This window comes from Azospirillum doebereinerae (genome assembly GCF_003989665.1).
GTDB classification, from domain to species: Bacteria; Pseudomonadota; Alphaproteobacteria; order Azospirillales; family Azospirillaceae; genus Azospirillum; species Azospirillum doebereinerae.
Map to the genome: position 1 here is coordinate 1 of NZ_RZIJ01000013.1, position 57,671 is coordinate 57,671.

Annotated in this window: 45 protein-coding genes (1 of these 45 running past the window's edge); 32 read left to right on the top strand and 13 right to left on the bottom strand. The window is 68.5% G+C overall.

Annotated features, from left to right (window positions below):
* From EJ913_RS31675 to EJ913_RS16625, 6 genes are all read left to right on the top strand, one after another.
* Positions 1 to 2,908, top strand: a 2,908-nt coding sequence (locus EJ913_RS31675) for a beta strand repeat-containing protein (protein WP_185909804.1), incomplete at its 5' end; no start/stop codon positions are given.
* 207 nt (positions 2,909 to 3,115) lie between these two features.
* Positions 3,116 to 5,623, top strand: coding sequence for a glycosyltransferase (locus EJ913_RS16605; RefSeq protein WP_126999855.1), 2,508 nt, complete (start codon positions 3,116 to 3,118; stop codon positions 5,621 to 5,623).
* On the top strand, positions 5,620 to 6,579 hold the full coding sequence (locus tag EJ913_RS16610; protein ID WP_238519336.1) for a lysylphosphatidylglycerol synthase transmembrane domain-containing protein: 960 nt from the start codon (positions 5,620 to 5,622) through the stop codon (positions 6,577 to 6,579). Before EJ913_RS16605 ends, EJ913_RS16610 begins: the two co-directional genes overlap by 4 nt.
* A 1-nt stretch (position 6,580) precedes the next feature.
* A complete protein-coding gene (locus tag EJ913_RS16615; protein WP_126999857.1) occupies positions 6,581 to 7,690 on the top strand; it encodes an acyltransferase family protein in 1,110 nt (369 codons plus the stop codon).
* A 67-nt stretch (positions 7,691 to 7,757) separates the two neighbouring features.
* On the top strand, positions 7,758 to 8,669 hold the full coding sequence (locus EJ913_RS16620) for a methyltransferase domain-containing protein (protein ID WP_185909805.1): 912 nt from the start codon (positions 7,758 to 7,760) through the stop codon (positions 8,667 to 8,669).
* A gap of 9 nt (positions 8,670 to 8,678) precedes the next feature.
* Positions 8,679 to 9,437 (top strand): class I SAM-dependent methyltransferase, encoded by a 759-nt coding sequence (locus EJ913_RS16625; protein ID WP_126999861.1) that lies wholly within the window; start codon positions 8,679 to 8,681, stop codon positions 9,435 to 9,437.
* 22 nt (positions 9,438 to 9,459) lie between these two features.
* On the opposite strand, the gene EJ913_RS16630 is transcribed toward EJ913_RS16625, so the two are convergent.
* The 4 genes from EJ913_RS16630 to EJ913_RS31680 form a co-directional block, all read right to left on the bottom strand.
* Complete coding sequence (locus EJ913_RS16630; protein ID WP_126999863.1) at positions 9,460 to 10,659, bottom strand: glycosyltransferase; 1,200 nt, start codon at positions 10,657 to 10,659, stop codon at positions 9,460 to 9,462.
* A gap of 36 nt (positions 10,660 to 10,695) precedes the next feature.
* Entirely contained in the window at positions 10,696 to 11,721 is a 1,026-nt protein-coding gene (locus EJ913_RS16635) for a glycosyltransferase family 2 protein (protein ID WP_185909806.1), read from the bottom strand.
* Positions 11,722 to 11,885: 164 nt separating this feature from the next.
* Entirely contained in the window at positions 11,886 to 12,911 is a 1,026-nt protein-coding gene (locus tag EJ913_RS16640; protein ID WP_126999865.1) for a glycosyltransferase 61 family protein, read from the bottom strand.
* A gap of 114 nt (positions 12,912 to 13,025) precedes the next feature.
* Positions 13,026 to 13,181 carry a hypothetical protein gene (locus tag EJ913_RS31680; protein ID WP_185909807.1) on the bottom strand — a complete coding sequence of 52 codons (156 nt, stop codon included), beginning with the start codon at positions 13,179 to 13,181 and terminating at the stop codon, positions 13,026 to 13,028.
* A 109-nt stretch (positions 13,182 to 13,290) separates the two neighbouring features.
* On the opposite strand from EJ913_RS31680, the gene EJ913_RS16645 reads away from it, so the two are divergent.
* The 4 genes from EJ913_RS16645 to EJ913_RS16660 all read left to right on the top strand — a co-directional run bounded on the left by EJ913_RS16645 (position 13,291) and on the right by EJ913_RS16660 (position 18,761).
* Positions 13,291 to 14,796 carry a tetratricopeptide repeat-containing glycosyltransferase family protein gene (locus tag EJ913_RS16645; protein WP_185909808.1) on the top strand — a complete coding sequence of 502 codons (1,506 nt, stop codon included), beginning with the start codon at positions 13,291 to 13,293 and terminating at the stop codon, positions 14,794 to 14,796.
* Positions 14,797 to 14,980: 184 nt separating this feature from the next.
* The gene (locus EJ913_RS16650; protein WP_185909809.1) at positions 14,981 to 15,892 is read left to right on the top strand and encodes a lysylphosphatidylglycerol synthase transmembrane domain-containing protein; all 912 of its coding nucleotides are present in this window, start codon (positions 14,981 to 14,983) and stop codon (positions 15,890 to 15,892) included.
* An 86-nt stretch (positions 15,893 to 15,978) separates the two neighbouring features.
* Positions 15,979 to 17,163: a glycosyltransferase family 9 protein gene (locus EJ913_RS16655; RefSeq protein ID WP_126999869.1), complete on the top strand. Its 1,185-nt coding sequence runs from the start codon at positions 15,979 to 15,981 to the stop codon at positions 17,161 to 17,163.
* Positions 17,160 to 18,761, top strand: a complete 1,602-nt coding sequence (locus tag EJ913_RS16660) for a GMC oxidoreductase (protein WP_126999871.1) — start codon at positions 17,160 to 17,162, stop codon at positions 18,759 to 18,761. Before EJ913_RS16655 ends, EJ913_RS16660 begins: the two co-directional genes overlap by 4 nt.
* A gap of 10 nt (positions 18,762 to 18,771) precedes the next feature.
* Here the strand turns inward: EJ913_RS16660 and EJ913_RS16665 are convergent, their stop codons facing one another.
* The gene (locus EJ913_RS16665; RefSeq protein WP_126999872.1) at positions 18,772 to 19,752 is read right to left on the bottom strand and encodes an NAD-dependent epimerase/dehydratase family protein; all 981 of its coding nucleotides are present in this window, start codon (positions 19,750 to 19,752) and stop codon (positions 18,772 to 18,774) included.
* Positions 19,753 to 19,795: 43 nt separating this feature from the next.
* Positions 19,796 to 21,418 (bottom strand): hypothetical protein, encoded by a 1,623-nt coding sequence (locus tag EJ913_RS16670; RefSeq protein ID WP_185909810.1) that lies wholly within the window; start codon positions 21,416 to 21,418, stop codon positions 19,796 to 19,798.
* A gap of 372 nt (positions 21,419 to 21,790) precedes the next feature.
* Between EJ913_RS16670 and EJ913_RS16675 the strand changes: the two genes are divergently transcribed.
* The 8 genes from EJ913_RS16675 to EJ913_RS16710 all read left to right on the top strand — a co-directional run bounded on the left by EJ913_RS16675 (position 21,791) and on the right by EJ913_RS16710 (position 29,177).
* A complete protein-coding gene (locus EJ913_RS16675) occupies positions 21,791 to 22,480 on the top strand; it encodes a class I SAM-dependent methyltransferase (protein WP_126999874.1) in 690 nt (229 codons plus the stop codon).
* 88 nt (positions 22,481 to 22,568) lie between these two features.
* The gene (locus tag EJ913_RS16680) at positions 22,569 to 23,294 is read left to right on the top strand and encodes a class I SAM-dependent methyltransferase (protein WP_126999876.1); all 726 of its coding nucleotides are present in this window, start codon (positions 22,569 to 22,571) and stop codon (positions 23,292 to 23,294) included.
* Positions 23,295 to 23,413: 119 nt separating this feature from the next.
* Complete coding sequence (locus EJ913_RS16685; protein ID WP_126999879.1) at positions 23,414 to 24,292, top strand: DUF4422 domain-containing protein; 879 nt, start codon at positions 23,414 to 23,416, stop codon at positions 24,290 to 24,292.
* A gap of 91 nt (positions 24,293 to 24,383) precedes the next feature.
* The gene (rfbH, locus tag EJ913_RS16690) at positions 24,384 to 25,766 is read left to right on the top strand and encodes a lipopolysaccharide biosynthesis protein RfbH (protein ID WP_244939386.1); all 1,383 of its coding nucleotides are present in this window, start codon (positions 24,384 to 24,386) and stop codon (positions 25,764 to 25,766) included.
* Positions 25,763 to 26,533: a glucose-1-phosphate cytidylyltransferase gene (gene rfbF, locus EJ913_RS16695; RefSeq protein WP_126999881.1), complete on the top strand. Its 771-nt coding sequence runs from the start codon at positions 25,763 to 25,765 to the stop codon at positions 26,531 to 26,533. The genes rfbH and rfbF overlap by 4 nt, the downstream gene beginning before the upstream one ends.
* A gap of 32 nt (positions 26,534 to 26,565) precedes the next feature.
* Positions 26,566 to 27,693, top strand: a complete 1,128-nt coding sequence (gene rfbG, locus EJ913_RS16700) for a CDP-glucose 4,6-dehydratase (RefSeq protein WP_238519344.1) — start codon at positions 26,566 to 26,568, stop codon at positions 27,691 to 27,693.
* On the top strand, positions 27,680 to 28,615 hold the full coding sequence (locus EJ913_RS16705; protein ID WP_126999883.1) for an NAD-dependent epimerase/dehydratase family protein: 936 nt from the start codon (positions 27,680 to 27,682) through the stop codon (positions 28,613 to 28,615). The genes rfbG and EJ913_RS16705 overlap by 14 nt, the downstream gene beginning before the upstream one ends.
* The gene (locus EJ913_RS16710; protein ID WP_126999885.1) at positions 28,608 to 29,177 is read left to right on the top strand and encodes a dTDP-4-dehydrorhamnose 3,5-epimerase family protein; all 570 of its coding nucleotides are present in this window, start codon (positions 28,608 to 28,610) and stop codon (positions 29,175 to 29,177) included. Before EJ913_RS16705 ends, EJ913_RS16710 begins: the two co-directional genes overlap by 8 nt.
* Before the next feature lie 24 nt (positions 29,178 to 29,201).
* Here the strand turns inward: EJ913_RS16710 and EJ913_RS16715 are convergent, their stop codons facing one another.
* Complete coding sequence (locus EJ913_RS16715) at positions 29,202 to 29,471, bottom strand: hypothetical protein (protein WP_126999887.1); 270 nt, start codon at positions 29,469 to 29,471, stop codon at positions 29,202 to 29,204.
* On the opposite strand from EJ913_RS16715, the gene gmd reads away from it, so the two are divergent.
* Positions 29,464 to 30,507, top strand: a complete 1,044-nt coding sequence (gmd, locus tag EJ913_RS16720; RefSeq protein ID WP_244939387.1) for a GDP-mannose 4,6-dehydratase — start codon at positions 29,464 to 29,466, stop codon at positions 30,505 to 30,507. The genes EJ913_RS16715 and gmd overlap by 8 nt on opposite strands.
* Before the next feature lie 2 nt (positions 30,508 to 30,509).
* Positions 30,510 to 31,511: a GDP-mannose 4,6-dehydratase gene (locus tag EJ913_RS16725; RefSeq protein WP_126999891.1), complete on the top strand. Its 1,002-nt coding sequence runs from the start codon at positions 30,510 to 30,512 to the stop codon at positions 31,509 to 31,511.
* 39 nt (positions 31,512 to 31,550) lie between these two features.
* Here the strand turns inward: EJ913_RS16725 and EJ913_RS16730 are convergent, their stop codons facing one another.
* From EJ913_RS16730 to EJ913_RS16740, 3 genes are all read right to left on the bottom strand, one after another.
* Positions 31,551 to 33,338, bottom strand: a complete 1,788-nt coding sequence (locus EJ913_RS16730; RefSeq protein WP_244939388.1) for a tetratricopeptide repeat protein — start codon at positions 33,336 to 33,338, stop codon at positions 31,551 to 31,553.
* 28 nt (positions 33,339 to 33,366) lie between these two features.
* Positions 33,367 to 35,307 (bottom strand): tetratricopeptide repeat protein, encoded by a 1,941-nt coding sequence (locus tag EJ913_RS16735; protein WP_126999895.1) that lies wholly within the window; start codon positions 35,305 to 35,307, stop codon positions 33,367 to 33,369.
* A gap of 88 nt (positions 35,308 to 35,395) precedes the next feature.
* Positions 35,396 to 36,970 (bottom strand): tetratricopeptide repeat protein, encoded by a 1,575-nt coding sequence (locus EJ913_RS16740; RefSeq protein ID WP_126999897.1) that lies wholly within the window; start codon positions 36,968 to 36,970, stop codon positions 35,396 to 35,398.
* 372 nt (positions 36,971 to 37,342) lie between these two features.
* On the opposite strand from EJ913_RS16740, the gene EJ913_RS16745 reads away from it, so the two are divergent.
* The 8 genes from EJ913_RS16745 to EJ913_RS16780 all read left to right on the top strand — a co-directional run bounded on the left by EJ913_RS16745 (position 37,343) and on the right by EJ913_RS16780 (position 51,085).
* Positions 37,343 to 39,070, top strand: coding sequence for a hypothetical protein (locus EJ913_RS16745; RefSeq protein ID WP_126999899.1), 1,728 nt, complete (start codon positions 37,343 to 37,345; stop codon positions 39,068 to 39,070).
* Positions 39,067 to 40,029, top strand: a complete 963-nt coding sequence (locus EJ913_RS32135) for a glycosyltransferase family 2 protein (protein WP_126999901.1) — start codon at positions 39,067 to 39,069, stop codon at positions 40,027 to 40,029. Before EJ913_RS16745 ends, EJ913_RS32135 begins: the two co-directional genes overlap by 4 nt.
* The gene (locus tag EJ913_RS16755; protein WP_211098974.1) at positions 40,026 to 41,096 is read left to right on the top strand and encodes a glycosyltransferase family 4 protein; all 1,071 of its coding nucleotides are present in this window, start codon (positions 40,026 to 40,028) and stop codon (positions 41,094 to 41,096) included. The genes EJ913_RS32135 and EJ913_RS16755 overlap by 4 nt, the downstream gene beginning before the upstream one ends.
* Before the next feature lie 79 nt (positions 41,097 to 41,175).
* Positions 41,176 to 44,025: a M10 family metallopeptidase C-terminal domain-containing protein gene (locus EJ913_RS16760; protein WP_126999905.1), complete on the top strand. Its 2,850-nt coding sequence runs from the start codon at positions 41,176 to 41,178 to the stop codon at positions 44,023 to 44,025.
* Positions 44,026 to 44,132: 107 nt separating this feature from the next.
* On the top strand, positions 44,133 to 44,981 hold the full coding sequence (locus EJ913_RS16765) for an ABC transporter permease (protein ID WP_238519350.1): 849 nt from the start codon (positions 44,133 to 44,135) through the stop codon (positions 44,979 to 44,981).
* Positions 44,971 to 46,350 (top strand): ABC transporter ATP-binding protein, encoded by a 1,380-nt coding sequence (locus EJ913_RS16770; protein ID WP_126999907.1) that lies wholly within the window; start codon positions 44,971 to 44,973, stop codon positions 46,348 to 46,350. Before EJ913_RS16765 ends, EJ913_RS16770 begins: the two co-directional genes overlap by 11 nt.
* A 275-nt stretch (positions 46,351 to 46,625) precedes the next feature.
* On the top strand, positions 46,626 to 50,132 hold the full coding sequence (locus EJ913_RS16775; RefSeq protein WP_126999909.1) for a rhamnan synthesis F family protein: 3,507 nt from the start codon (positions 46,626 to 46,628) through the stop codon (positions 50,130 to 50,132).
* Between the two features lie 8 nt (positions 50,133 to 50,140).
* Positions 50,141 to 51,085: a glycosyltransferase family 2 protein gene (locus EJ913_RS16780; RefSeq protein WP_126999911.1), complete on the top strand. Its 945-nt coding sequence runs from the start codon at positions 50,141 to 50,143 to the stop codon at positions 51,083 to 51,085.
* Positions 51,086 to 51,133: 48 nt separating this feature from the next.
* Here EJ913_RS16780 and galE read toward each other — a convergent pair whose 3' ends face one another.
* Positions 51,134 to 52,156 (bottom strand): UDP-glucose 4-epimerase GalE, encoded by a 1,023-nt coding sequence (gene galE / locus EJ913_RS16785; RefSeq protein ID WP_126999913.1) that lies wholly within the window; start codon positions 52,154 to 52,156, stop codon positions 51,134 to 51,136.
* A 229-nt stretch (positions 52,157 to 52,385) separates the two neighbouring features.
* Between galE and rfbC the strand changes: the two genes are divergently transcribed.
* From rfbC to rfbA, 4 genes are all read left to right on the top strand, one after another.
* A complete protein-coding gene (rfbC, locus tag EJ913_RS16790) occupies positions 52,386 to 52,937 on the top strand; it encodes a dTDP-4-dehydrorhamnose 3,5-epimerase (protein WP_126999915.1) in 552 nt (183 codons plus the stop codon).
* A gap of 83 nt (positions 52,938 to 53,020) precedes the next feature.
* Positions 53,021 to 54,097, top strand: a complete 1,077-nt coding sequence (gene rfbB / locus EJ913_RS16795; protein WP_185909811.1) for a dTDP-glucose 4,6-dehydratase — start codon at positions 53,021 to 53,023, stop codon at positions 54,095 to 54,097.
* Entirely contained in the window at positions 54,094 to 54,993 is a 900-nt protein-coding gene (gene rfbD / locus EJ913_RS16800; RefSeq protein ID WP_126999919.1) for a dTDP-4-dehydrorhamnose reductase, read from the top strand. The genes rfbB and rfbD overlap by 4 nt, the downstream gene beginning before the upstream one ends.
* Positions 54,994 to 55,085: 92 nt before the next feature.
* Positions 55,086 to 55,949, top strand: coding sequence for a glucose-1-phosphate thymidylyltransferase RfbA (gene rfbA / locus EJ913_RS16805; protein WP_126999921.1), 864 nt, complete (start codon positions 55,086 to 55,088; stop codon positions 55,947 to 55,949).
* Positions 55,950 to 56,002: 53 nt separating this feature from the next.
* On the opposite strand, the gene EJ913_RS16810 is transcribed toward rfbA, so the two are convergent.
* Together EJ913_RS16810 and EJ913_RS16815 are read right to left on the bottom strand one after the other, a co-directional pair.
* Positions 56,003 to 56,956, bottom strand: a complete 954-nt coding sequence (locus EJ913_RS16810; RefSeq protein WP_126999923.1) for a UDP-glucuronic acid decarboxylase family protein — start codon at positions 56,954 to 56,956, stop codon at positions 56,003 to 56,005.
* 27 nt (positions 56,957 to 56,983) lie between these two features.
* Positions 56,984 to 57,671, bottom strand: partial view of a UDP-glucose dehydrogenase family protein gene (locus EJ913_RS16815; protein ID WP_126999925.1) — the 3' portion only. It continues 632 nt past the right edge of the window; the window shows 688 of its 1,320 coding nt (coding positions 633-1,320); its start codon lies beyond the right edge, outside the window; it ends in the stop codon at positions 56,984 to 56,986.

The window sequence follows — 57,671 nt, forward strand, 5'->3', positions numbered from 1 at the left end:
CGGTTCCGGCGGCATCGACACCGTCACCCTGGGCAACACCGGCAACACGCTGGTCGTGTCGGCCCTGGAGACCCTGGCCGGCGGCACGGGCACCGACGTCGTCACCATCGGCGTCACCACCGGCAGCGCGATGCTGGTCTCGTCGGTCGAGACCCTGATCGGCAACACCGGCGTCGACACCGTCACCCTCGGCTCGGCCGGCAACACCCTGCTGACCTCGGCGCTCGAGACCATCACGGGCGGTGCGGGCACCGACTTGGTCTTCCTCGGCTCCGTCGGCAACAACCTGCTGGTCAGCGCGGTCGAACTGCTGATCGGCGGTGCGGGCACCGACGTCGTCACGCTGGCCGGCAACGGCAACTCGATCGTCGTCCGTGACCTCGAGACCCTGACCGGCTCCGCCGGCAACGATCTGGTCACGCTGGGCAACACCGGCAACACCCTGCTGGTCGCCGCCCTGGAGACCCTGGCTGGCGGTGCTGGCACCGACGTCATCACCATCGGCATCACCTCCGGCAGCACGCTGGTGGTTTCGGCGATCGAGACCCTGACCGGCAACACCGGCACCGACATCATCACGCTCGGCGCCGGCGGCAACACCCTAGCGGTCACCCTGGTCGAACAGGTCTGGGGCGGCACGGGCACCGACGTCGTCACGCTCGGCTCCGCCGGCAACGCGGTGGTCGTCCAGTCCCTGGAAACCCTCACGGGTGGCGTGGGCGTCGACAGCGTCTCCCTCGGCTCCAGCGGCAACACCCTGCTGGTCTCGGCGATCGAGACCCTGGGCGGCGGTTTCGGCAACGACGTCGTCTACCTCGGCGGCACCGGTGGCACGCTGGTCGTTGGTCAGGTGGAAGTCCTGGTCGGCAGCGCGAACGTCGATGTCGTCACCCTCCTCGGTGTGGCCGGCAACACGCTGGTCATGCGTGACATCGAGACCCTGACCGGCGGCAGCACCTCCGATCTGGTCATTCTCGGCAACACCCGGAACGTCGTTCAGGTTTCCAGCATCGGAACGCTGACCGGCGGCACGGGCGTGGACGTCATCACCCTCGCCGGCACCGCGGGCAACACCCTGCTGACCTCCGGCCTGGAGAGCATCACGGGCGGCGCCTTCACCGATCTCGTCGTGCTCGGCTCCGCCGGCAACACCCTGACGGTCTCCTCGCTGGAAACCCTGACGGGTGGCGCGGGTACGGACGTGGTGTTCCTCGGCTCCGCTGGTAACACCCTGGTCGCCAACGCGCTCGAAGTGCTGGTCGGCGGCGCGGGCACCGACATCGTCACGCTGGGCGTCGCTGGTGCGACGATCGCCGTGCGCGACGTCGATACCCTGATCGGCAACACCGGCACCGAGATCGTCTTCCTGGGCGACACCGCCAACACCCTGGTGGCCACCCAGATCGACATCCTGATCGGCGGCGCGGCCATCGACATCGTCACCCTGGGCGGTACGGCGGGCAACACGCTGATCACCCGTGGTGTCGAGACCCTGATCGGCAGCGCGGCGGTGGACATCGTCCGGTTGGGCGACACGGCCAACACCCTCACGGTGTCGGGCGTCGAGATCCTCACCGGCGGCACCAACACCGACGTCGTCTTCCTGGGTTCGGCCGGCAACAACCTGATCGTCAACGCGGTCGAGGTTCTGGTCGGCGGCGCGGGCACCGACGTCGTCACGCTGGGTTCCTCCGGCACGACGATCGCCGTGCGCGACGTCGAGACCCTGATCGGCAACACCGGCACCGAGATCGTCTTCCTGGGCAACGGCGCCAACACGGTGGCCATCTCCCAGGTCGACATCCTGATCGGCGGCACGGCCAACGACATCGTCAGCCTGACGGGCACGTCGGGCAACACGCTGATCACCCGTAGCGTCGAGACCCTGATCGGCAGCGCGGCGGTGGACATCGTCCGGTTGGGCGACACGGCCAACACCCTTACGGTGTCGGGCGTCGAGACCCTCACCGGCGGCACCAGCACCGACATCGTCTTCCTGGGTTCGGCCGGCAACGACCTGACCGTCAGCGGCGTCGAGGTTCTGGTCGGCGGTACGGGCACCGACATCGTCCGGTTGGGCGCATCGGGCAACACGATCGCCCTGCGCGACGTCGAGACGCTGGTCGGCTCTTCCAACAGCGACATCGTGTTCCTGGGTGACACCAGCAACACGCTGACGGTGTCGGGCGTGTCGATCCTGATCGGCGGCACGGCCAACGACGTCGTCACCCTGGGTACGGCGGGCTCGCTGATCACCCGCGGTGTCGAAACGCTGGTGGGCAGCGCCGGTACGGACATCGTCCGTCTGGGCGACACGGCCAACACCCTCACGGTGTCGGGCGTCGAGACCCTGTTCGGCGGCACCAGTTCGGATGTCGTGACGGTGACGAGCGGTTCCATCCGCTTCGTCGGCGGCGCGGGTGCCGACACGGTGACGCTGCAGGCCGGTGTGAACGCCGACCAGATCGTCTTCACGACGGGTGGTGACGGTGGTGCGGCCGGTGCCAACACCGGCTTCGACGTGATCAACAACTTCCAGACCACGGATCGCGTCGTGATCTCGGGTGCGTTGGGGACCCTCGTCGACCGCAACGGCACCGGTGCCCTCGAAGGGGCGACCCGTGCGCAGGGTGCGGTGAACATGACCACGGACGAGGTCGTCGCCTTGTCCACGGCCGTGTCGGACTTGGCCGACGCTGGGCTGGCCAGCTTCCGCACCGCTCTGGGTTCGCTGACCGGTTCCTCGGCGAACGCGAGCAACCTGGTGCTGGCGAACGACGGGACGAACACCGGGCTCTACCTGGTGATCGACGCGAACGGAGACGGTCAGGTTGCCGCCACCGAAGCCCGCCTGCTGGCGCGCTTCAACGGTGTCCTGCTCGGCACCGGGAACGTCAACCTCGGTTGATCCCTGGCGAAAGCCTGAAGACAAGGGGAGGGGCGCTTTCGGGCGCCCCTTTCTTTTTTGCTCACCCTTTCCGTGCCAAGGCTCCGGCCAACCCGACACGGCTTGACAAGCGCCGACCCGGCGCGGAATGGTCCCCCCGCGGGTTGCCGGACAGTCGAGCCTTGGCGGTCGCAGCATCGCTATCGCAGGAAAACCGGGACCATCGTCATGCTTCCTCAACTGGCGTTCACTTGGCAGCTTTCGGAGATCCATGGCTGGGGCTTGGTCGGGGTCCACACCGCCCTGTATCTGGTCGAGCAGGACCGCCCGCCGCTGCTTCTGGAAAAGCCGTTGATGAGCAGCCTGCGGCCGGAAAACCGGGCGCGGCTCCAGCCCCTGGTGGCGTCGTATGAACAAACCCTCGCCCTGACCGAACAGAATCCCGGCAAGACGCTGAAGCTTCGGGAATGCGACGTGATGCACGCGCTGGGCAACGGCTTTGTGCCCGGCCCGCCGAGCCAACATTTCCAAGGCCGCCGCAACATCGGCGTCATCGCCTACGAGGACACCCGCTTCGACGGCGCCATCCTGGAACGGGCGCGCCGCTACGACCGGATCGTCGTCCACTCCACCTACAATCGGAAGCTTCTGGAGGACCAGGGCTTCACCAACATCGGCTGCGCCCTCCAGGGCATCGACGCGAGCGAACTGGTCGTGCCGCCGCCCTCGGGGCGTTTCGGCGACCGCTTCGTCATCTTCTCGGGCGGCAAGCTGGAGTTCCGCAAGGGGCAGGACATCGTGCTGGCCGCCTTCCTGCGCTTCCACGCCCGTCACCCCGACGCCCTGCTCGTCACCGCGTGGCAGAACGCCTGGACCGAGGTCGGCATGGGCATGGCGGAATCCACCCTGGTCCCCCATCCTCCGCGCGTGCGCGACAACCGGATCGACGTCCGCAGCTGGGCGTTCGAGAACGGCGCCGACGAGAGCAATTTCCTCGACCTCGGTTTCCTCGGCCGTCACCAGATCGCCGGCGTGCTGGCCGAATGCCACGCCGCCGTCTTCCCGAACCGCTGCGAAGGCGCCACCAACCTCGTCGCCATGGAAGCGATGGCCTGCGGCGTTCCCGTCATCCTGTCGGCCAACACCGGCCACATGGACCTGGTCGTCGGCGACGTCTGCCTGACGCTCGACGACCAGCGCCCGGTGCCCGACCGCAACGGCAGCCGTGTCGGCTGGGGCGAATCCTCGGTCGAGGAACTGGTCGAGCGGCTGGAAACCCTCTACGCCGACCGCAGCGCCGCCAAGGCACGCGGCGCGCGCGCCGAACGCTTCATCCGCGGCGAGCGGACGTGGCGCGCCTTCGCCGAGGCCTTCGTCGCCGTCTCCGGCGATCCGGCCGCCGCGGCCGTTTCCGATTCTGCCCCCGCCGATCGCCGGGAGGGCCCGGCGGCACCGTCGCCGGCCATGGGCGGCGGAGCACCCCAGACCATGACCATCCAGGACGCCCTGGCGCTCGCCCACGGGCACCGCGACGCCGGCCGGCTGGCGGAGGCGGAGACCGTCTATCGCCAGATTTTGGCGGTGCGCGCGGATCTGGTCCCTGTCCGGCTCGGCATTGCCCAGACGCTGCTCCTTCAGAATCGGGCGACGGCGGCACTTGCCGCCTACCGTTCGGCCATCGCCCTGCAACCGGACGCCGCCGAACTTCACGCCGGTGCCGGGAACGCGCACCAGCGCACCGCCGGCTACCGCGACGCCGCCACGGCCTTCCGGCGGGCGGTGACCCTGCGCCCGGACTGGCTGGAAGGCTGGAAGGCGCTGGGCAACCTCAGCGCGCTGGGCGGCGACGCGGAAACCGCCATCGAGGGGCTGCGGCGCAGCACCGGCCAGGGTCCGCACCAGCCGGTCCGGCTCTCCGACCTCCATTGCGCCCTGTCCAGCCACGACGCGATGGCCGGGCGGCGCGGACCCTGCGCCGGGCCGCTCAACGTCATCTACCGGATCAGCGACGGCGGCTATCCCAAGCCCAAGATCGCCGACAAGCGCACCTGCCTGCGCAATTTCCTGCAAACGGTGGGGCCTCTGCCCGGCCGGATGACGGTGGTGGCGGACAACTGCCACGACGAAACGGTGGTCATGATCGAGCGGGAAGCCGCCGAACATTTTGGACGCAAGGACGCCATCCGCATCCAGCGCACCAGCCTGGGCAACGGCCCGTCCTGGATCCACGCCCGCGACTTGGCGCTGGAACACGACGACGCCGAGCCCTTCTATTTCATCGAGGACGACTACCTGCACCTGCCAGGTGCCGGCGCCACCCTGCTGGAGGGGCTGGAACGGGCCGATTACGTCAGCCTCTACGACCATGCCGACAAGTACAAGGCGCCGGCCCTCGCCGGAAACCCGGTGGTCAGCCATGGCGGCGAGGTGACCCGCCTGATCCTGACCGCCTCGTCCCATTGGAAGTTCACCACCAGCACCACGATGACCTTCGCGGTGCGGGTCGGCACGCTGCGGCAGGACAAGCCGCTGTTCGATCGCTTCACCAGCAGCCGGCACCCCGACGACTTCGCCGTCTTCATCAACCTGATCACGCGCGGCCGCACCGTGCTGACCACCGTCCCCGGCCGCTCCACCCACGGGGAACCGGCGCTGCTGTCGCCGCTGGTCGATTGGGCCGCCGTCGCCGCAGCCGCAGCCGCAGCCGTCGCCGATGTCGGAGAGACGGTGCGTTGACGCTCCCCCCGTTGCGATCGCTGGGCTATCCCCTCAAGCTTCTGGTCAGCGCCGGCATCCTGCTGTTTCTGCTGAGCCGGATCGACCTTGTGGAGGTGCTGCACGAATTCGGCGGCATGCAGCCATCCCTCGCGGCGGCCGCCATGGCGCTGCTTGCCGCGACGCACGCCGTCAACGCGCTGAAGCTCGGGGTGCTGCTGCCGGAGCGGCGGGTCGGCTCCCTGTTCGCCTACACCCTGATCGCCCAGGCCTACGCCCTGCTGCTGCCCGGCCAGATCGCCGGCGAGGCCGTCAAGGCTTACCGCCTCAGCCGGGGGAACGGGGCCGAGGCGGGCGGGGTGGTGTCGGCCGTGGTCTTCGACAAGCTGGTCGGCGGCTTCGCCATCCTGCTGCTGTCCCTGACCGGCCTGTTGACCGAACCGACGCGCTTCGGCGGCGGGGGCGCCGTCTGGGCGACCGCCGCCGCCCTCGGCATCCTGCTGCTGTCCGTCGCCGCCTTGGCCGTCCATCCGGTCCAGACGGTCCTCCTGCGCCTGTTCCGAAGCGATGCCGATGGCTGGCGCGGCTGGATCGGCCGGCATCTGTCCCGTTTCCTGGAGTCCTGGCGCGCCCAGGCGATGCAGCCGCGCACCGTGGCGCTCTGCCTCGCCTACGGGGTGCTGTCCCAGACGCTGACGGTCGCCGGCTGCGTTCTGTTCGGCATGGGGCTGGGGATCGATCTCGGCTACGCGATCTGGTGCGTGATCATCGGCATGCTGACCGTCGTCCTGCTGGCTCCTCTGACGATCGGCGGCCTCGGTCTGCGCGAAATCTCGCTGGTCGGCATGCTGGGGCATTTCGGTGTCGCGCCCGACCGCGCCCTCGCCCTGTCCCTGGCCATTTTCGCGTTCCAGATCATGGTGGCGGTGCTCGGGATCGCTGTCGACCTGCTGGTTCTGCGCGAACGGCGGGCGTGACATGACCGGCCCGGCATCGCACCGCCGGCCCGAGCTGGACATCGCCCGCGCCATCGGGATCCTGTGCGTCCTCTACGGCCACGCCCTGGAGATGGCCTTTCTCGGGCGGGCGCAGGAACTGGGTTTCGCCTTCGCCCAGTGGCGTTTTCTCTACAGCTTCCACATGCCGCTGTTCTTCCTCGTCTCCGGCATGCTGTTCCGGGAGCGGCGCACGCGCGACGCCATCGCGAGCGCGCTCTTCCTCCTGCTCCTCGCGGCTGCCGTCCACGCGCTGGGCTGGCTCGGCACGTGGGGCCTCGGGGATCCCGGCGCAACGCTCGACAGCCTCCTCTTCCCCCTGCTGAACGGCTACGGCTTCTACACCTCGGTCGTCTGGTTCCTGGTCGCGCTGTCTTTCGTCCAGTTCGCCCATCACGCGATGGCGCGGAGCGGGCCGGCCGGCCGGGCCGCCGTCGCGGCGCTCCTCGCCGCCTCCTTCGTCGCCGCCCAAACGACGGGAACCTATCGTTTCCAGATGGGGGCGCTGCTGCCCGGGGCGGTGTTCTACGCCATCGGGCATTGGCTGACGCGCTCCGACCACGCCGGCCCGTCGGCCCGGCTGCGCCCGTTTGTAATCCCCGCCGCCATCGCGGCGACGCTGCTGCTCGCCCCGCTCAACAACGGCTGCCTGCTCGATCCGGCCGCGCGTTGCGGGATCCCGGCGCTGAACGGGGGCTTTGCCGTCTGGATGGCCTTCGGGGCGATCGGCTTCGCTCCGGCCTTCCTGGTCACGGCCCTGCTCGGCAGCCTGGGCGTGCTGTGGAGCGCGCAGGCCCTCGCGCAACGGGGTGGGGGCGTAGCGACGGCGCTCTCCGCCCTCGGGGCGCGGACGCTTGACCTGCTGATCGTCAACGGCTTCGTCCTCCAGTTCGTCCAGCCCCATCTGAAGCGCGTCATCGCCGACGGCGCTCCCGCCTGGGTCGGGGTTGCCTGGGCGCTCGGCCTGACCGTGGCGCAGATCCTGCTGCTGCCCCTGCTGGGACGGGCGACCGCGCCACTCATCGCCCTGGCGCGGGGAATCGCGGAGACGACGGCGGGCGGGCGCCGCGCCCCGTCCGCGTCCCACAGTTGATTTCGACCGTTCGCGCGGTATGATCGCCACCCCGGCGGTTCCGCCGGAAACCGGAGAGCCTTTGTCCGTGTCTGCCCCCGCCCCCCAGCGCCCCTGGACGGTCTGCCCCGCCTGCGGCGGCACGGACCACCGGGACGACTACGACTTCTCCGTCACTTCCACCCCCGGCGCCGTGCCTGGACGGGTCGTCACCTGCCGGGGCTGCGGCCTGCAGTTCAAGATCGCCGCGCGTCCCGACGTGCCGCTCGCCGATTATTACGCCGACACGGGGCTCTACCAGCACCGCGACGACGAGGCCGAGGCCGACAAGGAGTTCGCGCGCATCCTGGAGATCCTGCGCGGCCGCGTCCAACCCGGCGCCCGTCTGCTCGACATCGGCTCGGGCCCCGGGAATTTCCTGCGCGCCGCGGTGCGCGCCGGCTACGACGTCACCGGGGTCGAACTGAACGCCGGCCTGGCCGAGCTGGCCCGCACCGCCAGCGGGGCCGAGGTGATCGCCGGCGACGCCCTCGCCCTACCCAGGCTCCTGGCCGGGCGCGAAGGCGGCTACGACGTCGTCACCATGCTCGACCTGATCGAGCATGTGCTCGATCCCGTCCGCCTGCTGCGCGAGGCCGCCAGCTTCCTGAAGCCGGACGGCGTCCTGCTGGTCTACACCCCGAACCACGCCGGGCTGATCACCCGCGTCGCGGCGCTCGCCCACGGGCTGACCCTCGGGCGGGTCCAGGGGCCGCTGCGCGGCATCTACGACTGCGACCACATCGTCTTCTTCACGCCGGAGACGCTGCACGACGCCGTCCGCCGGGCCGGGCTGGAGCCGGGCGCCCTCACCATGGTCAAGTTCAACCCCGACCGCCGCAACATCGCGCGGGGCGTCACCGCCTCGGCGCTGCGCCTCATCGAGAGCGTCAGCCCCGTCCTGTTCGGCGAATTCCGCATGGTGCTGCTGGCCCGCCCGGCCGGCCCGCCATCCCCTTAGGAGAGGCCGATGGCCCTGCCGCAAGACCGTCCGCCCACCCCCGCCACGGCCCCCACATTGGCCGCCCTGGAGCTCGCCGGCTACGACGAGGGCTGGGACAGCAAATGGACCGACATGCGCCGTCACGGGCCGACCGGCCGGCATCTGCGCCGGATCATCGCCCGCATCATCGCCGACCTGCCGGCGCAGACCGTGCTGGACGTCGGCTGCGGCGAGGGCTCGCTGATCCAGGCGCTGCGCGCCGGGAAGCCGGCGGTCTACAGCGGCGCCGACTTCTCGGAGAGCGCGCTGCGCATCGCCCGCCAGCGGACGCCCGACGCCGAGTTCTTCCGCCTCGACCTGACGGAGGGGGCGCTCGACCGCCGCTTCGACCTCGTGCTGTGCACCGACGTGGTCGAACACATCGAGGACGACGTAACCGCCATCGCCAACCTCGCCCGGATGACCGGGAAACACCTGCTGGTCGCCACCATGCAGGGCCGCATGCGTGCCTACGAGAAGGGCGTCGGCCATGTCCGCAACTACCGCTACGGCGAGCTGAAGGCGAAGGTCGAGGCCACCGGGCTGGTGGTCGACCGGGTGGTGCAGTGGGGGTTCCCCTTCTTCTCGCCGCTCTACCGCGACCTTCTGACGCTGACCGGCGCGCGCGGCACCGAGGGGGAATACGGACCGGTCCGCCGCCTCGTCGCCGAGGCGCTCTACACCCTGTTCCTGTCCAACCGCTGGGACCGGGGCGACTACGTCTTCGTTCTGGCCCGGCGCCCCTGAGCCGGAGCCTCCGCAACCGCTCTCAAACGGTATCCCGGACCATGGTTCCGCCGCCCGCCCGCCGCTCCTCGACCAGCGTGAGGAAGGACAAGGCGGCGGACCGCCAGGAGAAGCTCTCCTCGACCCGCGCCCGGCCCCGCCCGCCGAACCCGGCGCGCAGCGCCGCGTCCCCGGCCAGACGGCGGAGCGCGGCGGCCAAGGCGTCGGGCTCCTCCGGCGGGACGAGGAAGCCGGTCTCGCCCTCCACCACCAGATCGCACGCGCCGGCCACGGCCGAGGCGACGACCGGCAGGCCGCTCGCCATCGCCTCCAGCACCACGTTGGGCATCCCCTCGTCGCGCGAGGGCAGGACGAAGACGTCGGCCTTGCGGTAGACATCGGCGAGCGCCGTGCGGCTGAGCCAGCCATGGATGCGCACCCGACCGGCCAGCCCGAGGCCGGCGGCCTGGCTTTCCAGCGCGTCGCGCCATTCGCCGTCGCCGACCACGTCCAACGCGACGTTGTCCAGGCCCGGCCGGGCGAGGGCGTCGATCAACACGTCGATCCCCTTCTGCGCCACCAGCCGGCCGACCGCCAGCAGGCGCACCGGCCCATCGGAAGAGCGTGTGGGGGCGGCCCCTTCGGCAACGGCCCGGGCCGGGGCGGCGGGGTGGAAGAGGGTGGAGTCCACGCCGTTGGGAATGACCGGGATGTCCAGGCCGGGCATGAAGCCCTTGGCCAGATCGGCCAGGCCGGCGCTGTTGGCGGTGACCGCCGCCGCTTGGCGCCACACCGTCCGCGTCATGGGGGCGAGCAGCCGGTGGAAGCGGTCCACCCCCTCGCAACGGAAGCCCGGCACGTCGCCGCCGCGCAGGCAGACCACGTAGGGAACCCCGGTCAGCTGGCGCAGCAGCCAGGTGACCGGGCCGCTGGGAATGCCGATGAAGGCAAGCGCCGCGTCGGGCCGCCAGCGAGCGGCCAGCACCGGCGCCACCAGCGAGGCCCCCGCCATGTAGAGCGCCATCTCGCCGATGCGGCCACGGTCGGGCCGGCGGCGGAAGGCCGGAAGGCGGTGGATGACCGCGCCGTCCGTCTCCTCGCGCCAGGGCAGGCCGGGGTAATGGGTGGTCAGCACCCGCACCTCGCAGCCCATGGCCGTCCATTCGCGGATCAGGTGCCGGCTCGCCGTGGCGGCACCCCCGCCGATCGGCGGGTATTCGTAATTCAGGAAAAGCAGCTTCATGGCGCGGACCCCGTCGTAGCGCCCCTCAGCGCCCCCTTACCGGCCATGGTCGACCACGGCCATCGAATGCACCTCCCCGACCGCGCGGCCGGCACCCCGGCGCGCGTGCGGCCGGTTGGCGGCCTCGCTGCCCTTGCCCAGCCTTTCGCCGATCAGGTAGAGCGGCCGGCTCTTCACCTCGCCGTAGATGCGGCCGATGTACTCGCCCATGATGCCGAAGCAGAAGATTTGCAAGCCGGTGAACAGCAGGCCGATCAGGAAGACCGACAGCGGCTCGGGCACCCAGGTTCCGGTCCACGCCCACCACGACAGGGCCGAGACCGCCCCGACGATCGAGGACACGAAGGTGATCAACCCGACGATCGACATGATGCGCAGGGGCATCGCCGAGGACGACACCAAGCCGTCCAGCGCCAGCCGGATCATCTTGCGCAGCGGGTATTTGGTGACCCCGGCGTAACGGCGCTCCCGGTGGTAGGGGACGCCCTCCTGCCGGTACCCCAGCCAGCTGATCATGGCGCGCAGCAGGCGGTGCTGCTCCGGCATGGAGCGCAGCGCGTCGATGACGGTGCGGTCCATCAGTCGGAAATCTCCGACGTTGGAAGGGATGTGGACGTCGGAGATGGCGTTGATCAGCCAGTAGAAGACCTTGGCCGTGACCAGCTTGAAGCGGCTCTCGCCGTCGCGCGACAGGCGCTGCCCGTAGACGACCTGGGCGCCGCTGCGCCATCTCTCCAGCATGGGAAGGATGGTTTCGGGGGGATCCTGGAGGTCGGAATCGATGATGACGACGGCGTCGCCCTCGACATGGTCGAGCCCGGCGGTCAGCGCCATCTGGTGGCCGAAGCAGCGCGACAGGCGCAGCACGGCGACGCGGGGGTCGCGCTTGCAGATCTCGTTGAGGATGAAGGGGGTCCGGTCGGTGCTGCCGTCGTCGATGTAGACGACCTCCAGCTCCTCCTCGATGCCATCCAGCGCCGCGCAGAGACGCCGATGGAACTCGGCGATGACCCCTTCCTCGTTGTGGCAGGGGGCGATGACGGAAACCATCCGCGTGTTCATGAACTCACCAGCTTCCCGCCGGAGCAGCGCAGGTCCCATCCGGCCGTTGCGCGGCAATGAGAGTCCCGCCGCCGCCCTTTCCTAGCGGCTCCCCCCCTTAAGTCAACCGCAATCTCTGGGACCGGACAAGGCCCGGCCGGCCGGAGGAATGGCCGCCCGTAGCCTCACTGCCCATGGGCGGCGTCGATGAACCGGGCGACGGCGGACCAGGAGATCTCGGCGATCTCCTTGTTGTTGTCCGCCCCATGCCCGAAGGCGTCGCCATGCCGGCTGTGCTCACGGAACACGAAGCCGTCGGCACGGCCCTCGACGCCGAAATAGGCGTGACGCTTCAGTTCCGCCAGGATCTGGTAGTCGTAATGATGCGCGCCTGCCGGGAAGATCTCCAGCACGGCGCCGTGCGGCGGCAGCCACAGCAGGTTCGTCATCCCGTTGCCGTGCACGCCGACGAGAAGATCGTAGCCCGCGGTTCTCCGCACCTGCTCGTGCCAGGGCAGCTCGGCGTAATCCACCGCATCCACCTGGATGCCGCCCTCCTCCAGCGTACGTAGAAGCTGCGCCTCGAGCGGGCCGGACAGGCAGCGCGGCGGCTTCCGCTTCACATAGAGGGCTCGCCGAACCTCGCCCGGCGCGGGGGGCGGCTTCGGCGAGGCCGCCACGTGGCGGAAAAGCACGTCCGCAAGCCCGCCCGTCCAGGCGCCCGCGATCGGCAGCACCGGCTCCAGGAACTTGTTGATCCGGGTCACGGCCAGGGTACGGTCGATCAGGACCACGTTGGTCAGGTCGACATCGGTCATGTCGGCCGGGGTCATCACCTCGACGTTCGGGTAGATGGCGGACAGAAGCTCCTTCTGGATGTTGTTCTGGGCCGGGTTTGTCCAGTTCCGGCTGGTGAAGACGATCCGGGCCACCGCCGCGTCCGGCAGATAGCTCCGGTGAAAGGCATGGAGGGCCAGGAATATCTCGATGAAGTGGAAATAATGGCCGATGTAGTTCGGGTCATGCACCAGGAAGGTGACGTTGCGCCACGCCTCGGCATCCGGGATGGAGGGGAAGAACGGGACGGGCGCGTCGAAACCGATGTTGTGCCCCTGCTCCGCCCGGCGCCGAATGGAGGCGCGCTGAAACAGCCGAAAGGGCATGTGCTCCGCCAGGGAGGCGTGCGTCAATGCTGATGTACGGTTGATCACGTCTTTATCCTGCACAGGGGCGACAGTTCGAATTCTCTAAGTTTATTCAAATCCTACCCAGCGCCGCCGATCCTAGACCACGACGGATCGGCCTGTCACCTGCTGTCCATGCCGTCAGGCGTCGGCATCGACGCGGCGAACGCTTTCTCTTCGCCCTTGACGTTCGGCGATGATATGAGCGTCCTCCTGCGGAAACACGCCCTTGCCTTTCCGAACGCGGCCGCCTCCACGGTGCATGATGTCGAACGAAACACCTTCCTTTCCGATCACGGTGGAGGCCCTCCCGTCCAGAGAGGGAATGGAGGCCGCCCTCCGCACGGACGCCCCGCCCCGGGGCCTGGAGGCATTGGGCCACGGCGCTTTGGATACGGCGACCGCGATGCTGGACGCACGGCACCATCACAGCGAGGGGCGTCTGTTCGTCGCGCGCCTCCTGTACGACGCGATACTTGCCGTTGAGCCGACGCATCACGACGCCCTGCATGGCCTTGCCGTTCTCCTGGTCCAGTGGGGCGACGTGAAGGGCGGCCTCGACCTGATCGGCCGGGCGGTGGACCGCCACGGCATGACCAACGATCTCGACCGCACGCTGGCCCGCCTGACCAGGTTTTACCTGGAGCGTTTCGTCCAGCCGACGGACGGCCTCTCCCGGCGGATCGACGTGATCGCCCCCCTGATGCCGAAGCTCCGGCAATCGCCCGCCGCCTACGAACAGCTGTTCTTCCATTTCGGCGGCGCCACCCCGAAGCTGCGCAGGGAAGGCCATTACCGGACCGCTGCCCGCTTCGCCAAGGTCGCTACGCTCATCGAGCCGGGCCGCTTCGACATCCTCTTCAACCTCGGCTTCTTCCTGGAGGCGGACGGGGACTTCGAAGGCGCGGCGGCGGCGTACCGGCATGCGGCGGCGGCCGGTGACCGCAGCCAGCACGCGCACGCCTGCATGATGTCGATGCACCTCGCCTTCCGGCTCGGACGCTGGTCGGAGTTCAAGGGGTTGCTGGCCCACAAATACGACTACGACGTGGTGGGCTGGTGGAAGACCCATCTGCCCGTTCCGATCTGGGACGGCACCATCCGGGAAGGCGCACGCATCCTCATCAACGGGGAATCGGGCTTCGGCGACGTCATCCAATGCCTGCGCTACGCCGATTACTTCAGCCAGCGTGGCATGATCGTGCACATCGTCTGCGTTCCCGGCCTGAAAGCTCTGTGCGCGCTGGGCAAGGGGGTGACGAGCGCCCTCACCCAAGGAGACCGGCTTCCCCCCGTCGATTTCCGCGCGCAGTCGTTCGACCTCTTCTACACGCTCGAAACCGACGCCGCCCGTTGCTTCGGCAGCGGCCCGTACATCGAGATTGCGAAGAGTCCTCACCGGGCGCCGACGCTGGAACGCAGGGACGGCGATGTTCTGATCGGCATCAAGTGGACGACGACCGACGCCACCAAGGACCTGCCGCTGGCGCTGTTCGCCAAGCTGCTGCTGCGGGACGGCATTCGTCTGGTCAGCCTCCAGCCGGAACCACCGGACGCGGAGAGCGGGCTCACGGTCGAACGGCCGCTCGATTCGTATTTCGCCGATCCGGCTTACGCCTTCGTCAGCACGGCCTGGGTCATCGACCAGATGGATCTGGTGGTCACGGCGGACAGCGTGATCGCGCATCTGGCCGGCGCGGTCGGGGCCAAGACCTGGGTGGCGCTGAAGCCGGTGCCCGACTGCCGCTGGCTCGTCGACCGGACCGACACGCCCTTCTACGACAGCGCTACCCTGTTCCGGCAGGCCCCGGACGAGCCCTGGTCGGCGGTCTTCGACCGCATGGCCGAGGCGCTCCGGCAGCGTCTGGAAGCCGTTCGCCCGGTGGTCCAACCCATGGCCCGGCCGATCTGAAGGCCACCGCCCGCAACCGGGCCGGGTGCGGAGGCGGGGCGGGGCGGGGCGGGGAATCTTGCAAAAGCACAGGGTATGGGATATTGCCGACCCCGTCCCCACGGAGGCCGGAAGACCCAGGATGCCGTTTTCCTTCGAGAATAGCGCGCCTCCGCTCGGGCAGTTCAGCGGGCGGGCGAAATGGATGCTCGCGGCCAAGGGGGCGGTCACCGTCCTGCTGGTGGCGTGGCTGCTGCGCCGCGTCGATTGGCTGCTGGCCGCGGACCGGCTCCGGCACGCCGACGGCGGCTGGCTGTTCGGCGGGTTCGCCCTAGTCTGCGGCGCGCTGCTGGTGACCACGATCCGCTGGCAATGGGCCGGCGCCGCCGTCGGCCTGTCGCTCCCGCTGAACCAGGCCGTCCGCCACAGCCTGGTCGGCCAGTTCTTCGGGCAGGTCCTGCCGGCCGGGGTCGGGGTGGACGCCGTGCGCGGCTGGCTGGCCTACCGGTCCGGCCACCCCGCCGAAGGGGTGGTGGCCAGCCTGCTGATCGACCGGCTGGCCGGGCTGCTCGGCCTTCTCCTCCTCGACATCGTCGCCGCCGTCACCCTGCTCTATCATATCGCACCCGACTTTGCCCTGGCCGGGCTGCTGGCCGGTGCGGTGATGGTCGGCAGCTTCGCCGCGGTCCTCTTCCTCAACCGGATCCCCCTGCCGGCGCGCCTGAGGCTGCGGCTGTTCGACACGTTGCGGACGATCCTGCGCAGCGCCGAGAAGGGGCTGACCACCCCGGCCTCGCTCAACGCCCTGGCGCTGTCCCTGCTGGTCCAGATCCTGTTCGTCGGGGCGGTGCTGCTGTTGGCCCGCGCCCTGGGCGCCCCGATCGGCGTGCAGGCGGGCTTCGCCGTGGTGCCGATCGCGCTGACGCTCGCCTCGATGCCGATCTCCCTGAACGGCTGGGGCATCCGGGAGGGCGCCATGGTCGCCGGCCTGCAGGTCCACGGCGTCGGCGTCGACGACGCCTTCCTGGTGTCCGTGCTGCTGGGCACGGCGCTGCTCCTGGCCTCGCTGCCCGGCGGACTCCTGTGGTTCTTCAAGCCGCCGGAACGCCCGTCATAGGCCTTGCCCCCGGCTGTTTCGGGTGACCTGCCCCTCCGGCCGCCTCCGTTGTGGCGGCCCTTTCCACCGTGCTATGAGCGTGGGCCATGAATCTCAAGGCTCTCAAGCAGGCCGACTATTGGATCGGGTCGGTTCTCGCCATCCTCTTCACCCCCCTGGCCTGGGTCGCGCGCAAGCTGGCGCGGCGGGACCACGCTCCCGAGGTCCGCGGCCAGCTGGTGGTCGTGAAGATTCTCGGCGGCGGCAGCCTGCTGATCGCCCTGCCGGCCCTGCTGGCCCTGCGCGACCGCTACCCGGACACGCGCATCACCCTGCTCTGCTCCCCGGCGGTGAAGAAATTCGCCGAGCTGGCGGGGGTCTTCGATGACTACGCCGTGATCTCCACCGACCGGGCCGGCGGCTTCCTGCTGAGCTGCCTGCACATCCTGCGCATGGTCTTCCGCGCCGACACAATCATCAATTTCGAGATGCACTCGAAGCTGACCAGCGTCTTCTGCCTGCTGACCCTGGCGCGCAACCGCATCGGGCTGACGCTGAGCTGGAACCAGTGGCAGAACAACCTGAGCACCCACTCCTTCTTCTACAACGACAGCGCGCCCATCTACCTCGCCTATTTCCAGATCGCCCGCGCGCTCGGCGGCACCATCCCGTCGATGGAGGAGACCGCCCGCCGCTTCCGGGCCCGCAACGGGCTGGAAGAGGCGCCGCCGGCCCCGCCGGACTGCCCGCGCCCCATCGTCGCCCTGGCGCCCTACTGCTCGGATCTGGTGCCGGAGCGCGAGTTCAGCGACGCCGAATGGGCCGTGGTGCTGAAGACCCGGCATCCCGAAGCGACCGGCACGGTCCTGGTCCTGGGCGGTCCCGCCGACAAGGCCCGCGCCGCCCGCACCCAGGCCCATCTCGGCGCCGCGCTGCCCGGCTGGCGGGTGGTCGACCTCGCCGGCAAGGAGAGCCTCACGGGGTCCGCCCGCTGGCTGACGATGGCGGACGAGCTGCTGACCATCGATTCCGGCGTCAACCACATCGCGCGGCTGCTGCCGGTCCCCATCACTTCCTACTGGGGGCCGACCGATCCCTACCGCCGGCTGGCCGCCTTCACGGACACGACGCGCGAGACCGTGCTCTACCGCAAGTGCTTCTGCTCGCCCTGCGTCCACACGATGGACACCGCGCCCTGCCGGGGCAACAACATCTGCATGAAGCAGCACATCGCGCCGCCGGACACCCGCGCGGCCGAGACCGGCTGGCTCATTCGGGGAGACGCGTCTTGAACGGCCGAAAAATCGGCATCGTCGGCTCGGGCCCCTCGGGCGCCGCCGTCGCCCACCGCTTCGTCGAGGCCGGCTTCGACGTGACCGTCATCGACGTCGGTTTCGAGATCGAGCCGCATCTGGCACCCTTCACCCAGGCCGACCACGCGGTCGACCGCGACCGCTTCATGGAGGCGGTCACCGCCCAGCGGAAGAGCGTGGTCGGCGAGACCGCCGTCCTGCCTCCCAAGCTGCCCTTCGGCTCCGACTTCGTCTACCGGTCGATCCCGCCCAACCGCCTGTCCAGCGGCGCCGGCCTGCACGTCGAGACCTCCCTGGCGCTCGGCGGCCTCAGCAACGCCTGGGGCGCGAACGTCTGCGCCGTGTCGCAGCGGGACATGGCCGACTGGCCCTTCCCGGCCGGCGACCTGACGCCGCATTTCGCCGAGCTGGACGCCATCCTCGACGTCAGCGGCGACGCCGGCGACGGCATCGACGAGCTGTACGACGCCCGCCTCGACGCCCGGCCCAACTACCCGCTGGGCCTGCACGGGCAGCGCATCCTCGCCGGGGTGGCGCGCGGGCGGGAGCGGCTGGCGGCCGCCGGCCTGCGCTGCGGGCGCGCCAAGATCGCCGTCGGGCCGAAGCATTCGGTCGGCGGCATGGGCTGCACCTCCTGCGGGCTGTGCATGCACGGCTGCCCGCACCGGGCCATCTTCAACGCGGCCGACGTCATCCGCTCGCTGTCGGGCCGGCCCAATTTCCGCTACCTGGGCGGACGCCACGTCCTGCGCTACGCCGAGGGGCCGGACGGCGTCGCCGCCGTCTGCCGGCCGGCGGACGGCGGCCCCCGCGAGGAGCACCGCTTCGACCGCCTGTTCGTCGCCTGCGGCGTCATGGGCTCCACGGCCATCGTGGCGCGGTCCCAGGGCCTGTGCGACCGCGACTTCATCATCCACGACAGCCAGAAATACTACTTCCCCTATCTGCGCTACCGGCGGGTCAAGGGGGCGGTGGACGAGCGGGCCAACACGCTGGCGCAGGTCTACATCCAGGACGTCGGCCTGCGCTCCACCCCGCACACGCTCCACTGCCAGCTCTACGGGGTGAACGACCTGTTCTTCGAATCCCTCAAGGCGAAGCTGGGGGCCCTGGCCCACCCGCTGATGCGGCTGGGCACGCCCATGTTCGAGCGCATGATGATCGGGATGGTCTATTTCCACTCCAACGATTCCGGCACCCTGCGCTACCGCGTCTCGGCGAACGAGGAGGACGGGATCGGCCATGTCGAGGCCGGGCCGCGCCCGGACACCCGCCCGATCTTCAAGGAGTTCATGGGGCGGCTCGGCCGCTTCGGCGGAGTGTTCGGCGGACGGCCGCTGCCTTTCCTGGCCGAAAGCAGCCCGCCCGGCCACAGCCTGCATTTCGGCGGGTCCCTGCCAATGGCGCGGGCGCCGGAACCGGGGCAGACCGACGTGCTCGGCCGCCCCTTCGGCTCGGGCCGGGTGCATGTGGTCGACACCTCGGTCCTGCCGTCGATCCCCGGCACGCCGACCACCTACACGGTGATGGCCAACGCCCTGCGCATCTGCGCCGGCGTCCTGAAGGGCGCCGCCTGACGGGACGGGGTCACAGCCGCAGAAAGGCCTCGTAGGCGGCGATCATCACGTCGACGTCGTCGTCCTCGGCCCGCCAGTCCAGGACCGTCCGGGTCGTCCGCGTGTCGAAGACGAAGTCCGCGTCCGCGCTCAGATACTGCTCGGGGTACATGAGCGGGCGGCCGAACCGGTCCAGCAGGGCCAGCGTCGCCGTCACCAGCCTGGCCGGGGTGGGCACGAGGACGGAGGAGGAGCCGGCGTGGCGGATCACCGCGCCCAGCAGGTCGCGGGCGGTCTTGGGGGTTTCCGAGCCCAGGTTGAAGGGGCCGGGCGGACAGCCCGCCGCGACCGCGCGCAGGTCGGCGCGCACGCAGTCATCGACCGAGATCATCTGGTAACGGTTCCTCCCGCTGCCGATCATCGGCACCGGCAGGCCCTTGCGGATCAGCTTGAACAGGGTCGCCAGGGTGCCGAGCCGGCCGGGCCCGCTGATCAGCCGGGGGCGGAAGATGGTCGCCCGCAGCCCGTCCTCCGCCGCCGCCCGCCGGATCAGGGCCTCGGCCTCCAGCTTGGTGCGGCCGTAAGGACCGAGCGGCTTCTGCGGATGGTCGGGGGTGACCGGGAGCCGTTCCGGCAGGCCGTAGGTCATGTCGGTCGAGAAGAAGACCATCCGCCCGGTGCCGGCCCGGCGCATCGCCGCCAGCAGCTGGCGGGTCCCGCCGACGTTGACCTCCTCGAACCAGGCGTCCCGCCCGTGCAGCGGAACGCCGTTGCCGAAATGGCGGGCCGCCAGATGATGCACCACGTCGTCCGGCCGCAGATCGAGCCGGGCCAGATCCTCCGCGCTGCGGATGTCGCCCGGCACGAAGACGCCGCCGGCCCCCTCTTCCGGCGTGGGGCCACCCGCCACCGGCGCGCGGCTGAACGCCACGACCGGCTCCCCCGCCTCAAGCAGGGCCTGCACCAGCCGCTGACCGACGAAGCCGCTGGACCCGACGACGATGTGCCTCATGGCTTTTCCCCTTCCCCTTTTTCGACCCGTTTCCCGGCAGGGATCAGGGCGTGCCGACGCTGTAGAAACCGGTGCAGCCCGCCACCGGCTGGAGGACCATGCCCTCGTCCACCAGCTCCACGCGCGACTCTGCCTCGTCGAGCCAGACGTGGCTGACACGGGCCTCGCGCAGGAAGGCGAGCTTGCGCGCCGCCGGGACCTCGGGCCAGTTGTTGGGCATGATCAGGACGACGCGGCGCGCCAGCACGCCGAAGCGGATGCCGTCCTGCAAGGTCTGGCTGGTGTAGCGGAACAGCAGCAGCGTCCGGCCGTCCGCCGGGACGCAGCGCATCAGGTCGGGGTGCGCCTCGGCGTGGCGGTTCGCCTCGTTGAAGCGCAGCGGCGGCCAGCCCTCCTGGAACGCCTCGCGGAGCATCGTCGGAAAGCCCGCGAGGCACAGTCCGACCAACCCCGCCTCCAGCACAAGGCGCGGCCCACGGCTTCCCAGCCGCTGCTCCGCCGCCGCCATCCCGGCCAGGGTCCAGCCCAGCAGCGCGAGCGCCACCAGCAGGAAGGTCATCGAATAGTAGCGGGTGTTCATCTGGTAGCCGGTGGCCACCGGACCGACGAACAGCAGCAGCCCGGCGAGCGCGGTGAGCGTCACGGCGGCCGGGTATCGCAGGGCCGCGACCGCGCCGTCCGCCTCCGGCGCCGTCCCGCCGCGCCGGCCGCCGGCCAGCCCCCAACCCGTCAGCAACAGCGCCAGGACGGGGACGCCGGCCAGGAAGACCCAGGCGAAGGGGCTGCGCGCCAGCATGACGTGGAGGATGTTCAGGAAATCGGCGGCGGTCAGCGAGACGCGGGCCAGCCAGCCGTCGAAGTCGCTGAACAGCGTCGGCTCGCCGGGCAGGATCAGGTCCAGGGAATGCAGTTGCTTGACGGCGACCGCGACGATGGCGTTGTCGGAGGCGTAGGGCTTTCCGAACACGGCGAGCGAGAAGACGATCCAGGGCGAAACTGTGAGCAGCACGCCGGCCGCATAGAGCACGGTCGCCCGGATCCGGCGGCGGCCGGCGGTGGCCAGCACGACCCCCGCGAAGGCCAGCACCAGCAGGTTGACGTCGAAGCGGGTCATCGCCGCCAGCCCCATCGTCACCCCGACGGCGAAGGCCCGGCTGGCCGTCAGGTCGCCGCGCCGGGGCAGCAGGGCAAGCGCCGCCAGGATGAAGAACAGGGCGATCGGGATCGTCGAGGCGCGGTAGACGTCCCGGTACAGCTCCCAGATGTTGAAGGCGACGACGGCCAGCAGCAGAGCCGACAGCGCCACGGCGGGGGGCCGCCTCTCGTCCGCCATGCCCCCCGCCGCCTTGCCCAGGATCACCCAGCCGAGCAGCAGGGAGCCCAGCCCGGCCAGGACGGTCACGATGTAGTGGCCGTAGATGCCGAGCCCGGTCAGCGCATCCGCGGCGTAAACCAGGACCGGCCCCAGGAACGCGTAGCTGGAGCCGTAATCGAGATCGAACTGGAACTGCCGGATCAGCGTGCCGTGGTAGAAACGCTCGTCGAAACTGCGCGCCATGTCGTAGACGGCCCAGGCGTCGGCGTTGATGAAGGCGTGCTGGGCGTAGTAGCAAAACGACCCGGCGGCAAAGACCAGGAAAAGGACCGCGACAAGAATTGGCGCCAACCAGCGCAGAACACCGGCGGGAGCACGCACCAAATCCGGCTGTCCGGCCAATGAAGACGACATTCGTGTGGCGCTCCCGAAGAATAGATAGGGCATCGGCAAAACATGCGGATAAAATCCCACCATGCTTTAGCTCATGCGGAAACCGGGAGCAAGCCCGCGCGGCGTCGGTGCCTCCCTCTCCTCCACCACCCCGGCCGCCTTCCCGCGGCGCCTCATTCGCAACGGCTTCATCGGCCGGGCCCTGCCCCTGAACCCGACGGCGGCTGGAACGGCCGCCCCGGCGCTGCGACACCCGTCACAACTCATTGCAATCGGGGGCCGTGGTCCGTATCAACGGGGCTCCAGGGCGAACGGGACGGGCGGCGGGACATGGCAGCGACCGATGTGGTTTCCCTTGAGGGCGAGCGGGGCGACACGGCCTCGTGCCTGAGCTACTTCCAATCGCTCGGCATCGATCCGGCCGCGCGCATCCTCGACGTCGGCTGCCGCCACGGCAGCTTCCTGGAGAATCTGCGCCGGCAGGGCTACGCGGACGTCCAGGGGCTGGAGATCGACGCCGCCGCCATTGCCAAGGGCGAAGCCGCCTACCCCGACCTGAAGGGCCGGATGCAGGTCTACGACGGCACGATCTTCCCCTTCGCCAAGGGCTGCTTCGACGTCATCACCATGTTCGACGTCATCGAGCACATCCCCCCCGTCGAGGCCTACCTGACCGAGCTTTGCACCCTGCTGGGTCCGGGCGGACGGCTGGTCTTCCAGACACCGAACCTGCTGGTCGATGCACCCTACTGGATCCTGGCCCTGCGCGCGTTCAACCGCGAGAAGCTGGCCATGATCTTCCGCGAGCATTGCTCGTTGCAGACCTACGGCAGCCTGCGCCGCCTGCTTGGCCGGGCCGGTTTCCGCGACGTGCGGATCGAGCGCAACCGCAGCGACACCGAGTTCAAGAAGACGCTGGTCCGCCAGTCGCTGGGCTGGCCCGGCCTGCTGATCCTCCAGGCCTCCAACCATTTCCCGATGGTGCTCTACCCCAATTTCTGGGGTCACGCCCGGGTCTGAGGCGCCCCCAAGCCGGCAATTCGTCCCTTGACCCGCTCCCCCGGCTGCTGTTTGTTCCGCGACGGGTGGAGCGGTAGCAGGTCCGGTGATGGATTCGATCGACAACAAGGCCAATTACCGGTCGCGCGCGCTGGTCGCCGGTTACGACGCCGAGCGTCGGATCGACAAGGACGACTACGTCAACGACCGCGAGGTCGGCTATTTCACCGCCCAGATCCGCTGTCTGGTCGGCCCGGCCGGCTCGATCGTCGACATGGGGGCCGGGACCGGCAAGCTGTCGCTGGCCTTCGCCCGGCTGGGCTACGCCGTCACCGCCTTCGACCAGTCGGAAGCCATGCTGGAGCGGCTCGACGCCAAGGCGAGGGCCGAGGGGCTGAGCATCGCCTGCCGCCTGGGCGACATCGTCGCCGACGCGCCGAACCATCCGGTCGAGCCGACGCACGACGCCGCCGTGTCTTCGCGCGTGCTGATGCACGTCGCCGACCCCGACGCGATGATCGGCCATATGGCGGCCCTGTCGCGCAAGGGCATCGTGCTGGACGCGCCCCGCCGGGCCAGCCCCAACCGGCTGCTGGTGGCGCTGCGCGCCCGGACCGGTGGCGAGGTCTACCGCTGCTTCGACGACCGCGCCCTGACCGGCAGCGTCGCACGCCAAGGGCTGCGGGTGATCGACGCGACGCCGATCTTCACCCTGCCGATCGGGCTGCATCTGGCGCTCGGCAACAAGCCCCTGTCGACGGCGCTGGAACATGGCCTGGCTTTCGGCCGGTGCTTCGCCTCCACGCTGTTCCTTGCGGCCGAGCGGCAAACGTGAACCCCTTCATGACCCAAGCCGAACCACATTATGGCGCTGACATAAGATTTCAGGGCGAACGGCATTAACCGGTTCATCGCCTTCCTTTATTTGCCCTGCGTGATTTCCTTCCGGAGACAATGAACATGCGCATCGGTATATTCACGGTTCATCATAAGGAAGGCATCCTCACGCCGACGCAGGCTCCGTTCGTCCCCTTCATGGTCGGTTGCACCAGCGCGCCTCCCGACGGCTTCATGGGCGATCACGCGGGGGTGTCGCTCGGCTCGCTCGGGCACAACGCGGGGTCCTACGGCGACCTGCGGGCGCAGTTCAGCGTCTGGAAGAACAGCATCAATCAATACGACGTCATCGGATTTCAGCAATACCGTCGATTGTATTTTTTTGACAACCGGACGATGCGCCGCCTTTTTTCGGAAACGGAAGTGATGACGCGGGCAACCCTCCGCCATCCCAGCATCTTCATAAACGCGGGCCGCAGCGGCTTCGAAAGGTATATCCAGGCCCTCGACCAATCGACGGACGAGATCTCGTCCTACATAGAGAAGGCGACCGCCTCGTCCATCATCGTGAACCGGCGGCTCGTCACGAACGAAGGCATGGTCGAGCTTTTCAAGCGCATTCATGACAAGGAGCATTGGGATCTCCTGGTTTCCATCCTGCATAAGAAGGGCGGGAACTATCCCATCATCGCCGGTGAGGCTGTCCACAACAAGTGGGCCCCCTACTGCAACATGTTCATCGCCAGGACCGAAGTCTTCTCCCAGATTCTGGAAAGCCTTTTCGACATCATGTTCGAAGTCGAGAGGAACATCGATCTCTCCGCAGGGCTGCAACTCGAACGGTCGCTGGCCTACATCGCGGAACGTTTGATGGCCATGATCATCATAGAATACGCGGCGGCGAACCCGGAGATCGGCTTGATCGATCTGCCGGTGGTGAACTATGTCGATCATCTTGGCGATGGGATATATTCTTCCCTTGGAAGAATAATATGAATGCTTCTGATCGGGACGAGAGTTTTTCTCCGTCCTCGGCACGGCAATACGAACGGACACCATCTCTCCGGATCATTGAGAGAGTCTGATCTTGAGCGACGTAGGCGGCAAAGCGGAGGGCATGGAAGTGAGTGGTCCGGACCATCGAAAAGAGAACGATCCGCAATCCATCCGGGAAGAGATCAAGACTCTCGCCCGCAAGTATTTCGATGCGATCGAGCCCGGATCCTTCACTCCGGGGAAAAGCTACATCCCGCCCAGCGGCAAGGTGCTGGACGCCAACGACCTGGTGCACCTGATCGACGCCTCGCTGGACATGTGGCTCACGACCGGCCGTTTTGCCGACCGTTTCGAAAGCCAGCTCGCCGAAACGTTCGGCACGCGCTTCGCGAAGCTGACGGTTTCCGGTTCCGCGGCCAATCTCCTGGCCTTCTCATGCCTGACCTCCCCGCGTCTCCAGGACAAGCGGATCGCCCCCGGCAGCGAAGTCATCACCGTCGCCGCCGGCTTCCCGACCACGGTGGCGCCGATCGTCCAGAACCGCTGCGTTCCCGTCTTCGTGGACGTCGATCTGGCGACCCACAACGTGGACATCGACCGGCTGGAGGGGGCGGTCAGCAACAAGACCCGTGCCGTCATGATCGCCCACACCCTGGGCAACCCGTTCAACGCCGACGCCGTCGCCGCATTCGCCAAGCGGCACGATCTGTACTTCATTGAGGATTGCTGCGACGCTTTCGGCGCCGCCCTGAACGGCAAGGCCGTCGGCACCTTCGGCGACATCGCGACGCTCAGCTTCTACCCCGCGCACCACATCACGATGGGCGAGGGCGGCGCCGTGATGACGAACCGCAAGTCGCTGGCCACCCTCATCGAATCCTTCCGAGACTGGGGCCGCGACTGCTGGTGCAAGCCCGGGCAGTCCAACACCTGCGGCAACCGGTTCGGCCAGAAATTCGCCGGCCTGCCGGAAGGCTACGATCACAAGTATGTCTACTCCCATCTCGGGTACAATCTGAAGGCGACGGACATGCAGGCCGCGATCGGCCTCAGCCAGCTTGAGAAACTGCCCGCCTTCATCGGCAAGCGGCGCGAGAACCATCTGGCCCTGTCCCGCGCGTTCAAGGACAGGGGGCTGGACGAGTATTTCCTGCTGCCCGAGGCGACGCCCGGCTCGGAGCCGAGCTGGTTCGGCTTCCTCCTGACCATCCGGGACGGTGCGCCGCTCAAGCGGAACGCCGTCGTCCGCTATCTGGAGGATCACGGCATCGGGACGCGCCTGCTCTTCGCCGGCAACCTTACCCGCCAGCCCGCCTTCCAGGACGTGGAATACCGCGTCTTCGGCGGCCTGGAGAACACGGACAAGATCATGCGGGACAGCTTCTGGGTCGGCATCTGGCCCGGCATCGACGATCAGATGACGGAGTACATGGCCGACACCTTCGCCCGGATGATCAAGGAACTCGTCCCATGAAGGCCGTCATTCTCGCCGGGGGATACGGCACGCGCATCAGCGAGGAATCCTCGACGCGGCCCAAGCCGATGATCGAGATCGGCGGCCGGCCGATCCTCTGGCACATCATGAAGATCTACACGCATTACGGCATCACCGACTTCCTGATCTGCCTGGGCTACAAGGGCTATGTGATCAAGGAGTATTTCTTCAACTACGCCCTGCACATGTCCGACGTGACCATCGACATGGCCAACAAATCCATGTCGACGCACCAGTCGAGCACCGAGCCGTGGAAGGTCACGCTGGTCGACACCGGCGAGGAGACCATGACCGGCGGACGGCTGCGGCGGATCCGCGACTATGTCGGCAACGAGCCCTTCTGCATGACCTATGGCGACGGCGTCGCCGACGTCGATGTCGACAAGCTGGTGGATTTCCACCGGAGCCATGGCCGGTTGGCGACGGTCACCGCCGTCCGCCCGCCGGGGCGCTTCGGCCAGCTGGAGATCGAGGACAACCGGGTCACCGGCTTCCAGGAAAAGCCGCTGGGCGACGGAAGCTGGATCAACGGCGGCTTCTTCGTCCTCGATCCCAGAACGCTGGACTACATCGCAGGCGACGATTCCATCTGGGAACAGGAGCCCATGAAGCGGCTGGCGGCGGAGGGGCAGTTGGCCAGCTTCCGCCACGACGGCTTCTGGCGCCCGATGGACACCCTGCGGGACAAGACCCACCTGGAGGAGCTTTGGCAGAGCAAGAGCGCCCCATGGCGGAAATGGTCGTGACCCCGGCCCCGGATCGCGGCCGGGAGACGCCCGTGGCCGCAGCCCCGAGTGGTGATGTCTCGCCAGCCTTCTGGCGGAACCGCCGGGTCTTCGTCACCGGGATCACCGGCTTCAAGGGAAGCTGGCTGGCGGAGTGGCTGCTCCGGATGGGCGCGGTGGTGAGGGGGTTCTCCCTGGAACCCGACCGCACCGGCCTGCCCGACGGGCAACCGACCCATTTCGACCAGCTCGGCTTGGCCGGACGGCTCGACCATCAGGTCGGCGACATCCGGGACCGCGGACGGCTGGCCGAGGCGGTCGCCGACTTCAAGCCGCACGTCGTGATCCACATGGCGGCCCAGGCGCTGGTGCGCGCCTCCTACGCCGACCCGGTGGCGACTTACGCGACCAACGTCATGGGCACCGTCCATCTGCTGGAAGCCTGCCGGCACAGCCCGGATCTGCGGAGCATCGTCGTCGTCAGCAGCGACAAATGCTACGAGAACCGGGAATGGATCTGGGGGTATCGCGAAAGCGACCCGATGGGCGGCTACGACCCTTACAGCAACAGCAAGGGCTGCACCGAACTGGTGGCGGCGGCCTACCGCCAATCCTTCTTCCCGCTCGACCGGCATGCCCAGCACGGAATCGTCCTCGCCTCGGCCCGCGCCGGCAACGTCGTCGGGGGCGGGGACTGGAGTCCCGACCGGCTCATCCCCGACGCCATGCGCGCCTTGTTGGACGGGACGACGCTGATTGTCCGCAGCCCAAAGGCCGTCCGGCCCTGGCAGCACGTCCTAGAGCCCTTGCGCGGCTATCTGATGCTTGCCGAGGCCTGCATCGAGCGTGGCCCGGAGGTCGGGCATGGCTGGAATTTCGGACCGGCCGACGATCTCACTCTGACCGTCGAGGACCTGATGGAGCGGCTCGCCGCAGGGCTGGAAGGTTTCCGCTGGGACGCGCGCCCCGACCCGCAGAGCCCCCACGAGGCGACGATGCTGCGCCTCGACTGCGCGCTCGCGCGCTCGAAGCTGGGTTGGAGACCGCGGATCGGCTCCAGGGAACTGATCGACATGACCATGGCGTGGTACCGGCACAGCGCGGCGCATGCGCATGACGCCCAGGCCGCCGTCACGGTCGAGCAAATCCGGCGCTATGGAGAAGGTCATGGGGAACACTGAGCCGCTCTCCTTCGCGTCGCCCGGTCAGGCTCCGCGCTGTCTGGTCACCGGCGCCACAGGCTATGTCGGCCGCCGGCTGGTCGCCCGGCTGCTCGCCCGCGGAGCCGTGGTCGATGCGTTCGTCCGGCCCGGATCGAAGACGGACGTTCTGCCGGCGGGGGACGGAAGGCTTCACATCCATTGCGTCGCCGACGACACCATGGACGTCATCCGGCATTGCAAGGCGATCCGCCCCGACATCGTCTTCCACCTCGCTTCGAAATTCATCGCGCAGCACGCCGTGGAGGATGTCCGCCCGCTGATCGATTCCAACCTGCTGTTCGGGACCCGGCTTCTGGAGGGAATGGCCGCCGCAGGGACGCGCTTCTTGGTCAATGTGGGAACCTACTGGCAGCATTTCGAAGACCGGGACTACGAACCGGCGAACCTCTACGCGGCGACGAAGCAGGCGTTCGAGGCCATCGCCCTGTATCATGTCCGCGCGCATGGCCTCGGCATGGTCAACCTTCATCTCTTCGACACCTACGGCCCGGGCGATCCGAGGCCGAAGCTTCTCCAACTGCTCAAGCGCATCGCCCGTTCCGGCGAGCGGCTGGCGATGTCCCCCGGCGAACAGAAGCTCGACCTCGTCCACATCGACGACGTGCTGGACGCCTTCGAAACCGCCGGCGACCGGTTGCTCGCAAGCCGGATCGAGGATCCGCGGACCTTCGCGATCCGCAGCGGGCGTTCGATCTCCGTGCGCGAGTTGGTGGCCCTGTTCGAGCGCTGCACCGGCACGACCCTCGACATCGGCTGGGGGGAGCGTCCCTACCGCGCCCGTGAGGTGATGCTTCCGTGGTCGCAGGGCCTTGCCCTGCCGGGCTGGCAGGCAAGGATACCGCTCGACACCGGAATAAGGCAGGTCTGGAACGATGTTTGATTTTGAAGAGCAGGAGATTCCCGGCCTTTTCCGGCTCCGGCCGAAGGTCTTCTCCGATCACCGTGGCTGCTTCGTCAAGAACGTTCATGCGAACATGTTTGCGGAGCACGGTCTGAAACACGATTTCGCCGAGCAATTCTATTCCGTTTCCCATAAGGGCGTGTTGCGAGGCCTACACTTCCAGCGTCCCGGGCACGACCACGAAAAGCTCGTCTTCTGCACGCGGGGAAAAATCCTCGATGTGGTCTTCGACATGAGGCGGGGATCGCCGACCTACGGACGGTCGGCCTCCTTCGTTCTCGACGGCGGCTTCTGCGATCAGATCTACATCCCACGCGGACTGGCGCATGGTTTCTACGTCGTCTCCGACACGGCCACCGTGCATTACAACGTTACGACGGTGCATTCCCCCCAGCACGACGCCGGCATTCACTGGAGCAGCGTCGCGGACGCGTTTCCCGATGCGAACCCGGTCGTCTCGGAAAGGGACGCCAGCCACCCTCGCTGGGATGACTTCGTCACGCCCTTCGTGTTCGAGGACGCGGACGCGCCGCTTCCTTGAAAGCAGGGATTCCAGGCGGAAGCTTCACAAGACAACCGGGAACATTCCCTTATCCGGACCCGGCGCGAGACCCTTTTCCCGGAGAAGGACGGGGTCCTGCACCCACGCTTCGGAAACCTTGCTTTCCCCTTGCTCCTTGATGATAGTGCGCCGCATGGCATAGGACAGGATTTCAACATCCGATGTCCGGAAAACAGCGACGGCGCGCCGTTGCGCAGCCGGCAGAACGCTGGAAAGCGAAGCCGCAGAGACGCGAAGAAGGGGTTCCGTTTTGTCGAAGGTCGCTTTGATCACGGGTGCCACGGGGCAGGACGGTGCCTATCTCGCCGAGTTGCTGCTCGATAAGGGCTACATCGTCCACGGCATCAAGCGCCGGTCGTCCTCCTTCAACACCGGGCGGATCGAGCATCTCTACAGCGACCGCCACGAAAAGGACGTGCGGCTCTTCCTGCATTACGGCGACCTGACCGACGCTACGAACCTGATCCGGCTGGTCCAGCACGTCCAGCCCGACGAGATCTACAACCTCGCGGCCCAGAGCCACGTGCAGGTCAGCTTCGAGACCCCGGAATACACCGCCAACTCGGACGGCCTGGGCACGCTGCGCCTGCTGGAGGCGATCCGCATCCTGGGCATGGAGAAGACCGCGCGCTTCTACCAAGCCTCGACCTCGGAGCTGTACGGCAAGGTCCAGGAGACCCCGCAGCGCGAGACGACGCCCTTCTACCCGCGCAGCCCCTACGCGGCGGCCAAGCTCTACGCCTACTGGATCACGGTGAACTACCGCGAGGCCTACGGGATGCACGCCTCGAACGGCATCCTGTTCAACCACGAGGGCCCGACCCGCGGCGAGACCTTCGTCACCCGCAAGATCACCCGCGCCGTCTCGGCCATCCACGCCGGCACGCAGGACTGCCTGTATCTGGGCAACCTGGACGCCAAGCGCGACTGGGGCCACGCCCGCGACTACGTCGAGGGCATGTGGCTGATGCTCCAACAAGAACAGGCCGACGACTATGTGCTGGCCACCGGCGAGACGCATTCGGTGCGCGAGTTCGTCGAACTGTCCTTCGCCCATGTCGGCCGCCCGATCGAATGGCGCGGCGAGGGCGTCGACGAGGAGGGCGTCTGCGGCAAGACCGGCAAGACGGTGGTCCGCATCGACCCGCGCTATTTCCGCCCGACCGAGGTCGACCTGCTGCTGGGCGACCCGTCCAAGGCGCACGCCAAGCTGGGCTGGTCGCACAAGACCGCCTTCGCCGAGCTGGTGCGCGAGATGATGGACGCCGACCTGAAGGCTGTCGCCGCCGGCCAGACCGCCGGCCGCTGACCATGGCCGGCCCGCTCCGGGAGACGCCGAGGATCGCCCTGGTCTTCGGCATTTCGGGCCAGGACGGCGCCTATCTGGCCCGTCATCTGCTGGAGCGGGGCTACAGCGTCCACGGCACCTCGCGCGACCGCGAAATGTCCGGCTTCGGCAATCTGGCGCGGCTGGGCATCCGGGGGCGGGCAAGCCTTCATTCCGCCGTGCTGACCGATTTCCGCAGCGTGGTCGAGGTGATCGCCCGCGTCCGGCCGGACGAGATCTACAACCTCGCCGGTCAGTCGTCGGTCGGGTTGTCCTTCGACCAGCCGGTCGAAACCCTGAACGGCAGCATCGGCGGCACCATCAACATCCTGGAGGCGATCCGCTTCCTGAAGCTCGACACCCGCTTCTACAACGCCTCGTCCAGCGAGTGCTTCGGCAACACCGACGACCGGCCCGGCGACGAGGCGACGCCCTTCCACCCCCGCAGCCCCTACGGGGTCGGCAAGGCGGCCGCCTTCTGGGCGGTGGCGAACTACCGCGAAGCCTACGGGCTGTTCGCCTGCTCCGGCCTCCTGTTCAACCATGAATCGCCGCTGCGCCCGGCTCGCTACGTCACCCAGAAGGTGGTGCGCGGCGCCGCCGACATCGCCGAACGCAAGGCCGAGACCCTGACGCTGGGCGCCCTGGCCATCGCGCGCGATTGGGGCTGGGCGCCGGACTATGTCGACGCCATGCACCGCATGCTGGCCTTCGACCGGCCGGAGGACTTCGTCATCGCCACCGGGGAGCTCCACACGCTGGAATCCTTCGTCGAGCAGGTCTTTTCCCAGTTCGGGCTGGACTGGCGCCGGCATGTCGAGACCGACGCGGCGCTGCTGCGGCCGTCCGACATCAGCCGCAGCGTCGGCAACCCGGACAAGGCCCGGCGCCTGCTGGGCTGGGAGGCCGGAACCCGCATGCCGGGGGTCGTCGCCCGGCTGGTCGAAGCCGAGATGCGGCGGCGCCATGGGGAAGACGCGGCCTGATCCCGGCCGCGCGCCCCCGAAGCCCGCCCCCAAGTCCTCTCAGACCTCGTCCAGGACACCGAGCAGATCGCGCGTCCGGCGTTCCCACGCAAAGCGTTCGAGAAGACAGGGGCGCGGGTCGCGCGGCTCCAGCCCGCCGCGCACGACCTTGGTCAGCAGGTCGGCGGCAACGTCCTCGTCGGGATGCCACCAATCGATTCCCTGGAACGGCGGATAGATGGCATCGCTGTAGGGCATCCAGGCCGGACCGGTTGTGCAGGGGATCAGATGCGCGATCTCGTCGTCGAGATAGGCGGTGTAGGCGCTGTTCCTCGGTGCGATCAGCCCCAGGCCCTTGGCCCCGGCCCGCGTGATCGGCAGGTCCCAGCCCTCGCCGTGCGACAGGCTCCAGTAATGGGTGGCGAGCGCGTAGAGGCTGGAAATGCCGTTCTCGTCGTAACGCCCCATCATCGCGGCGATGGGGGCCGCCTCCTCGAAACGGCGGCCGACGTGGCGCATCGTCCGCTCCAGCATGCGGCCAACGTCCTGGTTCAGGGTCGGACCGCCCTTGCCAAGCTTCAGAATCAGGATCGCATCGTCGTCGGCGCGCGTCGCCCGCAGCCAGACCCGCAGGAGCCCGTCGATGTTCTTGCGGGCGATGAAGTCCGAGATGTTCAGAATCCGCACCCGGAAATCGGCGATGGGACGTCCGCCGGGCCCGATGATCCCGCGCGGAGCCTCGGCCTCGTCGCCCGGATGGGGCTGGATGCCGGGCGGGCAGACCCGCAGCCGGTCTTCGGGATGCCCAGCCTCGATCCATGCCAGCCGCGAGGATTCGGTCGGCACCACCACCAGATCGTGGGCGGCGTTGGCGCGCGCCCAGCTGGGCGGGATGCTGGTGCCCTCGAACATGGTGTAGTTGACGGTCGGCACGCCGGGGATCGGCTCGACCAGCAGCGGGGTGAGGAAGCTCAACGCGGCGCGCGGACGGATGGGCGTGTCGGCTCCGCCTTCCGGCGGACGCCAGCCCTCGGTCCCGGTCAGGCCCAGAAGCCGGAGGGGCGTGCCCTGCCCGGCCATGCTGCGCACGAAGCGCTGGGCAAGGTCGCCGTAGCCCGACAGGACCGAAAAGGGGCCGCGCACCACCACCCCGCCGGGCAGCTCGGGCCGCCCCTGGTCGCCGGATATGGCGCAAGCGAGGCGGGCACGGTCCAGGGTGCGGTCGACCTCGGCGTTGCCGGGGACCCGCCGCGCCAGCGGCTCCAGAAGGTCACGCGCCTCGCCGCTGCGGCCTTGGGACAGCAGGACCTGCCCAAGCCGCATGGCGAGGTCGACCCCGTCGGGATCGAGCGCCAGCCCACGGCGCAGGAACCGCTCCGCCTCGGCGTAGAAACTGTTCGACATCAGCGAGACGGCGACGTTCAGACAATCCGGAGCCTGATCGGGCCGGAGCAGGACGAGACGCCCCAGATGCCGGACGGCATCGTCGAGGACGCCCTGCCCGTGCTGGAAAACCCCCAGCTCGGAACTGAAGGCCGGCTGCGCCGGCTGGAGCAGCACGGCCGTGCGCAGGCCGCGCACCGCGCCCTCGACCGCGCCCAGGGCGCGGCGGGCGAGCCCCAGGTTGAACCAACCCTCGGCGAAGCCGGGATCGACCGTCAGGATGCGCTTGAAGATGGGCTCCGCCTCGGCGGGCCGGCCCAGCCGGCACAGGATCACGCCACGCATGTTGTGCGCCATCCAGTCCTGTGGGGCCGCCCGCAGGACCATGTCCAGCACCGTCAGCGCCTGTTCGATCTGTCCTGCCCGGTAGAGCCCGGCGGCGTGCTGCGTGGTGTGTTCCATCATCCATACTGTCTTCTTCGGATCCGCCCAGTCAGGCAACGCCGTCCGGAGCACCACCTGGAACGTCGTCGGGCGTCCAGGGGGAATAGGGTTGCACGCGCCCCGCCTCGGCCTCCGGCTCGACGAACAGGCGGGCGCGGGTGTTCAGCAGGGCCGCCAGCCGGCTGAACCCGCTCTGCGCGCTGACCCCCAGGATGTCGGCATTGGCCAGCACATGGAAGTCTTGGAGATACTCCAGCCCCGCCCAGGGCTCGGCGACGTCGGCCAGGGTCAGCGGGTTGAAGGCGGCGAAGTCCGCGACGATGGCGGGATCGTCCGACGCGATATAGAGCACCGGCTTGTCCAACCCGTCCCAGATCGTCCGCAGCCAGTCCACGTACCAGTCCGTCTCGGTGATGGTGTAGCGGAAGAGGACGAAGTCGCCGCGCCGGATGTGCAGGGCGACGACCGTGTTTCCCATCGCCCGCAACCGCTCCACCGCCGGGGCGATCCAGGGCGTCCACACCGGCCGGGGCCGGAACCAGGACTGGATGCGCGCGCGGTGGCGCTCCGGATAGCGGTAGGGGCCGAGCGGCGACAGGATGTCGCAGTCGATCAGCGGCGTGTCGGAGGGCCGCTCGATCAGCTCGTTGACGATCCGGCGTGGGAAGAAGCGCGGGCGCAGCGGACCGCTCGGGGCCGGGTCGTTGACATCGAAGTAATAACCGCCGACCCAGTCCGGCGTCTCGACCGTCAGGCCGTAGGTCTCGGCGTAGAGCCGCACCAGCATGTATTCGAAGACGTTGTGGGCGAAGCGCCCATGCGTCGCCAGCGAGGAGGAGCCGACGCGCCGACGGCCGGGGGCCGGATTGACGGGACGCTTCAGTTCCAGGCTCATCCCGGCCAGCGTGCGGCGCAGGCTGGCGACCGACTTCACCGTGAAATAGCGGCTGCCGTGGCTGTTGACCCGGTTCAGCAGCGCCAGGGCATCGGCGTCGCGCCCTTCCGCCAGATAGGTTTCCGCAAGGGCGGTCAGGCACTCCGCCGCGAAGATGGTCGGCGGGTTGGAATAAGGATGGCGGAAGGTGCTGAAGAAATGCCGGGCCTCGTCCAGCCGTCCCTGCCGGATGAACAGGGCGGCCAGCATGTCGATGGCGGTCGGAACGTCGCCGCCGGGGACCGACAGGGCGGCGCGCAGGCTGGCCTCCGCCTCGGCATCCCGCCCCAAGTCGATGAAGACCGCCGCCTCCCGCACCAGGGCCGCGGCCAGGCCGCCGTCGATGGCGTGCCGGTAATGGACCGCGGCGGCCTCCAGCCGGCCGGCCGCGTACAGGACGTTGCCGTAATTGTAATGGACGTCGCCGGAGGACCATTGCACCCGCAAGGAGCGGGCGTAGGCGGCCAACGCCCGGTCGATGTCGCCGAACTCGGTCAGGGCGTTGCCCAGGGTCATCCAGGCCGCCGCAAAGTCCGGCCGCAAGGCCAGTGCACGCCGCTGGCCCACGATCGCCTCGTCCAACCGCACCGCCTGCTTGTGCGCGATGGCGAGGTCGTGATGGACGTCCGGATTGTCGGGGACCAAGATGCACGTCCGCCGCAGCGCGACGATCGCCTCCGCCTGAGCCCGGGGCCCCCCTTGGCCGCACAGCAGGACGCCCTGGTTGTAATAGCCGCCCGACAGGTCGGGTTGGACCGCGATCGAGCGGCGGTAGGCGGCGGCGGCCTCGTCGATGCGCCCGGCGGCGCGGTAGGCGTTGCCGAGGTTGGCGGGGATCTCCGCGACGTGGGGCAGGATGCCGGCCGCTTGGGCGATCAATTCGATCGCCCGTTCGCCGTTGCCCAGCCGGCGTTCAACCAGCCCCAGCAGATGCAGGGCCTGGCCGTTGCGGGCATCCACGGCCAGGATGCGGCGGTAGATCTCCCCCGCCTGGTCGAGGCGGTCCGCCCTATGGTGATCGACTGCGACCTGCAAGGCTTCGGCGACGGTTGCCATGACGACTCAATCGGACTGGAGGAATGCGCCGCGCGACGCGGGCGGCACCCTATCCCGATGTTCCAAAGGCTTCAACAGCCTCCACGGCTCAGGACAGGACGGTCGCCGGCACCCGGCCGGCGGCAACGTCCGTGCGGAGGGTCGCGAGCCGCTCATCAAGTCTGCGGATCTTCCCCTCCATGCTGTCCTCACCGGACGCGACAAGGTGTTGGAACAGTTCCCAGGACGGGATGCTGGCGGCCGTCGGCTCGGTCCCGTGCCGCTGCATGTATCGGTAGACGCAATACAGGGCCGCTTGGTCGAGCCCCCAGAGCGGAAGGTCGAACACAATGAAATGCGCAACGTAGCGGGCCACGAGTTCCGCATATTCCAGGGACTTGGCATGGTTGTTCAGGAAGAAGAACGTCGCGTTGAACTGCCTTGCCGGCCCCGTCCTGATGCCGTCGAACAGGAAGCCCACATCCGCCTCTTGGTTGCAGATGGGCAATTCCAGCAGGTCGGAGGTCAGCAGGCAGTCCGTATCGATCTGAACGATCGGCCGGCCGTAAAGGCGGGAGAATTCCGGAATTCGGATGAAGCGGGCACACGCATAGTAGGTTTTGATGAAATCGGCGCGCTTATGAAGGGCGGAGCCTTTCCATATGTTCGACGTCTCCTCGGTGGAGAGGCCGAGACTGGTACCGGATGACGATTCGATCTCCGCGACGATGTCGCGCGAACGCTCCGTCGCATTGATAACATGAAGATGGACATTTCCATGCGCTCCGACGAGACGAATGGATTCGAGAAGCTTCACGCCAAGCAATTCGAGATACCGCGCGTCGCAACTGACCAAGATCACCGGCTTGTCGCTCGCAGGAAGGCACTTCTCATGCCTGATCGGCCCTACGAGCGCGGCCATCACATCATAGGATTTGATATTCTGAAAGAAAATGTTATCATATCGACATATATGCCATGTATTCATTAAATTACTTCCGAAAAACTCCTTATCTCCAAGTTTCTTCCTGGCTTTTTTTGCCAATCCTTGAGATACGATATATTTCCCATCATAATATTTTTTATAGAGAACACAAAAATACGCCACATCGATATTTTCTCCATTTTTCAAAAGAGCTTTAGATCTTTTATAAAGAGAATCGACAATCTCATCATCAGCCTCTGCCATGGAAATCAGATAAAGACCTGAGCGCATCAAAGTAAGCAAATTGTCTCTATCGATAGAAAATTTAATCGAAAGACTTTCCATGCAATATTTTCGAGCAATATCATATTTGCCAATTTTTCCTGCCAAATAAACGGCAGCGACGTACAATATTGGAACAATATTTATCACGCCGATCAGCGCTTCAATCTTATTAAGAGTATTTATCCTGTATATTGCACCATCTTGTCCCGTGCAATCCTTCATAGAGGCGACGTAGATATCATTAACGGACAGCATTATTTCTTTTATCGAAGCCGGATCGATACCTCTGAGAAAAATGGCCCGCCGGATCAGCCAAGCACCGGCGCTATTGGCTCCGTCCTTCAACTGAAGAAGCCCAAGACGATAAAGCGCTTCCCCATCCTGAGGATCGAAGCACAGTGAAATCCTATACAGAACGGCCGCCTCCTTCTCCTTGCCGCTCTGCAAAAGGGAATTCGCGATATTCGCCAACATGGTTCACTGCTTCCTATCGATTTTTCAGAGTCTGCCACCCCGACGCGACGCACCGGGATGGATGGCCGCAGCCCATCGGCCGAAGTCCGTCGGAAAGGGCGAGGAATACCGCATCGTCGGGCGGTTTCAATGACGGATCAAGCGTTGCTTCGCGCAAGGGCCGACCATCGGGGACCCGCAATTGACCCGTCATGAAGCGGTATCGTATAGGATGCGGGCCCTTCGAAAGCGTCCCAACGAATCTTCCCGCAGCGTTCCCCGGCTTCACGGTCGGGCTCGTAAAGATCGGCGCCGGACATCCGGGGATGCTATCAAGCGCATGTTGCGAGGCGACGCCCTCCCCAAGACAGTGCCCGGAGCCGACCGCACGCCATGACCCACGCCCTTCCCATCCGGCGCGCCGCCCGTCCGGCGGGCCTCGCCACGGCCGCCGGGCTGCTGGCGGTGCTGGCCGCGTCGCTGGGCTACTACCGGCTCTTCATCGACAGCGGGCTGAACACCGCCGACGACGGCCATTACGCCCAGGTCGCCTACGAGCTGCTGCTCGGCACCGACCCGCACGCGATGAGCTATTCCTACGGGCTGATGTGGTTCAAGCTCGGCCAGTTGCTGTTCACGGTGAGCGGACCGGACTGGCACGCCGTGCAATTGATCTTCTACGCGCTGATCACCGCCACCTCGCTGCTGGTCTACGCCACGGTCGCGCGGGTCACCCGCAGCCAGGGCCTCGCCATGGCGGCGGCGGCGGTCGCGGTGGCGGCGCCGGCCTTTCCGCCCACCGCCTTCTACGCCTTCTGCACGCTTCTCAACGTATTCCTCCAGGTGCGGCTGGCCGAACGCTGGCGCGCCATGCGGGCGGCCGACCTGCTGCTTCCAGCGGCGGCGCTGTCGGTCACCTTCCAGATCCGGCCCGATTTCGGCTTCCTCTTCGCCGTGCCGCTGTTCGGGCTGGTGCTGCTGGGGGCGTTGTTCGGACGGGAGCTGGGTAGGCAGGATCGCGGGCAGGCGCGGGCCGGACGGCTGCGGCATTTCGCGCTCCTGACCGGAGCGGCGCTGGTCACGATCCTGGCCGTCCAGGCTCCGGTGCTGATCCGGGCAGCGGCACGCGGCTATCTCGACCTCGTGGCGATAGAGACCTTGCGCTACCCGGTCATCATCCTGGATTACCTGCTGGCCGTGTTCCATCCCGCCGTGACCGTGGCGGAAACGGTGGCGGCCCATGCCAGCGGCGCCGGCACCCTCCTGCCCCGCCCGCCGCTGTCGGCGCTGTGGTCCGGTCCTTGGTCGGGGCCGTCCGACGCCCCGATGGCGGTCCTAGTCTATGGCCCGGTGGTGGTCATCGGCCTCTTCGTCCTGATCGCCGCGTTGCGTCTGTTTCGGCCGGACGGGGTCGAAAAGCTTCCGGTCCTGCTGGTGGTGCTCGCGGGCGCCCTCGCGACATGGCCGCATTACTTCGTCTTCCGGCCCGATCTGGCCCATGTGGCGAACTTCATGCCAGGCTTTCTGGTGTTGGGCTGCACGCTGGTGGCGGAGCTTCGCGCCTTGGCCCCAAGCGGCGGGGGCCGGCTCGCCGCCGGCATCCTGGCCGTCCTGCCGTTGACCGTCGCGACTGTCTATCTGTGGGTCGGGCTGACGACGCCCGGCACCGGCTCCATCGCCGCGTCCCTCGCCCGGACCGAGCCCTTCACCGCCCGCAACGTCGCGGGCGTGCGCCTCAATCCGGGCGAGCGCCGGCAGCTGGAAGGCGTGCGCGACCTGATCGAGGCGGCCTCGGCCCCTGGCGACCGCATCGTCTGCGTGCCTTATTGTCCCGGCATGGCCTTCATGACCGGGCGGCGGATGCTGCTGCGCGAGTATTTCGTCGACGACTCCTTCCTGCTGCGCGACCCCGGCTGGATCGACCGGGCCATCGCGACGACGCGCGACGCGCGGCCCCCGGTCGTCATCGTGGTCGATTGGGCGATCCACGGCACCGAGATCTCGCGGTTCCAGAACTGGGCGAAGCCCTACATCGACGCGCTGGTCGCCGACGGCTACGAACGGCGGGACGTTCCCGGCGTTATGATCTACCAACGCCCGCCCAGCGGTGCCCAACCATGACCGGTCCCAGCCTGCGCATCGTCACCGTGAACTGGAACGCCGGCGACCTGCTGCGCGACTGCGTCGGCTCCCTGCCCCGGGCGCTGACCGGCGGATTCACGCTGGAGCGCATGGTCGTGGTCGACAACGCATCGGCCGACGGCTCCGCCGACGCCCTGGAGGACGCGGCGCCCGGATTGCCGGTGACGATGCTGCGCAACCCCGAGAACCGGGGCTTCGCCGCCGCCTGCAACCAGGGCGCGGCCGGGTCGGAGGCGGACTGGCTGCTGTTCCTCAACCCCGATACCCGGCTGTCGGCGGATTCGCTGGCCCCGGCCTTCGCCTTCCTGGCCAACCCGACCAACGGGCGCGTCGGCGCGCTCGGCGTGCGGCTGGTCGACGAGGCGGGGCACACCCAGCGCTGCTGCGCCCGCACCCCCACCCCCGGCCGGCTGGTCGCCCAGAGCCTCGGCCTCGACCGTGCCCTGCCCGGCCTGTTCCCGCCGCATTTCATGACCGAATGGAACCACGCCGACACCCGCGACGTCGATCAGGTGATGGGCGCCTTCCTGCTGGTCCGCCGCTCCCTGTTCGAGGCGGTGGGCGGCTTCGACGAGCGCTTCTTCGTCTATTACGACGACGTCGAGCTGTGCCTCCAAGTGCGCCGCGCCGGCTGGCGGGTGGTGCATTTCGCCGGAGCCGAGGCCTACCACCGCGGCGGCGGCACCACCGACCAGGTGCGCGGCACCCGCCTGTTCTACGGGCTCCGCAGCCGCCTGCAATTCGTCGCCAAGCATCACGGCCCCCTGGCTCTGCTGGCGGTGGGCGCCGCCACGCTGCTGCTGGAGCCGATGGCCCGGCTGGCGCAGGCGGCGCTACGCCGCAGGCCCGGCGACGCCGCCGAGGTGCTGCGCGGCTTCGCCCGGCTGTGGGCCGACCTGCCTCGCCGGATTCCCGGCCTGCTGCGGAGGCGCGCGTGACCGCCGTCCTGCTGCTCAACCGCTACGACCGGCTGGGGGCGTCGAGCCGGCTGCGCTTCCTCGATTTCCTGCCCGCGCTGGAGCGCGCCGGCCTGACGGTGACGGCGGCGCCGCTGTTCGACGATTCCTACCTGCGCGACCTCTACGCCGGACGGCGGCAGAGCCCGGCGCGCCTCGCCGCCGCCTACGCAAGGCGGGTCGGGCGGATGCTGGGCGCCCGGCGCTTCGACCTGGTCTGGCTGGAGAAGGAGGCGCTGCCTTGGCTGCCGGCGGGAATCGAGCGCGCCCTGCTCGGCCGCGTGCCCTACGTCATGGATCTGGACGACGCGTGGTTCCACCGCTACGGCCGGCACCGCGCGGCTCCGGTGCGCGCGGTGCTGGGGCGCAAGCTGGAAAGCCTCGCCCGCCACGCCCGGCTGGTGGTGGCCGGCAACGCGCATCTGGCCGACTGGGCGCGGGCCAGCGGCGCCCGGTCGGTGGTCGAGATCCCCACGGTGATCGACCTCGACCGCTACCCACCGCCCGTCCCGGCGGCGGAGGGGCGCCCCTTCACCGTCGGCTGGATGGGCTCGCCCTCCTCCGCCCCCTATCTGAATCAGGCGGCCGAGGCGCTTGCGGCGCTGGGCGGGGACGCCCGCCTGCTGCTGGTCGGCGCGCACGGGGCCGAACCGCCGGGCCTCGCCGGCCGCATCGCCGTTCAGCACGAGCCGTGGAGCGAGGAGCGGGAGACCGCCCTGCTCGCACGCTTCGACGCCGGCATCATGCCGCTGGCCGACGGCCCGTGGGAGCGCGGGAAATGCGGCTACAAGCTGATCCAGTACATGGCCGCCGGGCTGCCGGTGGTGGCCTCGCCGGTCGGGGTCAACACCGTGCTGGTGCGCGACGGCGAGAACGGCTTCCTGGCGGCGGATCCGGCGCAATGGACGGCGGCGCTGACCCGGCTGGCGGCGGATCCAGCCCTGCGCGCCCGCATGGGCGCCGCTGGCCGCCGGCTGGTCGAGGAACGCTACAGCCTTCAGGCCGTCGTCCCCCGTCTGGCTGAAACATTGATAGGCGCGGCGCGCTGAAACCCCTTGGGCGGCTTGCCCGAAAGGGTGGGAAACCTATACTGATGCGCGCCGCATCCCGCGGCATGACCGGGGTGCGATGACCGCCGAAGCCTCCCAAAGCCGCCTTTCTGTCGGCCGCCCCTCCGCTGCCAACCCGTTCCTGAGCTGCGGCTGCCCCTTGTGCCAAGCGGCGTCCCCCGTCCCTGACGGCCTGTTCACATCCGCCTCCACGGATGGAAGCGCCCTGTCCGCCTTCGTGGACGGGACCTTCTCGTCCAGCGCCTTCGCGGACGGCACCGCCTCCCCCCAGTTCGCGGCGGCGACGGTTCCGTCGAGCGCGGTCGCGGCCCTGCTGCCGTCCGGAACGCCGCGCTGGGGCGGCGGCCTCGGCACCGCCGCCACCGTCACCTACAGCTTCATGGCGGCCTCGCCGTCCTACGCCCAGTCCTCCGACCGGCTGGGCTTCGCCGCGATGTCCGCCGCCCAGCGCACGGCGGTGCGTCAGGCGCTCGCCGCCTGGAGCGAGGTCGCGAACATCGTCTTCACCGAGGTCGCCGACACCGGCAACGGCGGCTCGATCCGCTTCGGCACCAACCGGCAGGGCGGCTCCAGCGCCGCCTACGCCTACTACCCGGGCGGGACGCTCTACGGCACCGGCGGCGACGTCTATCTGGCCAACGACGCCACCACCAACAGCAGCGCCATGCCGGGCAGCTACGGCTTCAAGACGATCCTGCACGAGATTGGCCACGCCATCGGGCTGAAGCACCCCGGCAACTACAACGCGGCCGGAGGCGGCAGCGAGGGGCCCTACCTGTCCAGCGCCGAGGACAATTACCGTTACACGCTGATGTCCTACAACAGCCACCCGAGCCTGGGCTTCAACGGGCTGGGGACGGGCCCGGCGTTGTACGACATCGCGGCGGTCCAATACCTGTACGGCGCCAACACCCAGACCCGCCTCGGCGACACCGTCTACGCCAGCACCAACACCGCCTTCAGTCTGTCCATCTGGGACGGCGGCGGCACCGACACCCTCGACGCCGGCCAGCAGACCGCCGCCGTGACCATCAACCTGAACGGCGGCGCCTTCAGCTCGATCGGGCCGAACGGAAGCGGCGGCCGGGCGGTCGACAACCTGTCGATCGCCTATGGCGTCGTCATCGAGAACGCCATCGGCGGGGCCGGCAACGACGTCCTGGTGGGCAACGACGCCGGCAACGTCCTGACCGGCGGCGCCGGCGACGACACCCTGACCGGCGGCGCCGGCGACGACACGCTGGACGGCGGGACGGGGACCGACACGGCCGTCTTTTCCGGCAACCGCGCCGACTACGCCATCGCCGCGGACGGCGCCACCAACGGCGCCGCCGTGGTCGTCACCCACGGCAACGGTGGCGCCGACGGAACCGACCGGCTGACCGGCGTCGAATACGCCCAGTTCGCCGACCGCCGCGTCAGCCTGCTGGCGCCGGTGGTGACGGGCACCGGCCGCACGGTCTTCCTCGGCTCCACCGTGGCGGCGGGCACGCTGCTGACCGTCAGCGACCCCGCCGTCGTCACCGCCTACGAGCTGGTCGACCAGACCGCCGCCGGCGGGTATCTAACCCTGGCCGGGGTCGCGCAGCCGGCCGACACAGTCGTCGCGGTTTCGGGAACGGGGCTCGGCGGCGTCGCCTTCGCCGGCTCGGCGCTCGGCACCGACCGGATCGCGATCCGCGTCAACAACGGCACGCTGTGGAGCGGCTGGACCACCCTGACGGTCGCGACGATCCCGAACAACCGGCCGCCGGCGCTCCAGGCCGACAAGACCCTGCACGTCCAGGAGGGCGCCGGGGCCACGGCGCTGGGCATCGCCACCCCGGCCGACCCGGAGGGGGACGCGATGACCGTCGCCCTGACCGCCCTGCCCGGCAGCGGCACCGTCCGGCTGGCCGGCGGCGCCATCGTCACCGCCGGATCGGCGCTGACGGCGGCCGACTTGGCCGGACTGACCTACACCCCGGCCGCCGGCTTCGCCGGCTCGGCCGGCCGCTTCGCCTACACGGTGACCGACGCGCAAGGCGCCGCCAGCCGGCAGGCGGTGACGCTGACGGTCGACTCCCTCGGCGCCGAGCTGGCCAGCTTCAACCCCTTTACCTATCTGGCCTCCAACCTGGATCTGGTCGCCGTTTTCGGGCTGGACGGCGAGGCGGCGCGCCGTCACTACATCAACGCCGGCCGCTTCGAGGGACGGGCGACCGCCAGCTTCGAGCCGATGGCCTATCTGGTGCGCTACCCCGACCTCGTCGGCGCCCTGGGGATCGACGCGACGGCGGCGGCGCGCCATTACCTCAGCGCCGGCCGCTTCGAGGGCCGCAGCCCTTCCGGCTTCGACCCGCTGGCCTATCTGGCCGCCAACCCCGACCTCGCCGCCGCCTTCGGCACCGACACCACGGCGGCGACCCGCCATTACCTGAGCCTCGGCCTCGCCGAAGGGCGCGGCACCGTCTTCAATGCCGACGCCTATCTGGCGGCCAACCCGGATCTGGCCGACGCCTTCGGCACCGACCGGACGAGCACCCTGCGGCATTACATCACGCTGGGACGGGCCGAGGGGCGGGCGACCGGCTTCGACGCCTTGTCCTATCTGGCGGCGAACCCCGATCTGGCCGCCGCCTTCGGCACCGACACCGCCGCGGCAACCCGCCATTACGCGACGCTGGGCCACACCGAGGGGCGGAGCCTGGGGTTCGACGCCGGCGCCTACCTCGCCGCCAACCCCGACCTCGTCGCCGCCTTCGGAAGCGACACGGCCCTGGCGACCCAGCATTTCATCCTGCACGGCCGGCTGGAGCAGCGGCCCCTGTCGCCGCTCTCCGCGACGGTGTCCGGGAGCGCCGCCGCCGCCGCTCCCCTCTGGGCGGCGGCCCCGCTGGCCGCCGCAGGCGCGGCGGGCCTCGCCTGAAGGTTGGGCCTGAACGTCGGACCTGAAGGTTGGGCCCGAACGCCACGCTTGAACGCCATCGGGGTGCCGACTATGGTCCCCCGTCCGCAGACGGGGAACAGCCTCACGTGTTTGGATCCACTCTGGCACAGCCCGGAAACGCCGGGCATGGCGCCGGGCCTCTCGCCCTCTTCAAGACCGCCTGGCAGCACCGCCGGCTGATCCTGCGGCTCTCCAAGCGCGAGGTCGACGCCCGCTACCGCGGCTCGATGCTGGGGGTGGTGTGGGCGGTCCTGACGCCCCTGCTGATGCTGGCGGTCTACACCTTCGTCTTCACCACCATCTTTCAGGCCCGCTGGGGCAAGGCCGGCGACAGCAGCGGCGAATTCGCGCTGCTGCTGTTCTCAGGCCTCATCCTGTTCACCGTCTTTTCCGAATGCGTGAACCGGGCGCCCGGCCTGCTGTTGGAAAACGTCAGCTACATCAAGAAGGTGGTCTTCCCGCTGGAGATCCTGCCCGTCGTCGGGCTGGTGGTGGCGCTGTTCAACGCCGGGCTCAGCTTCGCGATCCTGCTGGTGTTCTATCTGGTGGTGCTGGGGCTGCCGCCGGTGACCACCCTGCTGCTGCCGCTGGTCCTGGCGCCGCTCTGCCTGATGACGCTGGGCGTCAGTTGGTTCCTGGCGGCGTCGGGCATCTTCCTGCGCGACATCCGGCAGGTGGTGGGTGTGGCGGTGTCGGTGCTGATGTTCCTCAGCCCGATCTTCTACCCGATCTCCGCCGTGCCCGACCGCTTCCGCTGGGTGATCCACCTGAACCCGCTGACCGGGATCCTGGAGCAGGCGCGCGAGCTGCTGTTCTGGGGCAGCGTCCCGGCGCCGCTGGAATGGGCGCTCGCGACGTTGGCCGGCTGGCTGTGCGCGTGGCTGGGCTACGCTTGGTTCATGAAGACCCGCCGGGGGTTCGCCGATGTCGTCTGATCCGGTTTCCGGCGCCGCCCATGCCGCCGCCCCCTTGGGCGAGATCGCCATCGAGGCGGAAGGGCTGGGCAAGGCCTACGCCATCTTCAAGCGCCCGCAGGACCGGCTGAAGCAGATGCTGGTGCGCGGCCGGCGCAAATATTACGACGAGTACTGGGCGCTCCAGGACGTCAACCTGACGGTCCGCAAGGGTGAGACGGTCGGGCTGATCGGCCGCAACGGCTCGGGCAAGTCGACCTTCCTCCAACTGCTCTGCGGCACCCTGACGCCGACCACCGGCCGGATCGGGGTGAACGGGCGAATCGCCGCCCTGCTGGAGCTGGGCGCCGGCTTCAACCCGGAGTTCACCGGCCGAGAGAACGTCTACCTCGCCGCGTCGGTGCTGGGGCTGGCGAACGAGCAGATCAACGAGCGCTACGCCTCCATCGCCGAGTTCGCCGGCATCGGTGACTTCATCGAGCAGCCGGTCAAGCTCTATTCCAGCGGCATGTACGCCCGCCTCGCCTTCGCGGTGGCGGCCCATGTCGACGCCGAGATCATGATCGTCGATGAGATCCTGGCGGTCGGCGACGCCTCCTTCACCCAGAAGTGCATGCGCTTCATCCACCGCTTCAAGGAGCGCGGGACCCTGTTCTTCGTGTCGCACGACACGGGGCAGGTGGTGAATCTGTGCGACCGGGTGGTCTGGCTGGACAGCGGCACGGTGCGCGCCATAGGCCCGGCCAAGGACGTCTGCCACGACTACCTCGCCGACCTCTACAACGGGCCGGAGAACGCCGGCAGCTTCCGCATCGGCGGCAGCCGCAAGCGCGCCGACAAGATCGCCGACGCCCCCGTGCAGGACAGCCGGGCGGAGGTCCTGAAGAACTCCCAGCACCGCAACGAGATCGAGATCTTCGACTTCGACCTCAACGCCCCGTGGTTCGGGGAGCGCGGCGCCAGCATCACCGGCGTCCGGCTGCTCGACGCCGAGCGCAACCCGCTGAGCACGCTGGAAGGCGGCGAGGAGGTCACCCTCCAGGTCGTCTGCCGCGCCGAGAAGGCGTTGTTCCAGCCCATCGTCGGCTTCTACGTGCGCGACCGGCTGGGCCAGAACCTGTTCGGCGACAACACCTACCTCACCTACCAGCTCGACCCGGTCCGCGTCCCGGCCGGGACCGACTTCGTCACCGGCTTCCGCTTCCAGCTGCCTTATCTGCCGAGCGGCGACTTCTCCGTCACCGTCGCCATCGCCGAGGGCACCCAGGCCGACCACGTGCAGCACCATTGGATCGAGGACGCGCTGTTCTTCAAGGTCCACTCCAGCCATGTCGTTCAGGGGCTGGTCGGCATCCCGATGCTGGGCATCGCCATCGAGACCGCCGGCTGACCTAAACCTTGGCGTGAAATCGCACGGCCGGGTCTTCCCGTTCACAGTGAAACACCAAGGACACAAAGGCGAAAATCCGCGATCTGGAGAATATCAACGCTTGACCGTGACATCGCCACACCCGTTCCGATGCAGTGCGGCAAGCGTGTTGACAGCTGTGGGCTTAAGGCTATAAACCACGAAGGGCTGCGTTTCTGCGCCATTTCTGTCGATGATTTGCCATTTGGCGCATTGCCGGAAGTTTCAATTCTGAACGGGTGGGCATCCGAACCGCTATGGCGTCACGGGACGACACCACGCTTCCCATCGCGATGGAAACGCCGCAGAACAGCCCGGCCCAGCCGCCCGCAAGCACGATGGAAGGCCACGCCCGCCATCCCGGACGCAAGGGCGCCGGGAAGGGCGCCGGGCGCGGCACCCCGCCGCGCGGCCGCAGCGACCGGACGGACACGCCGACTTCGACACCGTCACCCGATCCCAGCCAGACCGACATGACCCAGCCAAAGCAGAGCCAGACCGACACGACCCATGACGATCTGGCGCGGCTGCACCGGCCGATCGCCCTGACCGGACCGAACCGGCTGGTCTTCCCGCCGCCCTGGGCCGGCCACCTGCCCTTCGCCTTCTGGATCGTCGACGCCCTGCGGCCCCGGTCGCTGGTGGAGCTCGGCACGCACAGCGGCAACTCCTACTGCGCCTTCCTCCAGGCCATCGTGCAATGCGGGCTGTCGACCGCCTGCTACGCGGTCGACACCTGGGAGGGCGACCCCCACGCCGGCGTCTACGGCGACGACATCATCAACGACCTGAAGGCCCACCACGACCCGCTCTACGCCGGCTTCTCGCGCCTGCTGCGGATGACCTTCGACGAGGCGCTGGGGTATTTCCCCGACATCGACCGCACCGCCGGCGGCAACAGCGACAGCGGCATCGACCTGCTGCACATCGACGGTCTGCACACCTACGACGCGGTGTCCCACGACTTCCACAGCTGGCTGCCCAAGATGAGCGCCCGCGGCGTCGTGCTGTTCCACGACACCAACGTGCGGGAGCGCGATTTCGGCGTCTGGCGCCTGTGGGACGAGGTCCGCGCCCAGTACCCCACCTTCACCTTCCTGCACTCCAACGGGCTGGGCGTCGCCTATGTCGGCACCGAGGAGATGCCCGAGGATCTCCGCTGGCTTGTCGGCATCGGGCAGGATCCCGAGCGGCTGGCCCGCGCCCGCGCCTATTTCGACCGGCTGGGCCAAGGGATCATCGACCATGTCTGGGCGCGCCACCGCGCCACGGTAATCGCCGACCTCACCACCCACGCCGAGGCCCTCTCCGTCCAGGTCGCCGACCGCGAACGGACGGCCGAAACGCTGCGCGGCTGGGTCGCCGACCGCGACGAGCACATCGGCGGACTGACGCTCCAGGTCGCCGACCGCGAACGGACGGTCGAGACGCTGCACGGCTGGGTCGCCGACCGCGACCGCGCCCTCGCCAGCCTCCAGAACCACGCGGAGGCCCTGACGGAGCACAACGAGGCGCTGGAAGAGGAGGTGCGGCAGTTGAACGGCGCCCTTGCCGACGCCCACGCGACCATCGCCCAGCGGGACCAGAGAGTTGCCCGGCAGGAGGAGGACATCCAGTCGCTGAGCCACGCGCTGGAACTCCACAAGGCCGAACTCGCCCGTGTCAACGCCGAACTGGCCGGCGTCTACGCCTCGCGCTCCTGGCGGATCACCGCCGGCCTGCGGACGGGGCAGACCCGCGCGCGCAACGCCGCCGCGAAGGGCCGTTTCATCGCCCGCATCGCCCGGCATGCCCTGCCGATGCTGGTCCGGGATCCGGCGAGCACCCGGCTCACCCTGGGCTTCCTGCTGCGCCAGGGACCGCGCCAAACTTGGCGCCGCATCATCCAGAAGGTGGCGGAGCGGAACGGGACGGCGATCCCGGACAGCGCGCCGCTGATGTCGGCCTCCTCCGACACGCCCCCGCGCGAGATCGCCCGGCCGATCGAGATTGACCACAGCGTGGCCGTTCCCTTCGAACACCGGCCCGCCGTGACCGGCCCGGCGCCGACGCTGGCGGTGATCTGCCACGTCTTCTACGAGACCCTGGCGGTCGAGTTCCGCCGCTACTTCACCAACATCCCGGTCCCCTTCGACGTCTTCATCTCCACCGACAGCGCGGCCAAGAAGGCGGTCATCGAGAAGGCATTCCACGGCTGGGACCGCGGGCGGGTCGAGGTGCGCGTCACCGAGAATCGCGGCCGCGACATCGCGCCCAAGCTGCTGGGCTTCCGCGACGTCTACGACAGCCACGAGCTGGTGCTGCACCTCCATTCCAAGCAGTCGCACCACGCCTCGGTTCTGGCCAACTGGCGCGGCTTCCTGCTGGAGAACATGCTGGGCTCGCCGGAGATCGTGGCGAGCATCATCGCCGCCTTCCAGCAGCGCCGCGACCTCGGCATGGTCGCCTCGCAGCATTTCGAGCCGGTCCGCCACTGGATCAACTGGGGCGGCAACTTCCCGCCGGCCGCAGCCCTCGCCGCGCGGATGGACATCGACCTGTCCGAGGACAAGGTCCTGGACTTCCCCTCCGGGTCGATGTTCTGGGCGCGGTCGGCCGCCTTGAAGCCGCTGCTCGACCTCGACCTGTCCTACGCGGACTTCGCCGAGGAGACCGGGCAGATCGACGGCACCGTCGCCCACGCGGTCGAGCGGCTCTACTACCACGTCTGCGAGCGGGCCGGCTTCCGCTGGATCAAGGTGGCGCACCCGCCGCTGTTCACCCACACGCCGTGCATCGACGCGATCGACGGCCCGGTCGGTCTGGACCGCTTCATCGCCGAGCATGGCCTGCTGTTGTCCGGCCATGACCTGCCGGCCCCCCGGAGCGTGCACCCGACCCCGGTCGCCCAGCCGGCCCAGGGGCTGCTCGCACGCCGCAACGTCACCGCGCTGGGGCTCGACCGTCCCATCGAGGCGGCGGCGGTCGCCGTCGGCGTGGTCACCTACAACCACGACGAGGACACCATCCGCCGCATCGTCGAGAGCGCGCGGATCGCCCTGACGCGGGCCGGCTGTCCGACCGACACCGCGATCCTGCTGATCGACAACGGCGCGTCCACCGACGCGATGACGGCCGGCGATCCCGCCATCCTGCGCGTCGCCGGGGCCGGGAACATCGGTTTCGGCGCCGGGCACAACCGCCTGATGGCCAAGGCCTTCGAACGCGGGGCCGACCACTACCTCGCGGCCAACCCGGACGGCGCCCTACACCCCGACGCCGTCGTGGCGCTCGTGCGGATGATGCGGGCCAGCCAGGGCCGCGCGCTGATCGAGAGCCTGCAATTCCCGTCCGAGCATCCCAAGCCCTACGACCCCTACACCTTCGAGACGCCGTGGCTGTCGGGCGCCTGCCTGATGATCCCGCGCGCGGCCTACGAGGAGCTCGGTGGCTTCGACGAGACCTTCTTCATGTACTGCGAGGACGTCGACCTGTCCTGGCGCGCGCGCGCCAACGGCTTCGCCCTGTTGAGTTGCCCGGCCTCGCTGTTCCTGCACGAGGTCACCAACCGCCCCCGCAACCCGGCGGTTCTGCGCATGATCTTCGAATCCGGCGTCCTGCTCGCCCGGAAATGGGGATCGGCCTCCTTCGAGGACTGGCTGGCGACGGAGTTGAAGGCGCTGGGCCATCCACTTCCCGCCGCAAGGCCCAAGCCGGTGGCTGAGGCGTGGCAGCGCTACGCCGATTTCTCGCATCACTTCAGCTTCGCGAAGCCCCGTTGGTAGCCCCCGCCATGACCGACCATTCCCTTCCGGGCAATACCCAGTCCAGCGACACGCTGGATTGCGTCGTCCGCTTCCACGACCCCCGGCGCCTGCCCGAGCTGGAGCGCTGCGTGTTCTCGCTGGTCGGCCAGCGTTACCGGCCCATCAACATCGTTCTGGTCCTGCAACGTTTCTCGCCGGACGAGGTCGCGGCGACCGAGGCGGCGTTGGCCCCACTCCTCCAGCTTCCAAACGCCCCCCGGCTGTCGGTCCACAATTGGGACGAGGCCGGGGTGGTGGACGCCCGGACCTATCTGCTCAATCGCGGGCTCGACGTGGCGCAGGGCCGTTATCTGGCTTTCCTCGACTACGACGACGTGCTGTTCCCGGAAGCCTACGAGATGCTGGTCGGCCAGCTCCGCAAGACCGGCGCCGCGATCGCCTTCGCCTCGGTCCAGGTGATGCAGGTCGAGGTCCACGACCATTTCTTCTACATGGTCGGCTCCAAGGTCCCGCCCTACAAGGGGCAGGATTTGGCCGACCTCTTCAAGAACAACTTCTGCCCGATCCACAGCTACGTCATCGACCGCTCGCAACTGCCGACCGATCTCCTGCATTTCGACACCGGGTTGACCATCGAGGAGGATTACGATCTTCTTCTGCGGATCTGCGCCGGCTTTCCGTCGGACTTCTCCCTGGTGGGGACGCCGGTCGGGTATTACTTCTACAAGACCGACGGCAGCAACACCGTGGCGACCCAGTCCGGCCTGGACGGGGAAAAGCTGGCCCTCTACCAGGAGGTCCAGGCCCGGATCCGTGCCCGCAAGAAGAACACCCCCGTCGCGCCGGAGGTCCAGGCCGCGCTCGGCGTGCCCAACCCGCGCGAGGGTCTGTCGATCCACGACACGCTGAAACAGTCGCGCACCGGAAGCCCCGGCCTGCGCAAGCTGGCGGAGCTGGTCGGCGCGCGCTGATCCCACGGGTATCGGAGCCGGAACGTTCCGGCTCCGACCCTAATCCCGTTACGGAACCGCAACGACGAGCTTTTCCTCCCAGGCGAGCGCGGTCCGGACGATGGTTTCCAGATCGGCGTGGCGCGGCGTCCAATCCAGGGTACGGCCGATCCGCTCGGTTCCGGCGACCAGGGCCGGCGGATCGCCGGCCCGCCGCCCGGCGGTCCGGACCGGCAGCGGACGGCCCAGCACCGTCTCCACCATGTCCAGCACCTCGCGGACGGAATAGCCCCGGCCATAGCCGCAGTTCAGGGTCTGGCTGTCGCCCCCGGCTTCCAGATGGACGAGCGCCGCCACATGGGCGGCGGCCAGATCGCTGACGTGGATGTAGTCGCGCACGCAGGTGCCGTCCGGCGTCGGGTAGTCGTCGCCGTAGACCTGGATCTCCGCCCGCTGGCCGGTCGCCGCCTGGGCGGCGATCTTCAGCAGATGGGTCGCCAGCCGGGAGCTCTGCCCCGAACGCCCCGCCGGATCCGCCCCCGCCACGTTGAAATAACGCAGCGCCACGTAGCGCAGCCCATGGGCGGCGGCGGTGTCGCGCAGCATCCATTCCGTCATCAGCTTGGACCGGCCGTAGGGGTTGATCGGCCGGGTCGGGGCCTCCTCGTCGATGGGCATGGCGTCGGGCATGCCATAGACGGCGGCGGTGGACGAGAAGATGAAGCGCTCCACCCCCGACGCCACGCAGGCGCCGACCAGGGCTAGGCTGTTCACCGTGTTGTTGCGGTAGTAGTCGAGCGGCTTCTCGACCGATTCCGGGACGACGATGCTGCCGGCGAAATGCATCACGGTGCCGACGCCGTGCGCCGCGATCGTGGCGGCCACCAGCTCCGCGTCGCCGGCGCTGCCCACCACCAGGGGAACGCCGTCCGGCACGGCGGCGCGGCGTCCGGTGGACAGGTCGTCGACCACCACCACCGCCCGTCCGGCGTCGCGCAGCGCCAGCACGACGTGGGAACCGATGTAGCCGGCGCCGCCCGTCACGAGCACGGTCTCGCGCGGGGCGGTTTCACGGGAGGTCGGGTTGGCCATGACGGTCCAGTCTTGCTGCGTTGCGGGGGCGATCCAGAATATCGTTCGTCCCCGCGCGGTCCCCCCATCTTTTCCGCGTTCGCGCCCGGCGCTTTCGCGCAGCCCCGAAAAGCACGGTCTCCTCGCCGATGGAGGGGGTGGGCACACCGTTCGACCATGGACTTCGGCCGCGCCCGGCGATACCAAGTCATCCAAACGCCGCACCGACCGGCAGCAGGAGCCTTGAGCCATGGACATCGCCGCACTCGCCCTTCCCGACGTGAAGATCATCCGCCCGAAGAAGTTCGGCGACCATCGCGGCTTCTTCTCGGAGACCTACAGCAAGCGTGCCTTCGCGGCGGCCGGTCTGGATCTCGACTTCGTGCAGGACAACCAGTCCCTGTCGGCCGAGATCGGCACGGTGCGCGGCCTGCATTTCCAGCTGCCGCCCTTCGCCCAGGACAAGCTGCTGCGCGTGGTGCGCGGCGCGGTCTTCGACGTCGCGGTGGACATCCGCCGGGGCTCGCCGACCTTCGGCCAGCATGTTTCGGCCATCATCAGTGCGACGGAGTGGAACCAGATCCTGGTCCCGGCCGGCTTCGCCCACGGTTTCTGCACGCTGGAACCCGACACCGAAGTCATCTACAAGGTGACCAACTTCTACTCGCCGGAGCATGACCGCGGGATCCTGTGGAACGACCCGGATCTGGGCATCGAATGGCCGGTCGAAGCTGGCAAGGCCCGCCTGTCCGACAAGGATCTCGTCCATCCCCGTCTGGCTGGGGCGACGGAGTTGTTCTGAAGGACCGGCTCCGAAACGATCCTTGCTTCACGACGTCTTTTCCGGTTTGGCTGTTCGTCTCACGATAGGGCGCAGGTGTTTTGATGAAGTGCATTCTCGTCACCGGCGGCGCCGGGTTCATCGGGTCCGCCGTGGTCCGGCAGCTGCTCGCCGAAACCGACCTCCGCGTCGTCAACCTGGACAAGCTGACCTACGCCGCCAACCTGGCCTCGCTGCCCGGCGCCGGTGACAACCCGCGCTATGCCTTCGAGCAGGTCGACATCTGCGACGGCGAGGCGCTGCGCCGGGTCTTCGCCCGGCACCAGCCGGACGCCGTCATGCATCTGGCCGCCGAATCCCACGTCGACCGCTCCATCGACGGGCCGGGGGAATTCATCCAGACCAACATCGTCGGCACCTACCGCCTGCTCGAGGCCGCGCGCGGCCATTGGTCCGCCCTGCCCGACGACCGCAAGGCCGGCTTCCGCTTCCACCACATCTCGACCGACGAGGTGTTCGGCTCGCTGGGCGCCGAGGGCTTCTTCACCGAAACGACCGCCTACAGCCCCAACTCGCCCTATTCGGCCAGCAAGGCGTCGAGCGACCATATGGTCCGGGCCTGGCACGAGACCTACGGGCTGCCGGTGGTGCTGACCAACTGCTCCAACAACTACGGCCCCTACCATTTCCCCGAGAAGCTGATCCCGCTGGTGATCCTCAAGGGGCTGGCGGGGCAGCCGCTGCCGGTCTACGGCGCCGGCGACAACGTGCGCGATTGGCTCTACGTCGAGGACCACGCCCGCGCCCTGCGCCTGGTGGTGGAGAAGGGCCGCGTCGGCGAGAGCTACAACATCGGCGGCCACAACGAGCGCACCAACCTCGAGGTGGTCCGCGGCATCTGCGCCCTGCTGGACGAGATGGCGCCCGCCGGCGCCCCCCACGACCGCCTGATCACCTTCGTCGCCGACCGCCCCGGCCACGACAAGCGCTACGCCATCGACGCCGACAAGATCGAGCGCGAGCTGGGCTGGCGCCCGCAGGAGACCTTCGAGACCGGCCTGCGCAAGACGGTCGCGTGGTACCTCGCCAACCGCCCCTGGTGGGAGGCGGTGCAGAACGGCTCCTACTCCGGCGAACGGCTGGGGCTGGAGAGCGCGGCCAAGACCGGGAGCGTGGCGTGAAGGTTCTCGTCCTCGGCACCAGCGGGCAGGTCGGCGACGCCCTGATGCACGCCTCCTGGCCGGCCGGCACCACGCTCGTCGGGCTCGCCCGTCCGGCGCTGGACATGGCCGACCCCGCCAGCATCGACCGCGCCATGGCGGATCACGCCCCGGATCTGGTCGTCAACGCCACCGCCTACACCGCCGTGGACAAGGCCGAGAGCGACCGCGCAGCCGCCTTCGCCATCAACCGCGACGGCCCGGCCCGGCTGGCGGCGCTCTGCGCCGCGCGCGGCGCGCCGCTGATCCACATCTCCACCGACTACGTCTTCGACGGAACCAAGCCGGCCCCCTACACCGAGGGCGACCCGGTCGCACCAGTCAACGCCTACGGCGCCAGCAAGGAGGCCGGCGAGGCTGCGGTGCGCGCCGCCGCCGCCACCCACGTCATCCTGCGCACCTCCTGGGTCTATGCGGCCCATGGCGCCAATTTCGTGAAGACCATGCTGCGGCTGGGTCGCGAGCGGGCGGAGCTGGGGGTCGTCGCCGACCAGACCGGCGCGCCGACCGCCGCCGCCGACATCGCCGACACCATCGTTGCTATTGTCGAGCGCATCCAAAGCCGGCCGGACGACGTGCCCTGGGGCACCTACCACCTGACCGGAGCGGGCGAGACGACGTGGTTCGGCTTCGCCGAGCGCATCTTCCAGCGCCTGGAGCGCGAGGAGGGCCGGCGCCCGGCGCTGAAGCCGATCGCGACCGCCGACTACCCGACCCCGGCGCGCCGCCCGGTCAACTCGCGGCTGGACTGCGGGCGCCTGCGCGCCGCCTTCGGCGTCGAGCCGCCGGCCTGGGAGGACAGCCTGGAGCGCGTCCTGGACGCGCTGTTCGCCCAATCCCCCACGAAGACGCCGTGACGGCGGCATCCTGACGCGGAGGGCCGGCCCACGGCCTTCCGCTATTCTCCCTTCCCGACAGACCCAGACTTCAGAACAGGCAGGCGGCGGACATGAAAGGCATCATCCTGGCGGGCGGATCCGGCACCCGGCTCTACCCGGTGACCCGCGCGGTCAGCAAGCAGCTTCTGCCGATCTACGACAAGCCGATGATCTACTTCCCGCTCAGCACGCTGCTGCTGGCCGGCATCCGCGACATCCTGATCATCACCACCCCGCACGACCAGGCGCTGTTCCAGGCCGTGCTGGGCGACGGTTCGCAATGGGGCGTCTCGCTGTCCTACGCGGTCCAGCCCTCGCCTGACGGGCTGGCCCAGGCCTTCATCATCGGCCGCGAGTTCATCGGCAACGACGCCTGCGCCCTGGTGCTGGGCGACAACATCTTCTACGGCCACGGCCTGACCCAGCTGCTGCGCGCGGCCGGTGAGAAGACCAGCGGCGCCCGCGTCTTCGCCTACGGCGTGCGCGACCCGGAACGCTACGGCGTGGTCGAGTTCGACGCCAACGGCCGGGCGCTCAGCATCGAGGAGAAGCCGGTGGCGCCGCGCTCCAAATGGGCGGTGACGGGGCTGTACTTCTACGACAACCAAGTGATCGACATCGCGGCCTCGGTGAAGCCGTCGGAGCGCGGCGAGCTGGAGATCACCTCGGTCAACGCCGCCTATCTGGAGATGGGCCGGCTCGACGTCGAGCTGATGGGGCGCGGCTACGGCTGGTTCGACACCGGCACCCACGACAGCCTGCTGGAGGCGGCGGAGTTCGTGCGCACCATCCAGAACCGCCAGGGGATCCAGATCGCCTGCCCGGAAGAGATCGCTTACGTCTCCGGCTGGATCGACGGCGAGCAGGTCACCCGGCTGGCCGCCCCCCTGAAGAAGAACGACTACGGCCGCTACCTCCTGAGCCTGCTCGACTGAGCGGCGCGCCTCGGGTCTCGACCTGACGGGTCGGGACCCGGAGGGCGTCGGCATCACGCAAAGAAGCGGTCGCGGAAGTAGCGGATCGTGCGCTCCAGCCCGTCCTCCAGCGGAATCGTCGGCTCCCAGCCAAGCAGGTTCTTGGCCTTGGTGATGTCCGGACGGCGTTGCTTCGGGTCGTCCTGCGGCAGCGGCTTGTGGACGATCCGGGAGCTGGAACCGGTCAGGCGAATCACATGCTCGGCCAGTTCCAGCATGGTGAACTCGCCGGGATTGCCGAGATTGATCGGGCCCGTGACCTCGGGCGGCGTGTCCATGAAGCGCAGGAAGCCTTCGATCAGGTCGTCGGCGAAGCAGAAGGAGCGCGTCTGGTTGCCGCTGCCGTAGACCGTCAGGGATTCGCCGCGCAGCGCCTGCATGACGAAGTTGGAGACGACCCGGCCATCGTCGGGATGCATGCGCGGGCCGTAGGTGTTGAAGATGCGCACGACCTTGATCGGCAGGCCGTGCTGGCGATTGTAGTCGAAGAACAGCGTTTCGGCGCAGCGCTTGCCCTCGTCGTAGCAGGAGCGCGGGCCGATCGTGTTGACGTTGCCCCAATACTCCTCGGGCTGCGGATGCACCGCCGGGTCGCCGTAGATCTCGCTGGTCGACGCCTGGAGGATGGTGGCCTTCAGCCGCTTGGCAAGGCCCAGCATGTTGATGGCGCCCAGCACGCTGGTCTTGGTCGTCTGCACCGGATCATGCTGGTAGTGCACAGGCGAGGCCGGGCAGGCGAGGTTGTAGATCTGGTCGACCTCGACGTAGAGCGGGAAGGTCACGTCGTGGCGGATCACCTCGAACTGCGGGTTGCCCAGCAGATGCACGATGTTGTCGCGGCTGCCGGTGAAGAAGTTGTCGACGCACAGGACGCTGTTTCCGGCATCCAGCAGCCGCTCGCATAGATGCGAACCGAGGAACCCGGCGCCGCCGGTGACGAGGACACGCTTACGGGTCAAACTGCGCATGGGGAACGGTGATCCTATCTGAAGGGCTCAGGACAGCGCGGGCGCCGTCCGTCCGATGGACGTGTAGATGAAGCCGGCCTGCGCCATGTCGTCGGGATTGTAGATGTTGCGCAGATCGACCATCACCGGCGCCTTCAGCAGAGCCTTGACGCGGCGAAGGTCGAGCGCGCGGAACTCGTTCCATTCGGTCAGGATCGTCACGCAATCGGCCCCCTCCAAGGTGCCGTAGGCGTCCTTGGCCCACTCGACGCCAGGAAGTAGCTTTTCCGCCTCGTGCATCGCCGCCGGATCATAGGCGCGCACCGTGGCGCCGGCCTCGATCAGCGCCGGGACGATGTCGAGCGAGGGGCTGTCGCGCATGTCGTCGGTGTTGGGCTTGAAGGCGACGCCCAGCACAGCCACCGTCTTGCCGGCCACGCTGCCGCCGCAGGCCGCGATGATTCGCTCGGCCATCCGCTTCTTGCGCTTGTCGTTGATGTCGACGACCGTCTCGATGATGCGCAGTGGGCTGCCAACCTGCTGGGCGGTGCGGACCAGCGCCAGCGTGTCCTTGGGGAAGCAGGACCCGCCGTAGCCGGGGCCGGGGTGCAGGAACTTCTTGCCGATACGTCCGTCCAGCCCGATGCCGCGCGCCACGTCGTGGACGTTGGCGCCGACCTTCTCGCAGAGATCGGCGATCTCGTTGATGAAGGTGATCTTGGCCGCCAGGAAGGTG

Excerpts from the sequence above, each read along its gene's own strand:
- rfbB (WP_185909811.1), top strand. The coding sequence starts at position 53,021 with ATGAAGTGCATTCTCGTCACCGGCGGCGCCGGGTTCATCGGGTCCGCC.
- EJ913_RS16810 (WP_126999923.1), bottom strand. The coding sequence starts at position 56,956 with ATGCGCAGTTTGACCCGTAAGCGTGTCCTCGTCACCGGCGGCGCCGGG.
- galE (WP_126999913.1), bottom strand. The coding sequence starts at position 52,156 with ATGGCCAACCCGACCTCCCGTGAAACCGCCCCGCGCGAGACCGTGCTC.
- EJ913_RS16730 (WP_244939388.1), bottom strand. The coding sequence starts at position 33,338 with ATGATGGAACACACCACGCAGCACGCCGCCGGGCTCTACCGGGCAGGA.
- EJ913_RS16635 (WP_185909806.1), bottom strand. The coding sequence starts at position 11,721 with ATGAACACGCGGATGGTTTCCGTCATCGCCCCCTGCCACAACGAGGAA.
- EJ913_RS16645 (WP_185909808.1), top strand. The coding sequence starts at position 13,291 with ATGCTGGACGCACGGCACCATCACAGCGAGGGGCGTCTGTTCGTCGCG.
- EJ913_RS16710 (WP_126999885.1), top strand. The coding sequence starts at position 28,608 with ATGTTTGATTTTGAAGAGCAGGAGATTCCCGGCCTTTTCCGGCTCCGG.
- rfbC (WP_126999915.1), top strand. The coding sequence starts at position 52,386 with ATGGACATCGCCGCACTCGCCCTTCCCGACGTGAAGATCATCCGCCCG.
- rfbF (WP_126999881.1), top strand. The coding sequence starts at position 25,763 with ATGAAGGCCGTCATTCTCGCCGGGGGATACGGCACGCGCATCAGCGAG.
- EJ913_RS16770 (WP_126999907.1), top strand. The coding sequence starts at position 44,971 with ATGTCGTCTGATCCGGTTTCCGGCGCCGCCCATGCCGCCGCCCCCTTG.
- EJ913_RS16735 (WP_126999895.1), bottom strand. The coding sequence starts at position 35,307 with ATGGCAACCGTCGCCGAAGCCTTGCAGGTCGCAGTCGATCACCATAGG.
- EJ913_RS16625 (WP_126999861.1), top strand. The coding sequence starts at position 8,679 with ATGGCCCTGCCGCAAGACCGTCCGCCCACCCCCGCCACGGCCCCCACA.
- EJ913_RS16675 (WP_126999874.1), top strand. The coding sequence starts at position 21,791 with ATGGCAGCGACCGATGTGGTTTCCCTTGAGGGCGAGCGGGGCGACACG.
- EJ913_RS16605 (WP_126999855.1), top strand. The coding sequence starts at position 3,116 with ATGCTTCCTCAACTGGCGTTCACTTGGCAGCTTTCGGAGATCCATGGC.
- EJ913_RS16615 (WP_126999857.1), top strand. The coding sequence starts at position 6,581 with ATGACCGGCCCGGCATCGCACCGCCGGCCCGAGCTGGACATCGCCCGC.
- EJ913_RS16650 (WP_185909809.1), top strand. The coding sequence starts at position 14,981 with ATGCTCGCGGCCAAGGGGGCGGTCACCGTCCTGCTGGTGGCGTGGCTG.
- EJ913_RS32135 (WP_126999901.1), top strand. The coding sequence starts at position 39,067 with ATGACCGGTCCCAGCCTGCGCATCGTCACCGTGAACTGGAACGCCGGC.
- EJ913_RS16655 (WP_126999869.1), top strand. The coding sequence starts at position 15,979 with ATGAATCTCAAGGCTCTCAAGCAGGCCGACTATTGGATCGGGTCGGTT.
- EJ913_RS16745 (WP_126999899.1), top strand. The coding sequence starts at position 37,343 with ATGACCCACGCCCTTCCCATCCGGCGCGCCGCCCGTCCGGCGGGCCTC.
- EJ913_RS16760 (WP_126999905.1), top strand. The coding sequence starts at position 41,176 with ATGACCGCCGAAGCCTCCCAAAGCCGCCTTTCTGTCGGCCGCCCCTCC.
- EJ913_RS16685 (WP_126999879.1), top strand. The coding sequence starts at position 23,414 with ATGAACATGCGCATCGGTATATTCACGGTTCATCATAAGGAAGGCATC.
- EJ913_RS16725 (WP_126999891.1), top strand. The coding sequence starts at position 30,510 with ATGGCCGGCCCGCTCCGGGAGACGCCGAGGATCGCCCTGGTCTTCGGC.
- EJ913_RS16665 (WP_126999872.1), bottom strand. The coding sequence starts at position 19,752 with ATGAGGCACATCGTCGTCGGGTCCAGCGGCTTCGTCGGTCAGCGGCTG.
- EJ913_RS16705 (WP_126999883.1), top strand. The coding sequence starts at position 27,680 with ATGGGGAACACTGAGCCGCTCTCCTTCGCGTCGCCCGGTCAGGCTCCG.
- EJ913_RS16630 (WP_126999863.1), bottom strand. The coding sequence starts at position 10,659 with ATGAAGCTGCTTTTCCTGAATTACGAATACCCGCCGATCGGCGGGGGT.
- EJ913_RS16680 (WP_126999876.1), top strand. The coding sequence starts at position 22,569 with ATGGATTCGATCGACAACAAGGCCAATTACCGGTCGCGCGCGCTGGTC.
- EJ913_RS16780 (WP_126999911.1), top strand. The coding sequence starts at position 50,141 with ATGACCGACCATTCCCTTCCGGGCAATACCCAGTCCAGCGACACGCTG.
- EJ913_RS16740 (WP_126999897.1), bottom strand. The coding sequence starts at position 36,970 with ATGTTGGCGAATATCGCGAATTCCCTTTTGCAGAGCGGCAAGGAGAAG.
- EJ913_RS16775 (WP_126999909.1), top strand. The coding sequence starts at position 46,626 with ATGGCGTCACGGGACGACACCACGCTTCCCATCGCGATGGAAACGCCG.
- rfbA (WP_126999921.1), top strand. The coding sequence starts at position 55,086 with ATGAAAGGCATCATCCTGGCGGGCGGATCCGGCACCCGGCTCTACCCG.